General features: G+C 37.3%; 58 protein-coding genes and 11 tRNA genes (1 of these 69 running past the window's edge). 43 read left to right on the forward strand and 26 right to left on the reverse strand.

Annotation, left to right across the window (positions count from 1 at the left end; translation table 11 throughout):
* From CYP51_RS08480 to CYP51_RS08500, 5 genes are all read left to right on the forward strand, one after another.
* On the forward strand, window positions 1–760 hold a 760-nt coding region (locus CYP51_RS08480), incomplete at its 5' end, for a glycosyltransferase (protein WP_103625104.1).
* A 9-nt stretch (window positions 761–769) separates the two neighbouring features.
* On the forward strand, window positions 770–1,522 hold the full coding sequence (locus CYP51_RS08485) for a glycosyltransferase (RefSeq protein WP_103560208.1): 753 nt from the start codon (window positions 770–772) through the stop codon (window positions 1,520–1,522).
* A 10-nt stretch (window positions 1,523–1,532) separates the two neighbouring features.
* Entirely contained in the window at window positions 1,533–2,492 is a 960-nt protein-coding gene (locus CYP51_RS08490; protein ID WP_103625105.1) for a glycosyltransferase family 2 protein, read from the forward strand.
* A gap of 7 nt (window positions 2,493–2,499) precedes the next feature.
* Window positions 2,500–3,630, forward strand: a complete 1,131-nt coding sequence (locus tag CYP51_RS08495) for a glycosyltransferase family 4 protein (RefSeq protein ID WP_103625155.1) — start codon at window positions 2,500–2,502, stop codon at window positions 3,628–3,630.
* Window positions 3,631–4,186: 556 nt separating this feature from the next.
* A tRNA-Val gene (locus CYP51_RS08500) sits at window positions 4,187–4,262 on the forward strand.
* A 74-nt stretch (window positions 4,263–4,336) separates the two neighbouring features.
* On the opposite strand, the gene CYP51_RS08505 is transcribed toward CYP51_RS08500, so the two are convergent.
* From CYP51_RS08505 to CYP51_RS08515, 3 genes are all read right to left on the reverse strand, one after another.
* Window positions 4,337–5,755 (reverse strand): alanine/glycine:cation symporter family protein, encoded by a 1,419-nt coding sequence (locus tag CYP51_RS08505; RefSeq protein ID WP_103625106.1) that lies wholly within the window; start codon window positions 5,753–5,755, stop codon window positions 4,337–4,339.
* 483 nt (window positions 5,756–6,238) lie between these two features.
* Entirely contained in the window at window positions 6,239–7,405 is a 1,167-nt protein-coding gene (locus CYP51_RS08510) for a replication-associated recombination protein A (RefSeq protein WP_258032837.1), read from the reverse strand.
* 20 nt (window positions 7,406–7,425) lie between these two features.
* Window positions 7,426–7,956, reverse strand: a complete 531-nt coding sequence (locus CYP51_RS08515) for a pyridoxamine 5'-phosphate oxidase family protein (RefSeq protein WP_103625108.1) — start codon at window positions 7,954–7,956, stop codon at window positions 7,426–7,428.
* A gap of 79 nt (window positions 7,957–8,035) precedes the next feature.
* On the opposite strand from CYP51_RS08515, the gene CYP51_RS08520 reads away from it, so the two are divergent.
* On the forward strand, window positions 8,036–8,329 hold the full coding sequence (locus CYP51_RS08520) for a hypothetical protein (RefSeq protein ID WP_103625109.1): 294 nt from the start codon (window positions 8,036–8,038) through the stop codon (window positions 8,327–8,329).
* A gap of 1 nt (window position 8,330) precedes the next feature.
* On the opposite strand, the gene ung is transcribed toward CYP51_RS08520, so the two are convergent.
* Window positions 8,331–9,023: a uracil-DNA glycosylase gene (gene ung / locus CYP51_RS08525; RefSeq protein WP_103625110.1), complete on the reverse strand. Its 693-nt coding sequence runs from the start codon at window positions 9,021–9,023 to the stop codon at window positions 8,331–8,333.
* A gap of 64 nt (window positions 9,024–9,087) precedes the next feature.
* On the opposite strand from ung, the gene CYP51_RS08530 reads away from it, so the two are divergent.
* From CYP51_RS08530 to infC, 3 genes are all read left to right on the forward strand, one after another.
* A complete protein-coding gene (locus CYP51_RS08530; RefSeq protein WP_103625111.1) occupies window positions 9,088–9,663 on the forward strand; it encodes a YbaK/EbsC family protein in 576 nt (191 codons plus the stop codon).
* Between the two features lie 336 nt (window positions 9,664–9,999).
* A complete protein-coding gene (gene thrS / locus CYP51_RS08540; protein WP_103625112.1) occupies window positions 10,000–11,820 on the forward strand; it encodes a threonine--tRNA ligase in 1,821 nt (606 codons plus the stop codon).
* The gene (gene infC / locus CYP51_RS08545; protein ID WP_103625113.1) at window positions 11,817–12,335 is read left to right on the forward strand and encodes a translation initiation factor IF-3; all 519 of its coding nucleotides are present in this window, start codon (window positions 11,817–11,819) and stop codon (window positions 12,333–12,335) included. Before thrS ends, infC begins: the two co-directional genes overlap by 4 nt.
* A gap of 800 nt (window positions 12,336–13,135) precedes the next feature.
* On the opposite strand, the gene gdhA is transcribed toward infC, so the two are convergent.
* Window positions 13,136–14,494, reverse strand: coding sequence for an NADP-specific glutamate dehydrogenase (gene gdhA / locus CYP51_RS08550; RefSeq protein ID WP_103590517.1), 1,359 nt, complete (start codon window positions 14,492–14,494; stop codon window positions 13,136–13,138).
* Window positions 14,495–14,689: 195 nt separating this feature from the next.
* Entirely contained in the window at window positions 14,690–15,277 is a 588-nt protein-coding gene (locus tag CYP51_RS08555) for an SMI1/KNR4 family protein (RefSeq protein ID WP_103625114.1), read from the reverse strand.
* 175 nt (window positions 15,278–15,452) lie between these two features.
* On the opposite strand from CYP51_RS08555, the gene CYP51_RS08560 reads away from it, so the two are divergent.
* Window positions 15,453–15,722: a hypothetical protein gene (locus tag CYP51_RS08560; protein WP_258032834.1), complete on the forward strand. Its 270-nt coding sequence runs from the start codon at window positions 15,453–15,455 to the stop codon at window positions 15,720–15,722.
* Between the two features lie 77 nt (window positions 15,723–15,799).
* Here CYP51_RS08560 and CYP51_RS08565 read toward each other — a convergent pair whose 3' ends face one another.
* The 6 genes from CYP51_RS08565 to glmM all read right to left on the reverse strand — a co-directional run bounded on the left by CYP51_RS08565 (window position 15,800) and on the right by glmM (window position 20,492).
* Window positions 15,800–17,239 (reverse strand): acetyl-CoA carboxylase subunit A, encoded by a 1,440-nt coding sequence (locus CYP51_RS08565; protein WP_054195976.1) that lies wholly within the window; start codon window positions 17,237–17,239, stop codon window positions 15,800–15,802.
* A 116-nt stretch (window positions 17,240–17,355) separates the two neighbouring features.
* Window positions 17,356–17,901 carry a hypothetical protein gene (locus tag CYP51_RS08570; RefSeq protein ID WP_103625115.1) on the reverse strand — a complete coding sequence of 182 codons (546 nt, stop codon included), beginning with the start codon at window positions 17,899–17,901 and terminating at the stop codon, window positions 17,356–17,358.
* 9 nt (window positions 17,902–17,910) lie between these two features.
* Window positions 17,911–18,345, reverse strand: coding sequence for a CopD family protein (locus CYP51_RS08575; RefSeq protein WP_054195978.1), 435 nt, complete (start codon window positions 18,343–18,345; stop codon window positions 17,911–17,913).
* A 9-nt stretch (window positions 18,346–18,354) separates the two neighbouring features.
* A complete protein-coding gene (locus tag CYP51_RS08580; protein ID WP_103625116.1) occupies window positions 18,355–18,717 on the reverse strand; it encodes an NINE protein in 363 nt (120 codons plus the stop codon).
* Window positions 18,707–19,159 (reverse strand): signal peptidase II, encoded by a 453-nt coding sequence (gene lspA, locus CYP51_RS08585; protein ID WP_103625117.1) that lies wholly within the window; start codon window positions 19,157–19,159, stop codon window positions 18,707–18,709. Before lspA ends, CYP51_RS08580 begins: the two co-directional genes overlap by 11 nt.
* The gene (gene glmM, locus CYP51_RS08590) at window positions 19,152–20,492 is read right to left on the reverse strand and encodes a phosphoglucosamine mutase (protein WP_087578184.1); all 1,341 of its coding nucleotides are present in this window, start codon (window positions 20,490–20,492) and stop codon (window positions 19,152–19,154) included. The genes lspA and glmM overlap by 8 nt, the downstream gene beginning before the upstream one ends.
* Window positions 20,493–20,649: 157 nt before the next feature.
* Between glmM and rpsT the strand changes: the two genes are divergently transcribed.
* The 4 genes from rpsT to CYP51_RS10120 all read left to right on the forward strand — a co-directional run bounded on the left by rpsT (window position 20,650) and on the right by CYP51_RS10120 (window position 23,145).
* The gene (gene rpsT, locus CYP51_RS08595; RefSeq protein WP_004317319.1) at window positions 20,650–20,919 is read left to right on the forward strand and encodes a 30S ribosomal protein S20; all 270 of its coding nucleotides are present in this window, start codon (window positions 20,650–20,652) and stop codon (window positions 20,917–20,919) included.
* Between the two features lie 14 nt (window positions 20,920–20,933).
* Window positions 20,934–22,001, forward strand: coding sequence for a peptide chain release factor 1 (gene prfA / locus CYP51_RS08600; protein WP_103625118.1), 1,068 nt, complete (start codon window positions 20,934–20,936; stop codon window positions 21,999–22,001).
* 334 nt (window positions 22,002–22,335) lie between these two features.
* A complete protein-coding gene (locus tag CYP51_RS08605) occupies window positions 22,336–22,755 on the forward strand; it encodes a TOBE domain-containing protein (protein ID WP_103625119.1) in 420 nt (139 codons plus the stop codon).
* A gap of 258 nt (window positions 22,756–23,013) precedes the next feature.
* Window positions 23,014–23,145, forward strand: a complete 132-nt coding sequence (locus tag CYP51_RS10120) for a hypothetical protein (protein ID WP_258032835.1) — start codon at window positions 23,014–23,016, stop codon at window positions 23,143–23,145.
* Between the two features lie 27 nt (window positions 23,146–23,172).
* On the opposite strand, the gene CYP51_RS08610 is transcribed toward CYP51_RS10120, so the two are convergent.
* Window positions 23,173–23,400, reverse strand: a complete 228-nt coding sequence (locus CYP51_RS08610; RefSeq protein ID WP_072594035.1) for a replication/maintenance protein RepL — start codon at window positions 23,398–23,400, stop codon at window positions 23,173–23,175.
* A 1-nt stretch (window position 23,401) separates the two neighbouring features.
* Window positions 23,402–23,767 carry a diacylglycerol kinase gene (locus CYP51_RS08615; protein WP_103625120.1) on the reverse strand — a complete coding sequence of 122 codons (366 nt, stop codon included), beginning with the start codon at window positions 23,765–23,767 and terminating at the stop codon, window positions 23,402–23,404.
* Between the two features lie 53 nt (window positions 23,768–23,820).
* Here CYP51_RS08615 and CYP51_RS08620 point away from each other — a divergent pair, with 53 nt between their 5' ends.
* Window positions 23,821–24,579 carry an exodeoxyribonuclease III gene (locus tag CYP51_RS08620; RefSeq protein WP_103625121.1) on the forward strand — a complete coding sequence of 253 codons (759 nt, stop codon included), beginning with the start codon at window positions 23,821–23,823 and terminating at the stop codon, window positions 24,577–24,579.
* A 3-nt stretch (window positions 24,580–24,582) separates the two neighbouring features.
* Here the strand turns inward: CYP51_RS08620 and CYP51_RS08625 are convergent, their stop codons facing one another.
* Window positions 24,583–27,003: a bifunctional diguanylate cyclase/phosphodiesterase gene (locus tag CYP51_RS08625; RefSeq protein ID WP_103625122.1), complete on the reverse strand. Its 2,421-nt coding sequence runs from the start codon at window positions 27,001–27,003 to the stop codon at window positions 24,583–24,585.
* Window positions 26,993–27,865 (reverse strand): cytochrome-c peroxidase, encoded by an 873-nt coding sequence (locus CYP51_RS08630; RefSeq protein ID WP_103625123.1) that lies wholly within the window; start codon window positions 27,863–27,865, stop codon window positions 26,993–26,995. Before CYP51_RS08630 ends, CYP51_RS08625 begins: the two co-directional genes overlap by 11 nt.
* A 140-nt stretch (window positions 27,866–28,005) precedes the next feature.
* Here CYP51_RS08630 and CYP51_RS08635 point away from each other — a divergent pair, with 140 nt between their 5' ends.
* Both CYP51_RS08635 and CYP51_RS08640 read left to right on the forward strand, forming a co-directional pair.
* On the forward strand, window positions 28,006–28,455 hold the full coding sequence (locus CYP51_RS08635; RefSeq protein WP_103625124.1) for a type II secretion system protein: 450 nt from the start codon (window positions 28,006–28,008) through the stop codon (window positions 28,453–28,455).
* A 250-nt stretch (window positions 28,456–28,705) separates the two neighbouring features.
* A complete protein-coding gene (locus tag CYP51_RS08640; RefSeq protein WP_103625125.1) occupies window positions 28,706–30,037 on the forward strand; it encodes an MATE family efflux transporter in 1,332 nt (443 codons plus the stop codon).
* Here CYP51_RS08640 and CYP51_RS08645 read toward each other — a convergent pair.
* Genes CYP51_RS08645 through CYP51_RS08660 form a run of 4 tightly spaced genes read right to left on the reverse strand, consistent with a single transcriptional unit; the run spans window position 30,018 to window position 34,043 of the window.
* A complete protein-coding gene (locus CYP51_RS08645) occupies window positions 30,018–30,824 on the reverse strand; it encodes a metal ABC transporter permease (RefSeq protein WP_054195991.1) in 807 nt (268 codons plus the stop codon). The two genes, CYP51_RS08640 and CYP51_RS08645, sit on opposite strands and share 20 nt — an antisense overlap.
* A gap of 1 nt (window position 30,825) precedes the next feature.
* Complete coding sequence (locus CYP51_RS08650; RefSeq protein ID WP_103625126.1) at window positions 30,826–31,611, reverse strand: metal ABC transporter ATP-binding protein; 786 nt, start codon at window positions 31,609–31,611, stop codon at window positions 30,826–30,828.
* Window positions 31,608–33,113 (reverse strand): nickel/cobalt transporter, encoded by a 1,506-nt coding sequence (locus CYP51_RS08655; protein WP_103625127.1) that lies wholly within the window; start codon window positions 33,111–33,113, stop codon window positions 31,608–31,610. The genes CYP51_RS08650 and CYP51_RS08655 overlap by 4 nt, the downstream gene beginning before the upstream one ends.
* Window positions 33,114–33,116: 3 nt before the next feature.
* Window positions 33,117–34,043 (reverse strand): metal ABC transporter solute-binding protein, Zn/Mn family, encoded by a 927-nt coding sequence (locus CYP51_RS08660; RefSeq protein WP_085657948.1) that lies wholly within the window; start codon window positions 34,041–34,043, stop codon window positions 33,117–33,119.
* Window positions 34,044–34,193: 150 nt separating this feature from the next.
* Between CYP51_RS08660 and CYP51_RS08665 the strand changes: the two genes are divergently transcribed.
* On the forward strand, window positions 34,194–34,553 hold the full coding sequence (locus CYP51_RS08665) for a Fur family transcriptional regulator (protein ID WP_103625128.1): 360 nt from the start codon (window positions 34,194–34,196) through the stop codon (window positions 34,551–34,553).
* Here the strand turns inward: CYP51_RS08665 and CYP51_RS08670 are convergent.
* Window positions 34,544–34,936: an acyl-CoA thioesterase gene (locus CYP51_RS08670; protein WP_103625129.1), complete on the reverse strand. Its 393-nt coding sequence runs from the start codon at window positions 34,934–34,936 to the stop codon at window positions 34,544–34,546. The genes CYP51_RS08665 and CYP51_RS08670 overlap by 10 nt on opposite strands.
* A gap of 46 nt (window positions 34,937–34,982) precedes the next feature.
* On the opposite strand from CYP51_RS08670, the gene CYP51_RS08675 reads away from it, so the two are divergent.
* A complete protein-coding gene (locus tag CYP51_RS08675; RefSeq protein WP_103625130.1) occupies window positions 34,983–35,708 on the forward strand; it encodes a class I SAM-dependent methyltransferase in 726 nt (241 codons plus the stop codon).
* Here CYP51_RS08675 and CYP51_RS08680 read toward each other — a convergent pair.
* Together CYP51_RS08680 and CYP51_RS08685 are read right to left on the reverse strand one after the other, a co-directional pair.
* On the reverse strand, window positions 35,705–36,586 hold the full coding sequence (locus CYP51_RS08680; protein WP_103625131.1) for a DMT family transporter: 882 nt from the start codon (window positions 36,584–36,586) through the stop codon (window positions 35,705–35,707). The genes CYP51_RS08675 and CYP51_RS08680 overlap by 4 nt on opposite strands.
* A complete protein-coding gene (locus CYP51_RS08685; protein ID WP_103625132.1) occupies window positions 36,583–37,332 on the reverse strand; it encodes a DUF4197 domain-containing protein in 750 nt (249 codons plus the stop codon). Before CYP51_RS08685 ends, CYP51_RS08680 begins: the two co-directional genes overlap by 4 nt.
* Before the next feature lie 110 nt (window positions 37,333–37,442).
* On the opposite strand from CYP51_RS08685, the gene CYP51_RS08690 reads away from it, so the two are divergent.
* Complete coding sequence (locus CYP51_RS08690; RefSeq protein ID WP_103625133.1) at window positions 37,443–38,003, forward strand: manganese efflux pump MntP; 561 nt, start codon at window positions 37,443–37,445, stop codon at window positions 38,001–38,003.
* An 83-nt stretch (window positions 38,004–38,086) separates the two neighbouring features.
* Here the strand turns inward: CYP51_RS08690 and CYP51_RS08695 are convergent.
* Window positions 38,087–38,161: transfer RNA gene (locus tag CYP51_RS08695), tRNA-Glu, on the reverse strand.
* 68 nt (window positions 38,162–38,229) lie between these two features.
* Here CYP51_RS08695 and CYP51_RS08700 point away from each other — a divergent pair.
* The 5 genes from CYP51_RS08700 to CYP51_RS08720 are packed head-to-tail and all read left to right on the forward strand — an operon-like array spanning window position 38,230 to window position 44,199.
* Window positions 38,230–38,700, forward strand: coding sequence for a hypothetical protein (locus CYP51_RS08700; protein WP_103625134.1), 471 nt, complete (start codon window positions 38,230–38,232; stop codon window positions 38,698–38,700).
* Window positions 38,697–39,548, forward strand: coding sequence for a deoxyribonuclease IV (gene nfo, locus CYP51_RS08705; RefSeq protein ID WP_103625135.1), 852 nt, complete (start codon window positions 38,697–38,699; stop codon window positions 39,546–39,548). The genes CYP51_RS08700 and nfo overlap by 4 nt, the downstream gene beginning before the upstream one ends.
* Entirely contained in the window at window positions 39,545–40,777 is a 1,233-nt protein-coding gene (locus CYP51_RS08710) for an OmpP1/FadL family transporter (protein WP_103625136.1), read from the forward strand. Before nfo ends, CYP51_RS08710 begins: the two co-directional genes overlap by 4 nt.
* Before the next feature lie 12 nt (window positions 40,778–40,789).
* On the forward strand, window positions 40,790–42,466 hold the full coding sequence (locus tag CYP51_RS08715) for a fatty acid--CoA ligase (protein ID WP_103625137.1): 1,677 nt from the start codon (window positions 40,790–40,792) through the stop codon (window positions 42,464–42,466).
* Entirely contained in the window at window positions 42,466–44,199 is a 1,734-nt protein-coding gene (locus tag CYP51_RS08720; RefSeq protein WP_103625138.1) for an ATP-binding protein, read from the forward strand. The genes CYP51_RS08715 and CYP51_RS08720 overlap by 1 nt, the downstream gene beginning before the upstream one ends.
* 768 nt (window positions 44,200–44,967) lie before the next feature.
* Here the strand turns inward: CYP51_RS08720 and fliI are convergent.
* Together fliI and folE are read right to left on the reverse strand one after the other, a co-directional pair.
* Window positions 44,968–46,275, reverse strand: a complete 1,308-nt coding sequence (gene fliI / locus CYP51_RS08725; protein ID WP_103625139.1) for a flagellar protein export ATPase FliI — start codon at window positions 46,273–46,275, stop codon at window positions 44,968–44,970.
* On the reverse strand, window positions 46,272–46,844 hold the full coding sequence (gene folE / locus CYP51_RS08730; RefSeq protein WP_103625140.1) for a GTP cyclohydrolase I FolE: 573 nt from the start codon (window positions 46,842–46,844) through the stop codon (window positions 46,272–46,274). Before folE ends, fliI begins: the two co-directional genes overlap by 4 nt.
* Window positions 46,845–46,981: 137 nt before the next feature.
* On the opposite strand from folE, the gene tig reads away from it, so the two are divergent.
* From tig to CYP51_RS08820, 18 genes are all read left to right on the forward strand, one after another.
* Window positions 46,982–48,313, forward strand: coding sequence for a trigger factor (gene tig / locus CYP51_RS08735; protein WP_103625141.1), 1,332 nt, complete (start codon window positions 46,982–46,984; stop codon window positions 48,311–48,313).
* A complete protein-coding gene (clpP, locus tag CYP51_RS08740; RefSeq protein WP_054196008.1) occupies window positions 48,313–48,903 on the forward strand; it encodes an ATP-dependent Clp endopeptidase proteolytic subunit ClpP in 591 nt (196 codons plus the stop codon). Before tig ends, clpP begins: the two co-directional genes overlap by 1 nt.
* A gap of 8 nt (window positions 48,904–48,911) precedes the next feature.
* Window positions 48,912–49,934 (forward strand): GGDEF domain-containing protein, encoded by a 1,023-nt coding sequence (locus tag CYP51_RS08745; protein WP_103625142.1) that lies wholly within the window; start codon window positions 48,912–48,914, stop codon window positions 49,932–49,934.
* Between the two features lie 14 nt (window positions 49,935–49,948).
* Window positions 49,949–50,467 (forward strand): peptide deformylase, encoded by a 519-nt coding sequence (def, locus tag CYP51_RS08750; protein WP_103625143.1) that lies wholly within the window; start codon window positions 49,949–49,951, stop codon window positions 50,465–50,467.
* Entirely contained in the window at window positions 50,464–51,969 is a 1,506-nt protein-coding gene (locus CYP51_RS08755) for a YifB family Mg chelatase-like AAA ATPase (RefSeq protein WP_103625144.1), read from the forward strand. Before def ends, CYP51_RS08755 begins: the two co-directional genes overlap by 4 nt.
* A 2-nt stretch (window positions 51,970–51,971) precedes the next feature.
* Complete coding sequence (locus tag CYP51_RS08760; RefSeq protein ID WP_103625145.1) at window positions 51,972–53,375, forward strand: NAD(P)H-hydrate dehydratase; 1,404 nt, start codon at window positions 51,972–51,974, stop codon at window positions 53,373–53,375.
* Window positions 53,357–53,944, forward strand: a complete 588-nt coding sequence (gene purN, locus CYP51_RS08765; RefSeq protein WP_103625146.1) for a phosphoribosylglycinamide formyltransferase — start codon at window positions 53,357–53,359, stop codon at window positions 53,942–53,944. Before CYP51_RS08760 ends, purN begins: the two co-directional genes overlap by 19 nt.
* Entirely contained in the window at window positions 53,937–54,659 is a 723-nt protein-coding gene (locus CYP51_RS08770) for a TerC family protein (RefSeq protein WP_103559938.1), read from the forward strand. The genes purN and CYP51_RS08770 overlap by 8 nt, the downstream gene beginning before the upstream one ends.
* Window positions 54,660–55,135: 476 nt before the next feature.
* Window positions 55,136–55,213 (forward strand) — tRNA-Pro (locus CYP51_RS08775).
* A gap of 9 nt (window positions 55,214–55,222) precedes the next feature.
* Window positions 55,223–55,299: transfer RNA gene (locus CYP51_RS08780), tRNA-His, on the forward strand.
* A 6-nt stretch (window positions 55,300–55,305) separates the two neighbouring features.
* A tRNA-Arg gene (locus CYP51_RS08785) sits at window positions 55,306–55,382 on the forward strand.
* 15 nt (window positions 55,383–55,397) lie between these two features.
* Window positions 55,398–55,474, forward strand: a tRNA-Arg gene (locus CYP51_RS08790).
* A 15-nt stretch (window positions 55,475–55,489) separates the two neighbouring features.
* A tRNA-Leu gene (locus CYP51_RS08795) sits at window positions 55,490–55,574 on the forward strand.
* Window positions 55,575–55,712: 138 nt separating this feature from the next.
* Window positions 55,713–55,788: transfer RNA gene (locus CYP51_RS08800), tRNA-Lys, on the forward strand.
* A gap of 13 nt (window positions 55,789–55,801) precedes the next feature.
* Window positions 55,802–55,877: transfer RNA gene (locus CYP51_RS08805), tRNA-Glu, on the forward strand.
* 17 nt (window positions 55,878–55,894) lie between these two features.
* Window positions 55,895–55,970: transfer RNA gene (locus CYP51_RS08810), tRNA-Val, on the forward strand.
* Window positions 55,971–55,978: 8 nt separating this feature from the next.
* Window positions 55,979–56,055 (forward strand) — tRNA-Asp (locus CYP51_RS08815).
* A gap of 265 nt (window positions 56,056–56,320) precedes the next feature.
* Window positions 56,321–56,963 carry the 5' portion of a bifunctional 3,4-dihydroxy-2-butanone 4-phosphate synthase/GTP cyclohydrolase II gene (locus CYP51_RS08820; protein WP_103625147.1) on the forward strand. Its footprint extends 377 nt past the window's final position, so 643 of the gene's 1,020 nt are visible here — the first part of the coding sequence; the start codon lies at window positions 56,321–56,323; its stop codon lies beyond the right edge, outside the window.

The following is a 56,963-nucleotide window of genomic DNA, read 5'->3' on the forward strand; positions in this document are numbered from 1 at the left end:
AATGTTTTCTGAAAAAGAGATACAAAACAGGAATAATCACTTTTTAAAGTTTATAAGAGATAGTGATCTAATTGTTCTTAGTAGTTTTGATGCGTTAAAAGATATGAAGAAATTTGTACCTAATTATGAAGACAAGGCAAGAGTTTTGCAATTTGTTTCACAACCAAATAACAGATACTTTGAACTAGATGAACATGATAAAAGTTTGTTACTGCAAAAGTATGAAATAAAAGATGATTTTTTTTATATACCAAATCAATTTTGGAAGCATAAAAATCACATGATGATATTTGAGGCCATTAGTGAATTAAAAAAAGATGGCATTGAGATTAATATTGTTTGTACTGGGTATCTAGGTGATTATAGAAATAAAACATATATTGATGATGCAAGGGAATTTATAAAATCAAATAATCTTGAAGATAATATAAAACTTTTGGGTCTTGTGGATTATGAAGATGTTTTTGCATTAATTAAATTCTCAAAAGCGGTGATAAATCCATCTTTGTTTGAGGGTTGGAGCTCTACAGTTGAAGAGTGTAAAAGTGTAGGAAAAAATATGATCTTGTCTGATCTAGATGTGCATAAAGAACAATATCCAAACGCAGTTTTTTTTAAAAGAGATAGTATTGAGTCTTTAAAAGAAGTACTAAAATTTTATAAGATAAAAAATGAGAGCAATGTAGAACCATTAGAAGCAAGGACAAAAAAATTTGCAAATATTTACTCTTCAATTTGTAGAGAAGTTTTGGCTCACTAGGGCATAACAATGAATAAAAAAATCTATTATAAAAACTATAATGAAAACCCAACTAAACTTAGCGTAATTACCGCAACTTATAATGTAGGAAAATTTTTACCTAGATTAATAAAAAGTCTACAAGAGCAAGTCGATAAAGATTTTGAGTGGATCGTTTCTGATGGAGCGTCTAGCGATAAGACTTTAGAAATTTTAAAAAATACTGGCGGGATAAATATAAAAGTAATTTCGGGCGAAGACTTTGGGATTTATGATGCTTTAAATAGAGGCATAAAAGCTTGCAATGGAGAATTCTATCTTGTTATCGGTGCTGATGATGAGCTTTATCCAAATGCTATTCAAGATTATAAGAAAGCTATAGAAGGTGGTGCAGATATAATAACAGCTCGTATTGATACCAATAATGGTAAAATTGAGCCAAATAGTGGTCCAAAATGGCTTAAAGGACAATTTCGCTATATTTCAGGACATGCTGTAGGCTCAATATACCGCACAAGTCTTCATCAAAAACTTGGTTACTATTCAAGAAAATTTCCAATAGCAGCAGATCAGCTATTTGTACTAACTGCTGCAAATTATGGAGCAAAGATAAAAGCTGTAAAAAGTGTTGTCGGTAAATTTTCAAATGATGGAGTTAGTAGTATTGATATATTAGGAACTCTTTGTGAATTTTACAGAGTTCAGGTGGCGATGGGCGAAAATAAATTTTTACAAACCGTCCTATTTATTTTAAGACTTATTAAAAATTTTAGAAAATTATAAAGATATATAAATGAAAGACTACGATGTTTCTATAATAGTTCCTATTTACAATGTGGAGAAATATATAGAAAAGTGTGCAACTACGCTTTTAGAGCAAGACTATAACAATATAGAGTATATTTTTGTAAATGATTGCACTCCAGATAGTTCTATGAAAATTTTGAAGGGCATTATTGAAAGATACCCAAATAGAAAAGATGATATAAAAATTATCAACAATATAAAAAATAGTGGATCAAGTCTTACTAGAAAATATGGTTTGGATGCTTCAAATGGTAAATATGTTTTGTTTGTAGATAGTGATGACTGGATTAATATTGATATGGTAAGTAAGATGTACAACGCCGCAGAATCTAATGATGCTGATATAGTTTGTTGTGATATGATTTTGCATTATAAAAATAGGCAGGTCTATAAAAAAGATAGATATAGAGATGTAAAAAATAATGACAAACTCAAGGCATCGGTTGGTGGATATATTTTACCGTCCATGACTAATAAATTAATAGAACGAAAACTTTTATTAAATATTGTTTTTAAAGAATTTCAATTTGGTGAAGATGTTTATATAATGACTCAATTATTCTATTTTTCTAAGAATACAATATATATTCCAGAGGCTTTTTTTCACTATAATAAGCTAAATTACCATAGTCTATCTACTAAAATTGATATTAGAACAGTAGCCGACATAAAAGACATGTATAAATCAATATGTGAATTCTTAAAGAGTAAAGGTATCTATGATGAGCTAATCAAATATCATAGGACTAGGCTTATTAGTGTTGTTTTTTATAATTTAAATAATGATTTCGTAAAAAATTTAAAATCTATTGATAAAGAAGCAGCGAACATTTGGCTTATATTGAAAAATAATAAATTTTCTATACTTAAAAAAGTTATTTGTCTATTACCATTTATTGGACTCGATAGATTATTTAAATTTTTTAGAGATATTTATAAGAGATAAGGTTGCTATGAAAATTTTTATAATCGGTAATGTCTCGTCTATGATGATAAATTTTAGAGAAGAGCTCATAAAACTACTTGTATCAAAAGGGCATGATGTATACTGTTTAGTTAGTGACTACAATGAAGAAAGTAGAAAAAAAATAATCTCATTGGGTGCAACACCGCTTGACCACACTTTAAATGCAAAAGGACTAAATCCATTTAAAGATTTCGTTGCTACATGTGATTTGGTTAAGCTATTTAGACAATATAGGCCAGATATGGTTTTTTCTTTTTTTGTTAAGCCAGTCATTTTTGCAACTATAGCCGCAAAAATAGTAAGAGTGCCAAGAATAGTAGGCATGATAGAAGGGCTTGGTGGGGCTTTTACGGTTCATAAAAATGGACAAACAAAAAAGGCGAAAATTATCAAAACTATACAAGTTCTTTTATATAAAATTTCACTACCATTTCTTGACGAGCTTATATTTTTAAATAATGACGATAAAAAGGACTTAATTGATAGATACAATATGAAAGTAAAGTCTATAAATATCTTAGGTGGCATAGGTGTTGATCTTGATAAATTCTCATATACTAAAGCAACAACTGATCCTATAAGTTTTATTTTTATAGCAAGATTTCTTGCAGAAAAGGGAATATTTGAGTACTTAGAGGCAGCTAAAATCGTAAAAGAAAAATATAAAGATGTAAAGTTTTATATATTTGGTAGTTTTGAAGAGCACAATCCGTTTGGATTAACGCAAGAAGAGCTAAAACCTTATCTTGATAGTGGTATAGTTATATATCCTGGCTTCGTAAATGATATAAAAGAACGGATAGTAAATAGTTCCATTTTTGTCTTGCCTTCGTATTACAGAGAAGGTGTACCAAGAAGTACGCAGGAAGCCATGGCGATAGGAAGGGCAGTAATAACCACAAATAGTGTAGGATGCAAAGAAACTGTTGAAGATGGAGTAAATGGATTCTTGGTGCCACCATTTGATAGTAAAATTTTGGCACAAAAGATGATTTATTTTATACAAAATCTAGAAATGATAGTCCAAATGGGTATGGAAAGCAGAAAAATAGCTGAAGTAAAATTTAATATAAATGAAAAGAATGAAAGACTTGCAAAGATTATTATTGGGAAATAGCACATTGCCATTTTTAGATTTTTAATTTAAAAATTTATATTGACTGGATTTTAGCAAACTTATCGTGATTTAAATAATAAAACCAAGACAAGCTGGTTAGCTTTTTAAGCTAGACTTCTACCCCGTTAGTCCACTAACTGGTTTCTGTATTATTCTTATTAGCCTTTTGTTTTAAAAATTCCTCTTCCTCTTTTGTAGAGTTATACTCATCTTTGAAAAATTTTTTCTTAGCATTAATTTTTTGCTCCAGTATCTTATTTTCATAAATTTTTATATATCGGCTTTTAGCATTCAAGATAATTTCTAAAGCTAGTGCTATATCCTACATCATAGTGATAGCTTGTACATTTTGACTCTTTATCGCTATCAAGGAGTTTTTATGACGACATGTGAGTTGGCCGATATTGACTAGGTAGTTTTCATCTTTACCGATAACTGCGAAGCAAGCGTTAGCTAATTCTAATTTTATCCATTACATTTACTGCTTATAAATAAATTTAATTACTAAAGAATTAAGCTAAATAAAATAGAAAATAAAATATAATCCCAAATCTTTGGTCCCGTAGCTCAGTTGGTAGAGCACTACCTTGACATGGTAGTGGTCGATGGTTCGAGTCCATTCGGGGCCACCACTTCTAATAAAACATCCCAAACAATAGATTTAAAAATTAATTATTGGTAAATTTTCTAAAGATGCGGTAAAGATTTATTTCAAATAATCTTTCACATCATACTCTTTGCCAGCATCGTGATCTTTTAAAAGCTTTGCCACGATAGGGCTTAAAATGATGATGGCAATTAAATTTGGTACGACCATTAAGCCATTAAACATATCTGCTAGGCTCCAGACAAAATCAACCTTTTGCAAGCTTCCCAAAAATACAAAAACGACTACTAAAATTTGAAAAGCTCTGACCGCTTTTGCCCCAAGAAGGTATCTTACGTTGATCTCAGCAAAATAGTACCATCCAAGAATCGTTGTAAATGCAAAGAAAAATAGACAAACAGCTACAAAACTATATCCGCCAACCTTGCCAAAGATATGCGATGAGAAGGCCTCTTGTACTAAGGTTATGCCTGTAAAGACTGCTTTACCATTCTCAAAGCTAATAACATTTGCAGTAAGCACTACAAAAACGGTGATATTTAAAACGATAAAAGTATCTACGAATACGCTCATTATGCCAAGTACTGCTTGATCGACCGGGTGCTTGACATTAGCTGCGGCGTGTGCGTGTGGAGTTGAGCCCATGCCAGCTTCGTTGCTAAAAAGACCCCTTGCGATGCCGTATCTCATCGCAGCTGCTATGCTAGCTCCAGTTACTCCACCCCAAGCGGCCGAAGGATCAAACGCTGCTTTATAGATAAGCAAAACTGCATCTGGAATTTCGTGAAAATTTAAAGCGATAATGATCAGTCCAACACCTACATAAAGTAAGGCCATCAAAGGCACGATCTTTTCAGCTACTCTTGCGATCGCCTTTACGCCACCTATAAAGATGACTGCGCAGACGATTGCTAAAAAAGCTCCAGTTATCCACTGAGGTATACCAAAGGCACCTTTAAAGCCGTCTGAGATCGAGTTTGCTTGCACCATATTGCCGATAAAGCCAAGTGCGATAATGATGGCGATAGCGAAAAATCCAGCTAAAATTTTTGCCCATTTCCCCTTTAATCCACGACTTATATAAAATGCCGGACCGCCTATTGTGTGCCCGCTATCGTCTTTTGTGCGGTAAATTTGAGCTAGGCAAATTTCAGCAAAATTTGTAGCCATGCCTAAAAATGCAGCGCACCACATCCAAAAAATCGCACCAGGACCGCCCATGATAAGAGCTGTTGTCGCACCTACTAGATTGCCAGTGCCAACTTGTGCGGCGATTGCGGTTGCAACTGCTTGAAACTGGCTCATACCAGCCTTGCCAGCAGCTTCGCCATGAAGTGAGAAATTCCCAAAAAGCTCTCTTAGTCCCATTTTAAACTTAAAAATTTGAACAAACCCAAGCCTAATAGTAAAAAATAGTCCAGTGCCGCAAAGTAGGGTAATAAGGAAGTATGGACCCCAAAGAAATGAATTTATACTCTCAACACAATTATTTAAAATTTCAGCAAAATTTGTAGGCATTTTCTTGACTTTCATTGGTGTAGTTTAGAGAGCGAGTATATTTAAAAAAATATAAAATTAGAATAAATAAGAAAAATTTTTTAGCTTAGCTTAAAATTTCGTGCTAGTTTTGGCTTATTCATGGTAAGCGTGTTTTAGATGGCTTTTGTGAGAAATTCGCAATCTTTATTGCGCGGATATAACTTGGTAAAACGTATTTGGCTATTGGTTTTGCTAAAAATTTTATCAAAGGCGTTTAAAAGGCTTTGACACTAAATTTTACTTCATTGTTATTTGCTGATTTGCCATATTTTGTCCGCTGTTTGACTTGCTGGTAGCCAAACTTTGCGTCAAATTTTCTCGCCTATTGCTACACAAAGTTGTTTAAAAATTTCTGGAAATCCGCTTGCTCTGCCATAAGCTGTTGTTAATCTACTCCAAGGCACGTCTTCTATCTTTAAATTTAAAACAGCCCTTTCAAATTGACAGAGTAAAGCCTAATATTTAACCCTTGGATTTTATTTTCTCTAGCCACTCATTTAGCGTTTTTTCAAAGCCTATGCCCTTGCTTTTGTAAAAAACGAGCGGTTTTTCTAGGTATTTTTGCTCGACCCAGCCGCCAAAATCATGCGGATAAAGGTAGTCTTTGCTCTCTTTTGTGTGATTTTTTAGATATGGCGGGATCTTTAAAATTTCTTCACTTTGCACGTATCTTAGGGCGGCATTTATCGCGTTGTAGCTGGAGTTTGACTTTGGTGAGCTAGCTAGATAGACGGCGCACTGAGCCAGTATGATCCTAGCCTCTGGGAAGCCTATCTCTTTTACGACACTAAGCGTGCTTGCGGCTAAATTTAGCGCATTTGGGTTTGCGTTGCCGATGTCTTCGCTGGCAAATATCGCCATCCTTCTAGCGATGAAGTCAGCACTCTCGCCAGAGTCTATGAGCCTTGCGAGATAGTATATGACGGCGTTTTCGTCGCTTCCACGCATACTTTTTATAAAAGCGCTCGCTAGCTCGTAGTGTGTGTCGTCCTCTTTTGCCCCCTCTTTTAGGGCGTTTTGGCGAAGTATTTTTAAATTTTCTAAGCTCACATTTTCATCAAGCGTGATGGCAAATTCTAGTAAATTTAGCATAGCTCTTGCGTCGCCGCCGCTACTTTTAAAGAGATACTCCTTTGCCTCCTCGTCAATGCTAAATGAAATTTGCTCTCTTATCTTGCCAAGAAGCTCCTCAAAATCGCCACTGCTAAGCGGTCTAAACTCAAAGAGCATCGAGCGACTTCTGATGCCTGAGCTTAGCGTAAAAAAGGGATTTTCAGTACTTGCGCCGATGACTAGGGCTTTGTAGTTTTCCATGGGGATGAGTAGCGCTTCTTGCTGGGTTTTGCTAAGCCTGTGGATCTCGTCTATGAAAAAGAGTGGCTTGTTTAGGGCGTTTTCGTAGTTTTTTAAAATTTTGCGAAAGTCATCTATCTTTAAATTTCCTCCGTCAAACTCGTAAAAGTCGTAGTTTGCGCCGCTTGCCACAGCCCTTGCAAAGCTCGTCTTGCCACAGCCCGCTGGACCATGAAAGATGGAATGCGGGATTTTGCCGGTAGCTATAAATTTTAAAAATACTGCTTTAACTGCCTTTTGGCCGCAAATTTCATCCAAGTTTTTTGGTCTAAACATCAGTGCAAGTGAGCTCAAATTTATTCCTTTACTGCCTTTGGTAAAATTTTGGCCTTAGCACTAAGGCCCTCTATCTTTAGTTCGTAAATTTTTATGATTTTTAGCCCATACTCCGCAGCCACGTCAAATGTACTCATCGCGTACGTGGTATATTTTTGGCTAAGAATTTTTAAAATTTCATACTTTTTGGTCTCATCCTCGACCTCGTAGGCTCTAGTTTTTGCGATTGCACTTTTATATTCAGTTGTAAAAACCTTACCACCAAGTGCCTTGCCATCGTTTTTTATCTCTTCAAGCTCACTTTCGCTTAGATGCGGGACTTTGTTAAAACTAACGCAGACAAACTCCACTTTTCGTCCATCTTGAAGTAGTTTTGCCTTACAGCCAGCGGTAGCTCCGTGTATAAAAATGCTTTCACCAACTCTAACAGGCGAGATCGGTACGCTAAAAATTTCTCCCTCATCATCCACACATGAAATTACCGCATATTCACATTCATCTATGATTTTTAAGCCATCTTCACGGCTTAGCTCTCTATCTTTTCGTCTCATTTTTTATCCTTTTTTGAAAGAGCATTTTAAAATTTAAGTGCTTAAAGGCTAGTATAACGCAAAAATTTCAAGGAAAAACATGAAAAAAATAGCTATTTTTGCCATTTTGCTTGGCGTAAATTTAGTCCATGCAAACGATGTTTGCAATGAATATATCAAGCAAAGTAGGCTCTATCTTGACGAGCTTTATGCCAAAGAGAGCAAGAAGCTTGCAAATGATGAGAAAGCGCTAAGGCTTTTTGAACTTAAATTTGATGAGTTTAAGCAAAGACAAAGCGGCCAAGAAGCCATAATTTTGCAAAACAAAGATGAGAAATTTTGCAAAAGAAAGCTTGAAGAGACAAACAAGCTTTTAAATGATCTAAAAAAATAGATCAAATTTTTACGTTTAGGTCCCAGTCTATTGGAGTTTTGCCGTGGTTTGCTAGGTAGATATTTGCTTTTGAGAAGTGACGGCAGCCAAAAAATGCTCCACGAGCCAGTGGACTTGGATGTGCTGCCTCTAAGATGAGGTGCTTGCTGGCGTCAATGAGCGGTGCTTTGGCTCTAGCTGGATTGCCCCAAAGCATGAAAACTACGTTTTGTAAATTTTCGCTTATCTTTCTTATAACAGCGTCAGTAAAGCCCTGCCAGCCAAAGCTTGCGTGAGAATTTGCCGCTCCTGCACTTACGCTAAGGGTTGAGTTTAAAAGTAGTACGCCTTGCTTTGCCCAGTTTGTAAGATCGCCGCTATTTGGCTCCTCTACGCCAAGATCGGCGTAAATTTCTTTATAGATATTTGCAAGACTTGGCGGGACTTTCACGCCACTAGGTACAGAAAAGCTTAGCCCCATGGCTTGATTTGCGCCGTGATATGGGTCTTGACCTAGGATGACTACTTTGACGTCGTGAAATGGCGTTAGATTAAATGCGTTAAATATAAGCCCGCTTGGTGGATAGACGACGCCAGCGCTCTTTGCTTTTAAGAAATTTTCTTTGATACGCGCGAAATCTTTACTCAAAAACTCATCTTTTAACATCTCTTTCCAACTTGGCTCGATCCTTATATCGTCTAAATTTATCTGCATTTTCCTGCCTTTTGTAAGTTTTAGCGGTATAATTTTAACTAAAATTTATCCAAAGGAAAGAGCTGTGTCAGAGCAAGTTTTTAATAAAATCCATGACCTTCTTAGCAAAAATGGGGCTAAATTTAGAGTGATAGAGCATGAGAGTGCGACCACTTCAGAAGAGGTGTCAAAACTTAGGGGAACAAAGATGAGCCAAGGCGCAAAGGCGCTGGTGTGCTCTATAAAAGGGGTAGATGAGGAAAAATTTAGGCAAATTTTTAAAGATGAAAATGTGTTAAATGACTACTTGCTAGATGATGAAAAGCCAGTGATGAAGGCTGGTAAAATTTACTTGCTAGCGGTATTACCAGCGGACGAGCAAGCTGATCTTGATGCACTTGCGCAAAAATTTGATGGTAAAAGAGCAAACCTTGCTAGCCCAGAGGAGGTTACGGCCTTAGCTGATAGCGTATTTGGCTCGGTTCCGCCATTTAGTTTTCATAAAAATTTGCACCTTGTTGTGGATGAGAGTTTGCTGGAGCGAAACGAGGAGATCGCCTTTAATGCAGGGCTTCTTGATAGATCAGTAGTCCTAAATGCAAAAGACTACGCCAGGATAGTAAAGCCGGTGCTTGTTAAATTTACAAAAGAAAAGTGCTAGGCTAACCACTTCCTAGCACTAAATATTGTCGGGAGAAAAATGAATTTTAGTAATGCAAAGACGAGAAATTGCTAAATTCATTTCAGTGGCAAATCTTATCAATGATAATCTTAAAGTATAATAAATTATATAGATAAAATGCTTTTAAATTAGGAATATTTATATTTATATATAAAAGTTTATATTTTAAAAACTAAAATTTTTGGCTCAAATTTTACTAAAAAGAATTTATAAAAATTTGCTTAGCAAATATTAAGTTTAGCTTAAAGCCCATTTTGATAAAATCCTTAATCGTTCTTTTATCGTAAAAAAGACAATTTGATATAAGGAAAAACAATGAGCGATATCATCGCATACAAACTAAATGGCGAAATAGTTGATACCCAAAGTATCGCAGGGCGCGAGAGTAGTGCTGAGCCTATCTATTTTGACAACTCAAAAGAGGCACTACACGTTATCAGACACTCCTGTGCACACCTCATGGCACAAGCTATCAAATCACTCTATCCAAAGGCAAAATTTTTTGTCGGACCAAACGTAGAAGATGGATTTTATTATGATTTTAGAGTTGATGATGAGGGCACGAAGCTAGGCGAGAGCGATCTAGCAGTGATCGAAGATAAGATGAAAGAGCTTGCTGAGAAGAAATTTGACATCGTCAAAACCTGCTCAACTAAAGCTAATATGAGCGATAAATTTAAAGATGACGACCTAAAACAAGAGGTCCTAAAAAGAATTCCAGATGGCGAAGTGAGCAGCTACTCACAAGGTGATTTTGAAGATCTTTGCCGCGGACCACACGTGCCAAATACCAAATTTTTAAAATTTTTCAAGATTACACGCGTGGCTGGAGCTTATCTTGGCGGCGATGAGAGCCGTGAGATGCTAACTAGAATTTATGGCACAGCTTATGCAGATAAAGAGAGCCTAAAAGAGCATATCCGCATCATCGAAGAGGCCAAAAAACGTGACCATAGAAAGCTTGGTACCGAGATGAAGCTGTTTACTTTTGATGAAGAAGTTGGTGGTGGTTTGCCGATCTGGCTACCAAATGGTGGACGCTTGCGCTCGAAGCTAGAGCAAATTTTATACAAAGCTCACCGCGACCGCGGTTATGAGCCAGTGCGTGGGCCTGAGCTTTTAAAAGCTGATGTGTGGAGAAGAAGCGGCCACTACGCAAACTATAAAGAAAATATGTATTTTACAACGATCGACGAGACAGAGTATGGCATCAAGCCGATGAACTGCGTTGGTCACATCAAAGTCTATCAAAGTGATATCCGCTCTTACCGCGATTTGCCGCTTAAATTTTTCGAATACGGCGTAGTGCATCGCCACGAAAAAAGCGGCGTTTTACACGGACTTTTCAGAGTGCGCGAATTTGCCCAGGACGACTCGCACATCTTTTGTATGCCAAGCCAAATCAAAGAAAATATCTTAGAAATTTTAAAATTTGCTGGCAAAATAATGGAAAATTTCGGCTTTCATTACGAGATGGAGATTTCGACCAAGCCTACAAAAGCGATCGGCGGGGACGAAATTTGGGAAACGGCGACCAAAGCGCTAAAAGAAGCGCTTGACGAAAACGGCTTTAAATACGGTATCGACGAGGGCGGCGGCGCATTCTACGGTCCAAAAATCGACATCAAAATCACCGATGCGCTAAAACGAAAATGGCAGTGCGGCACGATACAGGTCGATTTTAACTTGCCAGAGCGCTTTGATCTAGGCTACATCGATGCAAACAACGAAAGACAACGCCCCGTAATGCTTCACAGAGCCTTACTTGGCAGTTTTGAGAGATTTATAGGAATTTTACTTGAGCACACTGCTGGCGAACTACCATTTTTCATAGCTCCAACGCAGGTTGTCATTGTGCCTATTAGCGACGTGCATTTAGACTACGCAAAAGAAATTTCACGCGAGCTAAGAAAAATCAACGTCGATAGCGAGATCGCAAGTAAAAATGAGAGTTTAAATAAAAGAATAAGAACGGCAGAAAAACAAAGGGTGCCTATGATAGTTGTGCTAGGTGACAACGAAGTAGCGAACAAGAGCGTTGCGCTACGCGATAGACAGGCTAGGACGCAGAGCGATATGAGCTTAGCGGAATTTATAAATTTAACAAAGGAGAAACTTAGTGAGGTACATTTTTGAGTAAGGAAAATGAAGTATTGCTCAATGAGGACATAAGGGCGAGAGAGGTAAGATGTGTAGGAGATGATGGCACAGCATACGGTGTCATCTCAAGAGAAGAGGCTTTAGATATCTCAAATAAGCTTGGGCTTGATCTAGTGCTTATAGCGCCAGATGCGAAGCCGCCAGTTTGCAAGATAATGGACTATGGTAAATTCCGTTATCAGCAAGAGAAAAAGCAAAAAGAGGCCAAGAAAAAGCAAAAAACCATCGAGATAAAAGAGATAAAACTCTCTGTCAAGATCGCCCAAAACGATATAAACTACAAGGTTAAACACGCAAGCGAGTTTTTACAAGATGGTAAACATGTTAAATTTCGTGTATTTTTAAAGGGTCGCGAGATGAGCACTCCAGAAGCTGGCGTAGCTATGCTTGAGAAGGTCTGGGAAATGATAAAAAATGAAGCTGATCGCGATAAAGAACCTATGATAGAAGGTCGTTATGTAAATATGCTTGTAACTCCAAAAAAGGGTTAAATTCTCACAAAGAGCAGGCTAGGGCTTGCTCTTTTTCATTAAATTTTTAATACAAAAACTTATAAATAATTATTTTCCAAAAATCCTATCATTTTTATATGTGTTAAATTTACGCAAAGGTGTTTGCAGGGTTGATATACCTTATGGTTAAATTTGATAGGCAAAATTTGGATGTGGCTTAAATTTAGTAAATTTTGGTCTTTACTTGCTGGAATTTACCCGCTTTGTTATCGCTCGTATGGATGTTGTGTTGAAAATATTTCTTGTGAGCTTACAAAATTTTAGTGCTTGCGTGAGTATTTTTAAGCTAAATTTTGCCTAATATCTAGCTAAATTTGGCAATGGGATATCGCTTTAATAATACTTTTTTACAAAAAGCTTTGACTACTTTTGGTTTTATGTGGTGACCAAATTTGATGAGAAATTTGCTTATTTGTGGGTTAAATGCAGTAAATTTCAATTTTCGCTTACCAAAATTTATCCCACCTTTTTACTGCCTCTTACATGGGTGCTTTGCTGAAATTTGACTAAGCAAACGCAGCCTATTAGAGTAAATTTGATAACTTCTTTTGAGTTGTAAATTCATGGTATCTGTGCGAGTGCTATAAGCTAAATTTCGCCTAGTAGCTGTATAAATTTGCTAAAAAATTCGCTTGTTTATAGCTTAATTTTATAAAATTTTAATTATCTCTTGTTAAAAGAAAACTCTCTTTTAGCTAAAAGCCCAAACTTATTTCATATTGATTTACGTCCAAATTTAGCTTGGACGCAAATTTATAGAGCAAGAGCTAAAATCAGCCCTACACATATCCCTGATCTATCATCGCATCAGCCACTTTTCTAAAGCCAGCGATATTTGAGCCAAGCACCAAGTTGCCCTCATCGCCAAACTCTTTACTCGTTTCATAGCTTAGTTCAAAGATGTGATTCATGATGCCATGAAGTCTGCGATCGACCTCCTCGAAGCTCCACGAAGTCATGCCAGCATTTTGCATCATCTCAAGTCCGCTCGTGCCCACGCCACCAGCGTTTGCTGCTTTTGCTGGAGCAAAGTGAAAGTCTTTTTGTGCAAGCATGAAATTTATCGCATCAAGCGTGCTTGGCATGTTCGCGCCCTCAGCCACGAAGCGGCAGCCATTTGCGTAAAGCACTTTTATGTCGGCTAGGTGAAGTTCGTTTTGTGTCGCGCATGGGAAGGCTCCGTCGCATGGCACGTCCCAGACGCCGTTTCTGCCCTCTTTGTACTCGCTCACGCTTACGTATTTTGCATTTGGTCTAAATTTTGTGTATTCGCTAAGGCGAGCGCGCTTCACTTCTTTTAGCTCTTTAAGAACCGCAAGATCAATGCCCTCAGCGTCATAGACATATCCGTTTGAGTCAGAGACGGTGATAGGCAGTGCGCCTGCTTGATAGAGCTTTTCGACCGTGTAGATGGCGACGTTTCCGCTACCACTGATGCTGCATTTTTTGCCCTCAAGTGATAGTCCAGCTTTTTTTAGCATGTTTTGTGTGAAATATACTAGTCCGTATCCAGTAGCCTCTGTGCGCGCTAGGCTGCCGCCCCAGTTTAGCCCCTTGCCAGTTAGGATGCCATCAAATCTGCCAGTTAGCTTTTTATACTGACCAAACATATAGCCGATCTCTCTAGCGCCCACGCCGATGTCGCCTGCTGGCACATCCACGGTGTTGCCGATGTGGCGGTAAAGCTCACTCATAAATGCTTGGCAAAAGCGCATTATCTCGCCCTCGCTCTTGCCCTTTGGATCAAATGTGCTACCGCCTTTTGCACCGCCGATATTTACGCCAGTGAGCGAGTTTTTGAAAATTTGCTCAAATCCAAGAAATTTTAGCACGCCAAGATCGACGCTTGGGTGGAGCCTTAGACCGCCCTTGTATGGGCCAACGGCTGAGTTAAATTGCACGCGGTAGCCGTTATTTACCTTTGGTCTGCCATCGTCGCCTGTGTATGTCACGCGAAAGATCACCGTGCGCTCAGGGATGACGATGCGCTCTAGGATCGCGTGTTTTTGGTACTTGCTCTCTCTTTTGATAAGCGGCTCTAGGCTGTTTAAAACCTCAGTCGCAGCTTGGACAAAGACGCCTTGACCTGGGTTGGTCTTCTTTATCCACTCCATCGTTTGTTCGATGTACTCGCTCATTTTTGCTCCTTTTTCCTTTTTTTTGTAGTTAAATATTAACTCGGCTAGAAAAAATTTTTATTTAAAGATATTTTAATATTTTTATTTTGGGCAATGAGTGTTACATATTGAAACTAAATTTATAAAAAGTGGTTTTTGCTTTGGTTGCTGGGATAAATTTATAAAAGAGAATTTAGTCCAAGAAGCCTAATTTTGCTAAATTTCATATGCCATCTCTTGCCAGAAAAGAAGGGCTCTACCATCTGCTTGGACAAATTTTAGGATTTGCTCGGTTGATGGCATAGCTTCATCGTTTAGCCTTGCTATATCGATGCTAGCAAGTGCTATGAAAAATTTCTCAAAGTCACTTGCAACGCACCTACCACAAAGCTCCTCATTTCCAAAGAGCCATGCATAGACCGCGCCACTCGTGCAATCAAGCAAAAATATCCACGGATCACCCACGGCAAAGACTATCAAATTTAAAGGGCGAGCTTCACCTTGCCACCATTTGCCGCCGTACTCATCTACGCTATTTAGCCGTACTAGCTCACTCGCGTAGTCACCTCTGGAGCCAAATTTGACATTACAAATTTCAAAATTTCCAAGGTCAATTTTGCTTAAAAGCTTTGTAAATTTAGCTGGAAAATTTACGCCAAGAGCTTCTTGTGCGTTTTTAAGTGCTTGTGTGGTGGCTTTAACATCATTTTGAAGCAAGAGTCTCATGCCAGTCATACCCTCTTGCTCTAGTGGCAAGAAAATTTGATCTAACTTTTGAGCGATCTGGTTTAACTTTAAAAACATATCAGTCCTCTAGTTTGCTAAATTTTGGCAAATTTTATCAAATTTATTTCAGCGCATTTTTAATTTTGACCCATTTGTCGCCAAATTTAGACCACAATCTTCATAAATTTAAGAAGCTGGCAGAGATAACTAAGAAAACTAGCAATCACTAAATGTGAGATGTTAAGGAGGGCGAATGCTTTGTTTTGGCACCGCTGGCAAGGGCGGAGATCTATACGCCGTGGATGCAAAAAGTGGCGAGGTGATGTTTAAGTTTAAAACCAGTGGCACGGAGAATTTTGTTTGGGTCGAGAATCAAATTTTACTTGCAAACTGCAAAAATAAGCCAGCTTTAATAAGCGCTAAAAATGGCTTGCTACTAAAAAAGATAGAGTTTGAATTTTGGTTTAGTTACAGATCAGATCATACTAGTAAGCGGTGGCAAGCTCTATGCTATGGCAAATGACGGAGCTAAGACGTACGCAGTTTGCGCGAGGATTTAGCTTTGGCGAAATTTGTCGCCAAAGCCGCAATGAGATAAATTTATCTCTTCTTTTTATATCTTTTTATCGCCTCTACGATGACCTCTTCTAGGTCGTCGTTTGGCTCTTTATTCATATCGTCATAGGTGTTTTCAAGGATAGTTTTTAAGTTTTTCTCAACGTAGCTAGTATCGAAAAATCCTCGTCTAAACTCTTTACTTTTGCTGATCGTTAGCAAAAATGGGATGATCGTTCGCACGCCTTCAATGGTAAATTCTTCAAGTGCTCTTTCAAGCTTATTTACCGCTAGATCGTAGTCGGTCGCCTTTACGATCAGCTTTGCGATGAGCGAATCGTAAAATGGCGGTATGGTGTAGTCCTTATATACGTGGCTATCGACGCGTACGGATGGGCCAAGAGCTGGGTAGTAGCCCTCGATCGTGCCTGGTGCTGGGATGAAATTCTCCCAGACATTTTCAGCCGTGATCCTAGCCTCTATCGCGTAGCCACGTGGTTTGATGTCGCTTTGCTCGATCTCTAAAATTTCACCCGCAGCGATCCTTATCTGCCTAACGACTAAGTCGTGGCCGGTGATCTCTTCAGTGATGCCATGCTCCACCTGGATACGAGTGTTCATCTCCATGAAGTAAAAGTTGTTGTAGTCATCTAGCAAAAACTCGATCGTTCCTACGTTTGAGTAGCCCACAGCCTTTGCAGCGGCCACCGCAGTCACGCCCATGATCTTTCTTAAATTTTCGCTGATAGATGGGCAAGGTGCGATCTCGATAATCTTTTGGTGGCGCCTTTGGATAGAGCAGTCACGCTCGCAAAGATGGATGATATTGCCGTAGTTGTCACCTAAAATTTGAAACTCGATGTGACGAGGATTTACGACAAGCTTCTCCATAAAGACTTCATCGTTGTTAAAGTAGGTCTTTGCCTCTCTGGTGCAAGACTCAAAGGCATCTTGCATATCTTCTTCTTGCCAAACTTCTCTGATGCCACGTCCGCCTCCTCCTCCGCTTGCTTTTAAAATGACTGGGTAGCCGATACGTCTAGCGTGCTCTTTTATGGCATCCATACTCTCGTCATTTAGCTTTTCTGTACCTGGAACGATTGGTATGCCGTTTCTCTTCATTAGGTATCTTGCGATATTTTTATCACCCATTTTTCTTATCACTTCAGCCTTTGGACCGATAAAGATAAGTCCAGCGTCCTCGACCGCCTTTGCAAATTCGTAGTTTTCGCTTAAAAAGCCGTATCCTGGGTGTATCGCGTCAGCTCCGCACTCTTTAGCAAGCTTTACGATAGCTTTGGCATCAAGATAGCCTTTGATCGGATCTTCGCCCACTTGATAGGCCTCATCAGCGATCCTTACATGTAAGCATTCGCTGTCTGGCGCTGTGTAAATTCCTACGCTTTGAATGTGTAAATCCCTACAAGCTCTGACTATCCTAACTGCGATCTCACCACGATTTGCGATAAGAATTTTATGTATCATAGGCTATCCTTTTTGAGTTTTTCTTATCATATAACTATTCGTTTTATTTTTAGATAAATTTGTTAAGTCTGGTTTTAAAATTTGAGTGCAAAGGCTAAATTTACACTCAAATTTGTCTATCTATTGATGATTTGTGGAAAAGGTGTGGCTAGGGCTTTTTTGCTAAAATCTTGCGACTCGATCGTGAAATTTGCAGCAAATCTTTGAATGCCCTCTTTTTTATAAGCGCGCCTTTGGATGGTAAAAAGGACTAAATTTCCGCCTTGTTTGGTGTAGCGATATATCGAGTGCTCGGCTGTTGGCACGCCATTTAGGTTTGAAAATATCGTGATATCAAGATAAATTTCATTTGCCAGAGAACCCTTTTTATAAGCCACTTTTAGCCCTTTTGCTTTTAGTTCTTTTAGATCATTTATCTTTTGCTCGACTGCTTGCTCTGACGTAGCGTCAAATTTAAGCGTATTTAGCGAGAGCATGTAGCTAAAACTCTCTAGCTTTTCGCCAGGTAGCAAATACTCCTGTGTGAATAAATTTGGCACAGGCTTGGCTGAATATGCTAATGAATATAGTCTGTTGTCAAATTTTATCTGCACCGGCTCAAAGTACTGAGTCGCCGCAAGTAAGAGTGCCGGCAAAGCGATAAATGCTAAAAATTTCTTCATCAAATTCCCTTAAAATGGATTTACTATCATTACCCAGATGATGATAAGCATCGCGATAGTTGGCACTTCGTTGTAAGCTCTAAAGAAGATGCCACTTTTGTTACAGCGTTTTTCTTTGAGCTGCTTCATGTAGCGTCCAAGGTCTAGGTGATAGATAGCCATCAAGATGACAACTAAAATTTTGACGTGTATGTGACCAGTTTTTATAAGATCAGGCATCGCGATAAGTATCAAAATACCAGTGAAAAATGAGCCAATGAGCGCGACCCAGCCGATGTAGTGATACATCTTGTACTCCATCACTTCGACCACTTTTACAAAGTCTGGTTTGTCCATATTTTCTACGTGATAAACGTAGAGCCTTGGCTGATAAAACAGCACTGCCATCCACGAGATGAAAAACAAATAGTGGAGGTATTTTAAGTAAAGGTAATATTCTGCCATAACGTCTCCTTATCTAAAAAGTATCTCTTTTCTAGCTTCAAATTCAGCCTTGCTGATCGCACCACTCTCAAAAAGCTCGTAAAGTCTTTTTAAGTCCTCTTCTTTATCTTTTAGTTTTACTCTCTCTTTTAGTTCGACTTTTTGTAAATTTTTATCGATATAAGCACCAACTAGAAATGCGTCGATGATCCACCAGATAAACCAGATAGCTAAAAATATATATCCAACAAGGATGATTTGCAAAGAGTAGCCGATAAAAAATAGTCCCATCATCAAAAAGCCAGTGATAAATTTACCAAGGTAAATTCTATGCGCTCCAAGCCAGCCAGTAAGTAGCCAAAGCGCGTATGCGACGTAGATATTATTTCCCACTCTCTCTCCTTTTTCTAAAACTTTGCCAAATTATCATCACAACGCAAAGATCGATCATCACATCAGCGAAGTTAAAGACCGCAAAGTTAAACCATTTGTGCCAAAAGACATAATCCACAACGCCGCCATGGATAAATCTATCTGTGATATTTGAGCTGCCAGCTCCTAGCAAAGCTCCAAGCCAAATGGCATGCGAGTAAAGCAGCTTTTTTTCAACGACTAGATAGACAAAAACGCCTAAAATGAGGGCGATCTGGATAAATTTAAGCCACTCATCTAAAAAGGCAAACATCGAAAACGCAACGCCCTTATTATATGTAAGAACTAGCGAGAAAAACTCTCCGTCCCACGAAAAACCATCTATAAATATCATTTTTATCGCTTGATCAACGATAAAAATGAGAAAAAATGCTATGAAAAATTTAACCAAATTTTTACGCATTTAGGGCTTTTACAAAAAATTTCTCAACTTCATCCATGCGTTTTTCAACTAAAGTTTGATTTTTACCTTCAAGCAAAAGCCTAATCAAATTTTCAGTGCCAGAGTATCTAAAGAGCGATCTTATACCCTCTTTTGCAAGGCTAGCCTCAAGCTCTTTTAGCCCCTCTATCTTATCAAGTGGCTTTTTCTCTGTGATCTTTAAATTTAGCAAAATTTGCGGATACGGCTTTAGCTCGCCAAAAATTTCACTAGCTTTTTTGCCTTTTTTAAGCATCATTGCGACAACTTGCATCGAGGTAACAAGGCCATCTCCAGTTTTGGCGTAGTCGTTAAATATCACGTGACCGCTTTGCTCACCGCCAAAATTTATGCCATTTTCTTTCATCATCTCAAGCACGTATTTATCGCCTACGTTTGAGCGAAGTAGCTTGATCTTGTGAGCTTTTAGATAGTCATCAAGTGCAGCGTTACTCATTACCGTAGCTACAATGGCTCCACCTTTTAGAGCCTTTTGCTCGTGTAAAAATGCAGCCAACGAGCCAAGTATCGCATCGCCATGCACAACTTCGCCGTTCTCGTCAACTACTACAAGCCTATCAGCATCGCCGTCAAATGCAAAGCCGATGTCGGCACGAAGCCTTTTTACTTCGCTTGCTAGATCTTCTGGATGAAGCGCGCCACAATTTTGGTTAATGTTGCTACCATTTGGCTCGTCGTTTATGACGATAACATCAGCTCCAAGCTCACTAAATACAGTTGGTGCGACCTTGTAAGCAGCTCCGTTTGCCACGTCTAAAACTACTCGTAAATTCTTTAAATTTAACTCTTTTGGGAATGAATTTTTGATCTGCACGATATATCTGCCGATAACGTCGTCAATTCTCTTGTTTGCACCTATCTCTGTCATTGTCTTTTGGGCATTCGCGATGAGCTCGTCGTCGTAGAAAATTTTCTCTATCTCAGCTTCTATTTTTTCATCTAGTTTGTTGCCAAAGCTATCAAAAAATTTGATGCCGTTATCGTAGTATGGGTTGTGCGATGCGCTTATCATGATACCAGCGTCACAGCGCATATTTTCTGTTAAAAATGCGATCGCAGGCGTTGGCATAGGGCCTATTTGAAGGACGTTGTAGCCAACTGCAGTTAGCCCCGCAACGATGGCAGTTTCGATCATATAGCCGCTTTTTCTAGTATCTTTTCCAACCAAAATCACATTTGTAGCTGAGGTCTTTCTAAAGTAAATTCCAGCCGCCATTGCAAGACGCATAGATGTTTGAGCTGAAAGCTTCTCGCCAGCTTTTCCACGAACTCCATCCGTTCCAAATAGTTTCATAAATTTATCCTTTTTATTATAAAATTGTGCTATTTTATCAGAATTTACCTAATTTAAAATCTAAAATTTTACTTTCATTAAGGATGACTTAAATTAAGGTTAAATTTATTATATCTTTAATATAATCACTGACTAAAATTATTCAAAAAGGTATATTATGGCAAACCATAAATCTGCTGAAAAAAGAGCTAGACAAACTATAAAAAGAACAGAAAGAAATAGATTTTACCGCACAAGACTTAAAAATATCACAAAAGCAGTGCGTGTAGCTGTAGAAGCTAAAGATCTAAATGCTGCAAATGAAGCTTTAAAAGTTGCTAATAAAAGTATCCACAGCTTCGTAAGTAGAGGCTTTTTGAAGAAACAAACTGCTGCTCGTCGCGTTAGTCGCCTTGCTCAATTAGTAAACACTCTAAAAGCTGCTTAATCTATTAAATTTTAATGTTTGCTGATAAACTTCATCCATTTTTGGATCGCTATGATGAAATTTCTACGCTTCTAAGCGATCCAAATATAGCAAACGATATCGAAAAGATGACAAAGCTCTCAAAAGAGCAATCATCTATCGAGCCAGTCGCAACTGCCTCAACAAAATATCTAGAAATTTTAAAAGACATCGATGAAAATAAAGCTCTACTTGAGGACTCTGAGCTTGGCGAACTTGCAAAAGAAGAGCTTAAAAATTTAGAAATTTCAAGAGAGAAGCTTGAAGAAGAGATCAAAATTTTACTTCTTCCAAAAGATCCAAATGATGATAAAAATATATTTTTAGAAATTCGCGCAGGTACTGGTGGCGACGAGGCTGCACTATTTGTTGGAGATCTTTTTAATGCTTACATCAGATATGCAGAGCTTCGTGGATATAAATTTGAGATCGTTAGCCAAAGCGAGGGCAACACTGGCGGTTTTAAAGAGATCATCGTGCTTATAAAAGGTAAAGGTGCTTACTCGAGGCTAAAATTTGAAGGTGGTACGCATAGGGTTCAGCGTGTGCCAGAGACTGAGAGTCAGGGCAGGGTGCATACTTCAGCTGTGACTGTGGCTATCATGCCAGAGGTCGAGGATAGTGAGATCGAAATCAATCCAAATGATATAAGGGTCGATGTGATGAGAAGCTCAGGCCATGGCGGTCAGTCAGTAAATACAACCGATAGTGCCGTTAGGATCACACATATACCAACAGGCCTTGTTGTCACAAACCAAGATGGCAAGAGCCAACACAAAAATAAAGAAGCTGCGATGAAGGTACTAAAAGCTAGACTTTACGAGATGCAAGAGCAAGAGAGACTTGCAAAAGAGACTAGCGAGCGCAAGAGTCAGGTCGGCACTGGAGACCGCTCTGGTAGGATACGAACATATAACTACCCGCAAAACCGCATAAGCGACCACCGCATAAATTTAACACTTTATCGCCTTGATGCGATTATGGCCGCAGGATTATTTGACGAGATTATTGAGCCACTTATTACGCATTATCAAGCAGAAGCTATGCTAGAAGCTGGTATTTAAATTTTCAAATTTTTACTTCAAATTTTATAATTTATTTCTTTACCTAAAAATATTATTTTAGATTAAAATACTTTTAATTTTACCAAGCTTTAAAGTCAAATTTACAAGAATTTTACAAAAATAGATATTTAGAAGTAATATTTTTTCTCATTTTTTTCAAAATAATATAAATTAAATTTTTAGATTTTATTTCTCAAATAGCTATTTTTAGGACATTTAAAAGTATAAAATTTTTATTTTTGATATTATAATTTTGTATAAATAGCTTTTAAGTTTTGCTTAATAATTCTACCTTACAATTTCACCATAATTTAATTCAAAAGAAGGAGACAAAATGTCAATAAGCGCAAGAAATCAACTAAATGTTGAGATATCAGAAGTAAGAACAGGTGCGGTAAATTCGCTAATATCTGGCAAACTAGCAGGTGGCGAGGTGCTAAAAGCAACTGTTACAGTTGATAGTGAAAAAGGTCTTGACCTTAAAGTTGGCAAAAAAGCTATCTTTTTATTCAAAGCTTCAAGTGTTATTGTTTCAAAAGACGACAGCATCAAACTAAGTGCAACAAACCAAATAAAAGGTACTATAAGCGAGATAAAAGACGGAGCTGTAAATGCTGAAGTTATTATCGATGTAAATGGTAGCAAAATTTCAGCCATCATCACAAGAGAGTCAGTTAGCAGCCTAGCTTTAAAAGCGGGAGATAAAGCAACTGCGATTATCAAAGCAACTCAAATCATAGTTGGTGTTAAATAATTTACGGAGCAATTTTGCTCCGTTCTCCTAGATTAAATTTTATTCTTAAACTAAAATCTAAAATTTATCAACTAGGTTATAAATTTAAATAAGTCGTAGTGAATATTTTTAAAAAAATTTATAGCTAAAATTTATATTATTTTTTTACTTTTATAACCTATCTGCTATTTTATGCAGAGTGTGGCATACCAAAGGTTCACTATACAATGGGCGGGCTAAATATCAACACAAAACCAAGTCATAAGCTCTCAAACGGCTATGCCTATACCAAATTTATATACAGCTGGCGAGAATGTAGGTGGCGTTCATGAGCCACAGCCGTCTAGGGTCGTCGTGATAACTGACCGCTTGACATTTATTAGCATGATCACTACTGAGAGTATCAGTTAAAAAGATGTGGCAGGCGTTTGCTCGCCACTATAAATTTTTAAATCTATAAACTCCATTTTTCACTCGCTCGAAAATTTTCTTCTCTTCAAGTAGCTTAAAGGTATTTATAACGGTTGGTTTGCTCACGTCTAGCTTTTCACAAATTTCTGAAATTTTTACTACAATAAAGCCATTTTCATCACAGCTTTTAACTAGCAAATTTATAATTTCTACCTTTTTCTCGCCAATTATTGCCTTGTAAATTTCTTCATTCATACTAGCCCCAAATTTTATATCCTATTGCCACGCACCAAAGCGCGCCACATAAGAAATTTGCGATCATCACAGCCGCACTTCCTGCATCTTTTGCCGCCTTTGCTAGGGCGTGATAGTCTGGGCTTGCAAGATCAGTTACTCGCTCTAGGCCTGAGTTTAGGCACTCGCAAACTAGCACAAATGCCATGCTAAAAATCAAAAATAGATTAAAAACAAGGTCAAAATTCCAAAAAAATAGCGATAGTGCTGCTAATAAAAATATGCAAATTTCTATACGAAAGCTCTTTTCATTTTTAAAAATTTCAGCCAAACCCTCTCTTGCGTAGCCAAAATTTTTTAAAAATTTATACTCTGGCTGGTTCCTCATAATTTTCCTTTTTGCGATTTTTGGCATAATTATAATTAAAAAAAGGATGAAATTTGAAACTTATTAGCTGGAATGTAAATGGCCTTAGAGCACTTGTAACAAAAGATGGCTTTGGTTGGCTTGATGAGATAAGTCCTGATTTCCTGGCACTTCAAGAGATTAAAGTCAAAGAAAATGACGTGCCAAAGGAAATTTATAATCTTGGCTTTAAAGATATAAGTGTAAACTCAGGCGAGAGAGCTGGATACTCTGGTGTGATGAGCCTAGCAAATTTTGACATTTCTACACAAAAGGCAGCTTTTTTCGACGATACGGAAGGGCGTGTTTTGGAGCATAGATTTAATGATATCGTGCTTTTTAATATCTATTTTCCAAACGGCCAAAAGGATGACGAGCGACTAGCCTATAAAATGGACTTTTACGAGAAATTTCTAGCTTACTGCAAAGAGCTTGTAAAAAACGGCAAAGAGGTGATATTTTGTGGCGATGTAAATACCGCTCACCGCGAGATCGACCTTAAAAATCCAAAGGCAAATGCCAAAACTTCTGGCTTTTTGCCTATCGAGCGAGCATGGATCAATGAGGTGCTAAAAAGTGGCTTTATAGATACTTTTAGAGCTATAAATGGTGACGTAGCGGACGCTTACTCGTGGTGGAGCTACCGCTTTAATGCAAGGGCTAAAAATGTCGGCTGGAGAATTGATTATTTCTTTATTTCACAAGGATTAAAAGATAGACTAAAAGACGCATTTATCTTGCCAGAGATCACAGGCAGCGATCACTGCCCAGTTGGGATAGATATAGAAATTTAGCCACTATTCCATTCTGCGAGGCTTGCCTAGTAAGAAACCTTGTGCGTAAGGTATTCCAAAATTTTTGATTTGGTTTAAAATTTCTTCTGAACTTGCGAACTCGGCTACTATTTTGTAGCCTTGCTTTTTTGCAAAGCTTACGATGGTTTCTACTAGAACTCTAGCATTTTCATCAAATGGAAGCTTTTTGATTATCGAGCCATCTATCTTTATGGTGTCTATATCAAGCTCCAAAATTCGGTAATAGTTTGAGTATCCTGAGCCAAAGTCATCAATCGAAATTTTACATCCATAGCCCTTGACGCGTTTTATGAAAGAATTTACCGCAACATAGTCGCTAAGCTCTTCGCTCTCTAGCATTTCAAAACAAATTTTATTAGGATCTTTGCACTCTATTAGTTTATTTTCTATAAGCTCTCTCATACTAGCGTCGGCTATGTCTGTATTAGATAAATTTATTGAGAATGTATAGTCTGGATATTTTTTGGCTAAATCAAATGCAAGGGCTATAACTTTTTTGGTTATTTGCGGATATAACTGAGTTTTCATAGCAATATCTAAAAATTCGCCCGGATAGTGTATCTTACCATTTTGGTCGATTATACGAACCAAAACTTCATAATACTTTGCTTCGGTCTCATTTTCTTCTAAGTTAAAGATGCCTTGTGCTTCTACGATGACTCTATCGTTTTCTAACGCATCTTCGATTAGTTGAACTGCCAGCTGGTTTTTGTGATATTTCATCTCAATGGCGTCATTTTCTAGATAGTAGTAAATATTGCTACCATTTTCTATTGCGAGCTGATTTGCAAGGACTGATTGCATTAGGCGGTTAGTTTGTGGGGTATCGTTTGGCAATGAAACACCAAACACCATCTTTATGCCTGGTAAGTTTTCAAATTTTTCATCAATAGCAACATTTATTCTATTTGAACCAAAATATTCTCTAATATATTCAATATCTCTTACGATATTGTCGCCTTCATACCATATATAAAATGCGTCATCTTGAAATCTAAATAGCTTTGCTTTTATCTCAGAAGTATCTATGCAAAGCTTTAGTGTATCAGCTACTGCTTTTAGCATTGCATCGATAATCTTAGTTTGATAAAAGAATCTTAAAATTTTAAAATTTTTAATGCTTAAGCAAATGAGCACTCCATCTTTTTGCGCGTCTAAAATTTCAGTTAAAGCAAAGTAGTTGCCAAAGCCTGTTAGCTTATCGATTGAAGATTGTATTTTTATTTGTTCATTTTTTTGAGTCAGCTCGTTTAGTATCAGCGTCTCTTTAGTCCTATCAAGCTTTATGGCTATATAGCCCTCAAATTTATTTTTAAAGAAAAATGGCGAAAATTTTACCTTTTCATATAAAAAATCACCGCTTTTTGTTCTGCTTATAAGCTCATCGCTCTCCCAAGGTAGAGATTTTTGCAGAGCCTCTTTTATGGATTCATAAAAGCTTTGTGGGTGCATATATGATTTTAGTATTCTAGGATTTTTGCCAATTAATTCTTTTAGCTTGTAGCCAGTTTTTTCTTCAAAGGTTTTATTTACATATGAAATTCTATTGTATTTATCGCAATAGACAACAGAGCTATGATCGTTTTCAACCGTGGATCTTAAGAGTTTTATTTGCCTTAAACGCTCTGAGGCTATTTTAATTTGAAAGAGGCCAAATGCACAAAATACTATAAATGTAAGTAAACAAATTGTCTGAGCTATTTTTGCCTTATTCACCTCATCAGAGTGAAATTCTAGGATTTTGTTTCTAAAATTTTCTATCAGATTATCAAGATGTAGTTCTTTTACACTATTTGAGATTGTACGTAAAGTTTTTGTAGCTTGAGTCGCATAAAGTATTTTGTCTAATACATTTTGAGCTTTTTGGTTATCTTTATACTCGTTTTTATACATTTTTATTTGCTTTGAAATTTCATCTATTACTTCAGGACTAAGCATCAAAGCACCTTTTAACGCATAAAATATAGGCTCAAGCTTATTTGGAAGTGCGAGATTTTGTATCTCATATTGACTTATTTGGATATAAGAATCTATAGATGAGTTTACATAAGCTGATCTTTGTAAAAAAAATACTTTTTTACTAAATACATCTCTTATGTTTTGTAGATCTTTTGTTATTTCATTTTGATGAAATAACAGCATCTCATCACTAAGCATTGAAAGGTTGCTCAAATTTGTATCAAAAGAATTTATGTCAGCATTGAGTTTGTCGTAGTTTGAGATATCATAAATATTATTTAAAGAAAAAGTTATTTCATTGTCTATAAATTTTAGATTTAAAATTCCATCATCAAATTTATGAGCTGCACCAATAGCTATATTTGCTTTATATATAAAAAATGCACTAATGAAAAATATAGCTGTTAAGACGCTAAGTATGGTTTTTATTCGTTTAGTACTCATTTAGTATCCTAGGCTTTTTACCATTTAATGTCAGAAAAAATGAGTATAAAGCATCAATTTCATCTTTGCTAAGAGCGTATCCTAGCTGGTAGTTACCAATAAAGCTTATAGCCTCTTTTAGATCGTTTATCTCCCCGTGGGATAAATATGGAGCAGTTTTTGTAATATTTCTTAGTGATGGCACTCTTCTTAATCTTTTGCTTGTATCTAAGGTAGAAATTCTTTCTCGGCCAATATCCTGTGTCAAATTCCCTCCCAAATTTCTACCATTATGACAAGCGGCACAGCCTATATTATTAAATATCTCAAATCCTTTCTTTGCACTATCATCTATGGCATTGTTATCACCTGATATAAAACGATCAAATGGCGAATCAACACTCAAGACAGCCTTTTCGAACTCAGCTATTGCATCTGCAATATTATCAAAATTAATGCCGTCATTATAAATTTTTTTAAATAAAATTTTGTACTCAGAGATATTATTTACAGAATCCACTATCTTGTCGTTATCCGAGTTTAGTTCTATTCTAGAAGTTATGGACTCTTTTACTTGATCTTTTAAATTGCTAATCTTTGCATCGCTATAAAATAGATAGTTTGCTGCAGCATTTAATATGGTTGGAGGATTTAAAGTGCCTTTTTCCATGCTATCTTGGTTGCTTCCGCTTAAATTCCAATACAAGTTGTGACAAGTTTGGCAAGAGTAGTTTTCATTTGGGCTTAGTCTTTTGTCAAAAAAGAGTTTTTTACCAAGCAGAGCCTTTTCTTCATTATATTTTACTACCGTGAGAGGTTTATAGGATTCATATTTACAAAATGAAATCGTGATGATAAATAGACAAAGTATAACGCCCTTCATAACGCCCCTAATTTTTAATTTTCTTTTTTATATCGGCAAATTTTTGATTTTTTATATAGTACATTATTTTATTGTTTTTTGAAATTTATGATACAATTCGCTCGATTTAGAAAATATTTATATTTCAGGGAGGAGAAGTCATGAAAAAAGGCTTTACGATGATTGAGTTGATCTTCGTGATCGTTATATTGGGTATATTAGCCGCGGTTGCTATACCAAAACTAGCTGCAACAAGGGATGATGCAGAGATAGCAAAAACTGCTACAAATATACAAACACTTATTGCTGATTTGGGTTCTTACTACACTTCACAAGGCGAATTTGCTACTGATTCGGATATTAAAGAAGCTGTCAAAAAAATGTCAAATGTAAAAACACCAGTAAAAGCAAAAGATGATGAGTGTTTAGAAGTACGTCCTGGAAATAATACTACTGGTGAGATAGGAATAACTATAAAAACAGGCGGTCTTTGTAAACAAGTTTGGGGCTTGCCAGGCTTAGTGGATGTTAAAGCCTTAATCGAAAGTACTACCGACAACAAGACAGCTAATACACTTAAATTCGGTGGCATGGGCATAAAATATAAATAAAATTTTTAGCAAGGTATTTTCCTTGCTTTTTATGATTTTTGTCCTACTAAATTTTTAATATAACAAAGACTAATAGAAATACAAATTTTTACACAAATAATTTATATACATAAAAATAAGCTTTCTAAGATTTAATGCGTTGCCAAAAGGTATCAATCCTAACTTATATTAATAGGCAATGGCTTTTTATTAAATTTAATTGATTTTTATCCTTTACAAATTTTAAAGATAAAAAACGTAAAATCAAACCATGGATTTACTAAAAGACCCGTTAAATAAGCTTATCATCTCGCTATCACTCCCAGCTGGCACCGCAATGATGTTTAATACTCTTTATAACGTCACTGGCACATTTTTTGCAGCAAAAATTTCTACCCTTGCCGTAGCTGGTATGGCTATGAGCTTTTTACTTTATCTAAGTATTGTGGGCATTGGGCTTGGTTTTGGCTCAGCACTAACTGCGCTAATAGGCAATAGCCTTGGAGCAGGAAAGATAAAAATGGCTCAATTTTATGCGGCAAATGGAGTTACTTTTGTGCTGGTATTTGCTATTTTTATGGGGTTTTGTGGCTATTTTTTAGCACCAAATTTACTCACTTTTTTAGGAGCTGATCATCACTATTTAAAAGAGGCGCTTGATTACGCGGGTGTTATCTTTCTTACTGCACCATTTTTCTTGATTATCAAATCTCTAAACGGCGTGCTTGTGGCACTTGGAGATACAAAAAGTTACCGCAATTGGCTATTTTATGGCCTTTTTATCAATGTATTTTTTTGCTACTTTTTTGCATTCATTTTGGATCTTGGCGTAAAAGGACTTGCTCTAGCAACAGCTAGTGTTCAGCTTTTGGGCATGATCTACCTTTTTGTAAAAGTTAAAAAAGCTAAGATGATCGAGCCAAGAAATTTAAGCTATTTTGTGCCAAATTTTGGCATTTGGGCAAAGATTACAAAGCAAGCTCTACCAGCTTGCTTGAACTATCTATCGATGTCGCTTGGCTCACTTGTACTTTTAAAATTTATAAGCTACTATGGTGTAAATGCTGTAGCGGGGTACGGTATAGCTTTAAGGATAGAGCAAATTTTGGTATTGCCGACCATTGGTATGGCCGCAGCAGTTTTAAGTATCGTTTCAAGAAACTATGGCGCTAAAAATTTTAAAAGAGCTAAGCAATGCTATAAAATTTCGCTTCTTTTTTTACTTATTTATTGTGCATTTGCTTGCGTTTTTATTAGATTTTTTGGTGAAGATATGATAAGAATTTTTGATGATACGCCGGCAGTTTTGGAGATAGCAGGGCTTTATCTTGGTATAAATTCTCTTGCTTACGTAGCTTATGGCACGATAAATGTCTCAGGTAGCACTCTTCAGGCCGTAAAACGCCCAGTGGCCATCTTTTTGCTAAATGGATTTAGGCAATTCGTACTTCAAGGATCACTTTTTTATGCAGTAGTTTTTTATTTTGGTGTTGAGATAAAATTTATATGGTTGGCTCTATTTTTTAGCGTCTATCTCACAGCTATTTGCTTCGTCTTTTGGACGCTTTATCAGTTAAGAAGGGCTACTGACGTAAGCTTTTAAATTTAAAACAAAAAGCAAAAAAGCAAAGTGAAGCAACTAAGATTATGCTAGCTCCGCCTGTTAGGTTAAAATAAAAGCTAATAAATAGACCGCTAAAACAAAAAACGACTGAAAAGATAGTAGAGATTAGCATCATCAGTCCCAGTCTTTTGGCAAAAATTTGTGCTAAATATGGCGGTATAGTAAGAAGAGCGATGACTAGAATCAGCCCAACAACACGAATCGTAGCCACCACGCAAAGTGCCATCATGCACACTAACAAATAGTGAAAAAATGTTGTATTTACACCGCGCAACTTTGCAAACTCTGCATCAAAGCTAATAGCTACAAATTGACGGTAAAAAAGGGCAATGAGTGCTAAAAATAAGATATCTAAAATACTCATAAATGTTATATCTTGCCCGCTTACTGCTAAGATAGAGCCAAAAAGATAACTCATAAGATCGGCATTGTATCCTGGAGTTAAATCGATAAAAATGATGCCAATAGCCATGCCAAATGCCCAAATAGCACCGATAACTGAGTCGATGTTGGTTTTATCTTTTAACGTGATAGTGGCGATTATGAGGGCTAAAAAGAGTGAGAATATGCTAGCTCCAAGAAGTGGTTCAAGCGAGAAGAAAAAAGCAAGTCCGATGCCGCCATACGCTCCGTGCGCAATGCCACCAGCAATAAAAGTCATTTTATTTATAACAACGAGTGAGCCTATGAGCCCACAAATGATACTAACTAAAATGCCAGCAATAAAGGCATTTTGCATAAAATTTAACTCTAAAATTTCACTCATTTTATCTCTTTAGCTTAAAAACATTACTTTTGATTTTGCACTCACATTCGCCAAGTGCGATCTCGACATCACAAAAATGGCTATGAGATTTTGCTAAATGCTCTATAAATTCTCTTTTTGCAGTATCTTCATGAGTTTTATGGATATGTAAATTTTTACTCACATAGGCGATTTTTGTAGCATAATTTAGCACGATATTTAGATCGTGACTTACCAAAACTATGCCAACACCACTTGCATTTATATTTTTTAAAATTTCATAAATTTCAGCCTGACCCTTTGTGTCGATACTGGCTGTTGGCTCGTCTAAAACGAGGACTTTTGCATTTGCACAAAGCGCTCTTGCGATATATACACGCTGTCTTTGGCCACCGCTTAGCTCACCGATCCTAGCGCTTGCAAATTCTTTCATGCCAACTTTCTCAAGGGCTGCAAGAGCCATTTGTTTCTCATCTCGCGAGTAAAAACCAAAAATTTTTTTATCAATTAGCCCCATTAAAACTACTTCTAAAACCATCATCGGAAAGCTTTGATTTGAGAGAAAATTTTGAGGCACATAACCTATAAATTTACTGACTTCGCTTGGCTCTTTTCCAAAGAGTTTTATCTCACCACTTTGAGGCTTAAGTAGCCCTAAAATAAGCTTTAAAAGTGTGCTTTTGCCACCACCATTTGGACCGATAATAGCTAAAAACTCATCGCTACTATAATCTAAATTGATACCTTCTAAAATCACTTGCTTATCGTAGCTAAAGTTTAAATTTTTAATTTTTATAATTTCTTTCAAAACAGACTCTTTTGCGTAAATGTCGTAGTAAAAATAAAAAGTCCAAGCCAAAGCATAACGCTAAGAGCCATAAATTCGGCATAGATTTTAAACTTTTTTAGCTTAATATTTGTGCTCTCATTTATCTTGGCTCCAAAAACAGCCGCTAAAAATATCACTGCGCTCATGCCAAGCGCCATAAATATGCCGCTTATAACGCCTGCAAAGTAGCTGCCTAGCTCGTTTGCTAGTACAAAGACAAGTATCGTGCCAGGACAAGGAATAAGTGCCGCAGCAGCCGCAACCAGCCATTCTTCTTTGTTTTTTGGTTTTTTTGTAATGCAGATATTACAGCCACAGTCGCTAATAAATTTTGTATTTTTACTCAAATTTTGGCTTAAGCTTGAACTAAAAATATAAAATTTATTTAACTCTTTTTTGCTTGAAAGATAAATTTTGACCTTTTTATAAAGCATAAAAATCGCTACAAAAAAGATAATAACGCCAGAAAATGCTGTCGTAACGCTTGCTGTATCTTTTGTCAGATCGCTACTGATCTCACGTAATATCATAAAACTAGCAAGCACAAAAATAAACGCGCCCACAACATGTAAAAATCCGATCTTTAAAGAGAAGAAAAAGGCTTTGGCGTAGCTTCCACCAGTTGCGGCAAAATAAGAGCTTGTAAGTACCTTGCCATGCCCCGCAGATGCAGCGTGCAAAAAGCCATAACCAAATGATATTAGCGCTAAAAATAGTAGAGTTAGCGGACTTTTTTGATCAAAATTTCTTAGAATTTGCTTTAATCTATCAAGCATATTTAGACTTGTTTTTGAAACAAGATCAAACTTAGCTTCATCGATCTTATCGATCTGGCTTAAATTTTCATCTTCAAAATTTACTGAGTTTGGCTCTTTTAGAAGCTCTTTTAATGCAGGTTTTTCGTTATGAGCTTTGGCTGCAGCTTTACTTGAAAATGTAAAAAATATTAAATTTGCATTTGGATTTGGTATCGTCCAAAACTGATCTGATACCAAAAATGCGTTATTTTGTGTAAATTTAAAATTAAAATATCCCTCTTTATCGTCCATTTCGACAGACACCACAAAGCCATCTTTGATAAGCAAATTTGTCTTAAAACTAACGTCAAATTTTAGTCTGCCCTCATCAAAATAGAGTTTATACTTTTTTAAATTTAGCTCAAGCTTCGTAGCATTTTCATCTTTGTAAAAGTACTCAATATTCGTTAAATAGTGCCTTGGCACAAGATAATCAAGTAAATTTAAGCGGATCTTTTTGATCTCGCTTTCATCTATCTTTTCGTCCTGATTTAGGTCAAAATTTTGCCTCATAAGCTCTGAGAAATTTTGCGAAAATGTCCATGAAAAAGCAATTGTAGTGATATTGTTTTCGTTTGAGTCAAATTTTACGCTCACGTGAGCGGTCGGGCTATAAAGCGAGCAAAGAGCACACCCGAAGGCATTTATAGCGAAGAAGCAAATGACAATCAGGCGTGCTAACATTTTTTATAGACTCTTAGCAAAAATTTCTGCTGTTTTTTTCATCTCATCTAGCCAATTTTCTGGAAGCTGATCAATGCTTATAACCTTTGAGCCAGTCTCTTTTGCTACTAAATTCGCAGCCTTTGTTGGAAACTGCGGAGCCACGAAAATAACCTTTACACCGTGCTCTTTAGCCTCTTCGATGAGCTCTTTTAGCTCAGCTGGCTTTGGCTCTTTGCCCTCTATCTCGATAGCGATTTGCTCTAAGTTATAGCGTTTTGCAAAATATCCCCAAGATGGGTGATATACGATAAATTCGCGAGTTTTAACATCTTTTAGAGTATTTTTAATAAAGCTATCAAGCTCGTCAAGGCTGGCTTTAAATTTAGCTAAATTTTCCTCATAAAGCTTTGCATTTTGTGGGAATTTCTCTATTAGCGCCTTAGCTATATTATCAGCTTGAGTTTTTACTAAAACTGGATCAAGCCAAATGTGTGGATCAAGGCCATCATGATGATGGTGATGATGTTCGCCAGCTTCGTGGTCATGGTCATGATGCTCGTGATGTTCATGTTTATGCTCGCCCTCATGCTTGTGCTCGTGATGTTCATGGTGTTCATGTTCATCACTCATAGCTATCTTTTCGATGCCTTCTTGTGTTTTTACAATGTGTAAATTTTTAAAAGATTTTGAAAAACGCTCTAGCCAAGTATCTTCAAACTCAATGCCAATAGCAAAGTAAAGCTCGCTCTTTTCAAGCTCCTTCATCTGTTTTGGCTTTGGCTCATAAGTGTGCGGATCAGCACCTTTGCCAACCATTGTATTTACGCTTAGTGTATCACCAGCGATCTGCTCAACAAAAAATTTTGTAGGCAATATACTAGTCGTAACAACTGGCTTTGCAAAAAGCGACAAAGCGCAAACTGCTAAAAAAACAAAAATCTTTCTCACCATCTCTCCTTTGTTTGAAAAAATATTGCGGAAGTTTAGCAAAATGCAACTTGGTTGCAACTTAAAATACAAAAGCCTAAATTTAGCCTTTTCTTTTAAATATAGTTTAAATCTTTTAGCGTTAATATACGCAAAATAAAAAGGGTAAGGATGAATGCAAGAAATTTCCTAGAAGAGCATAGTATCAAAGCAACTACTTTTCGCATAAAGCTCGTTGAAATTTTGCAAAATGCCAAAACTCCATTAAGCTATGATGAAATTTTAGAAAGCCTTAATGCAAATAAAACCACTTTTTATAGAAGCATAGAAATTTTTGAAAAAAAGGGCCTTGTCATAAAAACTGAAAATAATCATAAAAGCTACTACGAACTAGCAAATGAGACAAAAGCGTACTTTATTTGCGATGTCTGTCATAAAGTCACAAACATCGATATGCCCCACCTAAACGTCGCTAAAAATATAAAAAGCGCCGTGATAAAAGGCGTTTGTGATGAGTGTGATCACGAGTAAAGAGTGATTATCTCAGCCGGAATGGCTTTTGGACGATTTGTTTTTAGATCAACATAAACAAACTCGGTCTTGCCAGTTGCTATTAGTTCGTCATTTTTTTTAAACTCAAAATATCTACACGAAGTCGCCTTGCCTTCAGCTTGTGTGTAAGTGTGAATTTCTATCTTATCCATCAATTTTACGCTTTTTATATATTTGGCTTCATTTTTTCTAATGAGCCAGATCTCGCCTCTTTTATACTGCGCCTCAACCGTGTCGCCAACCGCTGCAGAGTGTGCAAATGCAGCCTCTTGCATAAGAGTGAAATAATAGACATTATTCATGTGTCCGTGCATATCAATGGCTTGTGGTGGGATTATTACTTTGTAGATAAAATCTTTCATTTCTGGCCTTTTTTGCTAGAATTATAACCAAAAATAAGGAGCTAAAATGCAAAATTTATGGGATAAAAAGGCGTCAAATTATCAAAGGTTTGATGGCAAAGTAAGTGCTATTCAGCAACAAATTTTTGCTAAAGCCTTAGCTTGGGGAGTTGATTTTAGCGGTAAAGAAATTCTTGATATAGGCTGTGGCACGGGCGTTTGGAGCATATTTTTATCAAAAAAGGCTAAAAGCGTAACTGGTATAGATAGCTCTGAAAAGATGATAGAAATTTTAAACGAAGACGCAAAGAGATTTGGTGTGACAAATTTAAGTAGCGAAGTTTGCTCTTGGAGAGAATTTAAGCCCACAAAGCACTTTGATATCGTCATTTGCACGATGAGTCCAGCGATTGCTAGCGATGAAGATTTTGCTAAATTTCATAGTATTGCAAAACAAAAACTCTATCTTGGCTGGGATAAGCCTAGAAGCTCTGATCTTCTGGAGCCATTTTTTGAAAAATTTGGCCGAACGCTCTCACAAAAAAATGTCGTAAACAGGCTTGAAGCGTGGCTAAATGAGCAAGGCATTGCCTATAAGAGTGAAATTTTAAACGAAACTAGGATCGTTAGACGAAGCGTGCAAGAAGCTGCTGAAAATATTTGCTGGCACCTTGAGATAAACGGAGCTAAAAACTACGATGAAAAGGCGGTTTTAGCGATGTTAAAAGAGAGATTTGACGGCGAGTTTATAGATGAAAAGATAGAGTCGCAGATGAAGCTTTTTGTCTTTTAAGCTAGTTTTGACCTAGAGAAAAATTTTTTACCAAATTCGCTAAAGATAACTCCAAAGATTATTAAAATTGCGCCAAAAATTTGTATGAGTGTTAGCTTTTCACCAGCGAAAAAATAGCCGATAAAGCCAGCAGAGACTGGTTCTAGACAGAAAAACAAGGCCGCCTTGCTAGCGGTCGTATATCTTTGAGCGATCGTTTGGACAAAGTAGCAAAATATGGTGCCAATAAATGCAGTGATGAAAATTGCTATAAAAAATTCCCTATCGTAATTTGGCACCACACCACCTTCAATAAATGCAAAGACAAATGAGAGTAAAGAGACGGTGAGAAATACCACAAACACAAGCAAATAAAGCTCGCATTTTCTTACAAAGTGGCCATTTAAGCTTGTGTAAAGTGCATAAAATATGGCACAAAGTAGGGCAAGTACCTCACCAGCTCCTAAAGCAAGAGTGGCTCCGCTTAAAAGCCAAAGCCCAAAAATGGCAACAAGCGCACCAAAAATAGCAAAAATGGTTATTTTATTTTTAAAAATGAGTGCTGTCATAAAAGGCACAATCACACACTCAAGCCCTGTAATAAAGGCAACACTTGAGCTAAAAGTAAGCTTTAGAGCGTAAGTTTGAGCAACAAACGAGCCAAAGAGAACTATGCCAAGGATAGTGCCATAAACCACACTTTTTTTATCAAAAATTTTAGAAAGTTTAAATGCTATAAGTCCCATAAAGATAGCGGAAATAAAAAATCTACAAAAGAGCATGACAAAGACACTATTTGTTTTTAGTGCGTTTGCCATAGGTAAAAACGTAGCGCCCCAAACGATGGCAACTACAATGAGTGCGATGTCGGCTCTGTTTTGTGCGCTTAAATTTTTCATTTAAAGATCGAGTCTAGCACCTTTTTGCCGCTATCTAGGCTAAAGCCACTTCTTAGCCCTTTTTCCTTCTCGCTCATCACGTTAAATAGCCCATCTAGCGTCTTTCTTGTGATATATGCATTTAGGTCCTCGCCGTCATCTGGTACATACTCGCTTGCACCTAAATTTTTAGCTAGGCTCTTTACTGATTTTATCGTTTCATTATTTTTTGCTGAGCCGACGATGAAAGAATTTAGCCCATTATAGGCAGTCGCGAAGCTATTTTCGCTCATCATTTTTTCTATTATCGGCGTAAATGCCGCCTTTAGCTTTTGGCTGGAGCTTTGCTGCAAATACTTCGTAACGCTGTCACTGCCGCCGTTAAAGAGCTTTTTGACATCTGCTTCGCTCATATTTTTTATGCTTTCGCTAAAAATTTCAGCAGCCTTTGGTACGGCTGTGGTCGCGGCATTGTTTATCGACTTGCTAAGATCCTGCGCCCACTTCTCGCCACCTACTTTTTTGGCTAAATTTGACGCCATTTCAAGGCTTTTTGGAAGTGGAATTTTAGCTGTGGCATTGTTTATAAAGCCATCTTTTGAAAGCTCGCTAACAGCGGCGTTTAGCACCTCGCTAACTAAGCTTTTATAGTCGCCGCTTGATGCGTGAGTGGCGATTTTGACGCCTTTATTTATCATATCGTCCATATTTGTGGCTTGTAAATTTAAAGCAAGTGCGCCACAAAGAATAACAAGAGATCTTTTCATCTTCTCTCCTTTTTTAAATTTAAAGCAAAATCATACAAAAAATATCTAAACACTTAAAATAAATTTAATCTTTTTGCACTAGAATTCACCCTTTTTTCTAAAGGAAGATTATGCAACTTTTACTTCTTAGCTTCGCTCTTAGTATGGATAGTGCGGCACTAAATATGGCAAATGGTGCAAGATATAAAAATTTGGTTTTTAGTAAAATTTTATTTATAGCTTTTATGCTTGGCTTTTTTCAGTTTCTCATGCCGCTTCTTGGCTATCTTTTAGGTGTTGGTTTTGCAAAATTTATAAGCTCGGTTGATCATTTTATTGCATTTTTTATACTTTGCTTTCTTGGTTTTAGAATGTTTAAAGAGGCCTGTAGCAAAGAGGAGTGTGAGTATCTTAAGATAGGATTTAAGACCATTTTGTATGGAGCATTTGCTACTAGTATAGACGCTCTTGCCGTTGGCGTCACACTTAGCTTTGAAGAGATAAACATCTTTCAAAGCTCGCTTATCATAGGTGTAGTCTGCTTTGCATTAAGTTTGATTGCTTTTTATATAGGTAAATTTATGGGTGAAATTTTAGAAAAAAAGGCGCTCTTTTTGGGAGGAGCGATATTAATTTTTCTAGGTTTTAAAATTTTAATAACGCATTTAATTGAAAGCGGCGCGGTTCAATAAAAATTTAAAATAACAATTAAAAATAATATTTAAGATTAACTATATTTTAAAGCTTATATGGATAAGATTTTAATTTTTAGAAGTGGTGACCCATACGAGACTCGAACTCGTGTTACCGCCGTGAAAGGGCGATGTCCTAACCGCTAGACGAATGGGCCACATGTCGGTTATGAAGTTGGGATTATATTTCTTTTATACTTAATTTTAGATTAATAAGGAAAAATTTTTGAAAAATTTTTTATTTACTTTGTTGTCTGTTTTTATTTTTACAGGCTGCGTGGCTACCAAAACGCCGCAAAATTCACAAGCTTTTCAAGTTACTTTATTTTCTCCGATGATGAAGATAAATGACGTTGGATTTTTCCATAAATATAAAAATGAGCTAAATTTGCAAATTTATAGCTCTGGCGTAAATACCGCAAACATAAACATAAGAGATAAAATTTGCATAAATAGTGCTTGCTTTAATAAGACTGAGTTTAATGAGAAATTTTTTCTAGCTCCGCACTATGAGAGCCTTTTTGAAGAAATTTTGCAAAGAGAAAAGATTTATGATGGCAAAGGCTTGATAAATACGGAGTGTGGTTTTAGTCAAGATCTAAGTTCATATTTTATAAAATACGAGGTTTGCGACAACTACGTCAAATTTATAGATAGCAAAAATAAAATAAGAGTGATAATAAAAGAGTTAAAATGAGATACATAGGAGCTCACGTAAGTGCGGCTGGAGGCGTGTTTAACGCTCCGTTAAATGCTGCAAAAATAGGAGCAAATGCCTTTGCACTTTTTACAAAAAATCAACGCCAGTGGAATGCAAAAGAGCTAAGCGCCAGTGAGATAGAGCGGTTTAAAGAAAATCTAAAAATTTCTGGCATAAGCACAAAGCATGTTTTGCCACACAGTAGCTACTTGATAAATTTAGGCCATCCAGATGAGGAGGCAAGAGCAAAGTCGCTTGAAGCCTTTGTAGATGAGATAGATCGCGCCAGTAAGCTTGGGCTTGGGCTTTTAAATTTTCATCCAGGCTCACATCTAAAACAAATAAGCGAAAAAGAGTGCTTAGATAATATTGCAAACTGCATGAACGTGGCACTTAAGCGCACAAGTAGCGTAAAGCTAGTCATCGAAAATACAGCTGCTCAAGGATCAAATTTAGGCTTTAGTTTTAAGCAGATTGCTTATCTGATAGAACGAGTAGACGATGAGAGTAGGGTTGGTGTTTGCTTTGATACCTGTCACGCATTTGCTGCTGGATATGATCTAAGAAGTAAAGAAGCTTACGTCAAGACGATGGGGGAATTTGATGCGATCATTGGCTATAAATTTTTATCTGGCATGCATTTAAATGATGCAAAATTTGGACTTGGCTCGAAAAAAGATAGGCACGAGAGCCTTGGCAAGGGTGAGCTTGGATTTAGTGCTTTTAAAAATATAATAAATGATGATAAAATAGGCGAAATTCCCTTAATATTAGAGACGATTGATGAGAGTATTTGGGAAGACGAGATAAAAATTCTAAGAAATTTTGAAAAGGAAAAACTATGAAAAAAGTGCTATTAAGCATTATTATGGCATCTACTTTGCTAAATGCTGGAGGTTATAAAATTCCTGAGCAAAGTGCTGATTCTTTAGGTCTTGCTGCTAGTAACGTAGCCTTTAGTTTTGGAGCTGACGCGGCATATTTTAACCCTGCAAATATGATGTTTTTAGATGGACGTCATCACATAGAAAGTACCCTTGGCTGGTTTCATATAAATAAGCTCGAGTTTAAAAGTGATAGTGGCAAAAGCTACAGGTCAGAAAAATTTGACTCGCTAGCTGGTACATTTAGTTTTGTAACGCCAGAAATTTATGAAAACTGGAAATTCGGTTTAGCTCTTGCCGTTCCTGCTGCTGTTGGTGTATCATGGGAGGATCCAGCTACTGCGTTTACCGCTAAAAGGTTTAAGCTGCAAGTTGTTGAGCTAAATCCAACCGTGGCTTACCGCATAAACGATAAACTTGCCGTTGCTCTTGGTGCTAGAGGCGTTTATAGTAAAGGTAAGATAGCAAGTGACTTTGGACGAATAGGCTACAGAGAGATAAAAGGCGATGGTATGGGCTATGGCTATAATGTCGCGCTTACTTATAGACCTATTGAGGATTTGAGCTTTGCTGTTACTTACCGCTCAAATGTAAATTTAGAACTTAAAGGCCATACAGATGCTGATTTTAACGGAGCGCTATCTCCTATAAGCTATCATGGTAAAACAAAAGTTGAGATCCCACTTCCTGCACAGCTTGTGCTTGCAACTGGATATAAATTTAGCGACTTTACTCTTTTGCTAGCTTTTGAGAGAACGTATTGGTCTAAATTTAAAGGCTATGACTTTGAATACATGGATAAAGGTCCAGCTCACTCGCATCCAGCTTTTGCAAGATTCATGGACGATCCAGTCATTAAAAATGCAAAAGATACAAATACATATAGACTAGGTCTTGCCTATGACGTAAATGAAAAATTTAGACTAATGGCTGGCTTTGCCTATGACGAAGACATTACAAGTAGCAAGCATACTGGCTTAGAGCTTCCAAATACTACATCTAAGGTGTATTCTTTTGGAGTAAATTATAAATTTACACCAAATCTTGAAATGGCACTTGGATATGTTTATCAACACCGTGATAAGAAGCGTGCAACAGGTATTACCAATAGCATTGCTACAAAAATGTCAGGGGAATTTGATACTGGTACGATCCAAATCCTTGGTACGACTTTTAAATATACATTTTAGTTAGGGTTAATAATGCGATACTCTTATAATAATTTTTATGAAATTTTAACCAAAGTAGCAAAGGAAAATCCAAATCAAGTAGTTCTTTTTGAAGAAAAAGAGAAGCTAAAATATCGCGAATTAAAGCAAAATGTCGATAAAGTGGCAGCTTATTTGCAACTTGCTGGAGTAAAATTTGGCGATAAAGTAGCTATGGCGGTTACAAACTCGAAAGAATTTATCATCTCATACCTTGCGATAACCGCAATAGGTGGTATCGCAGTGCCTATGAATACTTTTTTAAAAGCAAACGAGTTTGAATATATCATAAATGATTGCGGTGCAAAGGTACTTTTTGCGTCTAGCTCGCTTGCAAAAGAGTTAATCGTATTAAATGAGCTTGAAATTTTAAGAAAGATAATCTGGATCGGAGCAATACCAAAGAAACTTCAAAGTGCTTCAAAAGATGAATATATAGACACTGACGAAGAGTATGGCGAGAGCGCATATCTCACTTCAACGCCTCAAATTTCAAAAGAGGATATGAGCAAGGGCTATGAAAATAATGGTCTTGTTAAAAATGTAAATTTTACAGAAACTCTAAATCACAAATACGCTCTTAGTATCACAAAGTATCCGGTAATAGATGATTTAATGCATATAATTTACACTTCAGGCACTACCGGTAAGCCAAAAGGTGCGATGATAAGCTATAAAAATATCTTTTCAAATTTAATTGGAGCTCATGATCGTTTTATAGTGAAAAAAAGTGATCGTTTCATAGTCTTTTTACCGATGTTTCATAGTTTTACACTAACTGCAATGGTGTTGCTCCCGATATTTGCGAGTGCCTCTATGGTACTTGTAAAGTCAGTATTTCCATTTTCAAATGTATTAAAGCAAACTTTGCTAAAGCGTGTAACTGTATTTTTAGGAATCCCAGCCATCTATACAGCTATCGGTAAGGCAAAAATTCCTTGGTATTTTAGATGGTTTAATCGCATTAGATTATTTGTAAGTGGTGCAGCTCCGCTTGCAAAGCAGACTATTGATGACTTTAGGGTGAAATTTCCGCGTGCAACACTTGTCGAGGGATATGGTCTTAGCGAATGCTCACCAGTCGTAGCTGCAAATTTATATGATAAACAAAAGCTTTTAAGTGTAGGGCCTGTGCTTGATAGCTATGAGGTGAAGATCGTAAATGATGAGATGATGGAGCTTCCGGTTGGCCAGATCGGCGAGATCATTGTAAAGGGCGACTGCGTCATGCAAGGCTACTACGGTATGCCAAGCATCACTGATGAAACCATCATAAACGGCTGGTTAAAGACTGGAGATCTTGGCAAAGTCGATGAAGAGGGCTTTATCTACATTGTTGATCGTAAAAAAGACCTCATCATATCAAAGGGTATCAACATCTATCCGCGCGAGATCGAAGAGGTTATTTACAAACTTGAAGCAGTTGAAGCAACAGCGGTAATTGGCGTAAAAGACGTACATGCCGATGAAGAGGTTGTGGCATTTATACAAGTAAAAGAGGGCATGGATCTAGACGAAAAAACAGTGAGAGAGCATCTAAGGAAAAATTTAGCAAATTTCAAAATACCAAAAAGTATCTACTTTGCCGAAGAGTTACCTAGAAATGCTACTGGCAAGGTGCTAAAACGTGTATTAAAAGAGCAAATAGAGCAGATGAAGGATAAATTTTAGTGAAATACTTGCTTGATTTTTTAAACCAGGACCTTAAAAAAAGCAAAATTTACGAGCTGATAAAGTGTGGCGACGAAGAGGGAGAAATTTTAAAATATCTAAGTAAAGCTTATGTGCAAGGAACAGCTAATATGAGTGTTTTTGAGCTACTTGGAGCAGTCTTTGGCACGCAAAATGATAAGCAGCTTTTGTATCTAAAATTTATAAAAAATTTGCTTGATAGCGGTTGGATTGTACAAAATTATAGTCTTTTTAAAATACCTGAGAGCACGCAAAGGGCTTCAGCTCAAGGGCTACTTTCGTTGCTTCATTCTGAAATTTCTCTATCAGCCACATTTTTAAAAATTCTTGAAGATGGCAACGCTGATATAAATTTACCAGAGCTTACGCCATATGAAGATCATTTGGAGTATTTAAAAGATCAGTTTTTAAAGGTAGAGCTTTACTCAAAGGCCGCTATTTTTGGAGATGGCTCAAATGACGCCAAAAAGCGAATAAATGAACAAATTTCCGAGCTTACAAAACGTATAAACGAGCGAGTAAAACTAAGTAAGATCAGCTTAAAAATAGAGCAAATTTTTAAAGAAAACTCACTTGACGAAAAAGAGCAGATCATCTTTTTAGCCCTTTTAAAAGAGGAATATGCGGGAGATTTTGAAAATGGCCGCGATCTAAACACGCTAGTTGGGCTAATAAGCAAAGACGAGCTTGAACGCATCAAAAATCGCACTCTTTTAGAGGACGGCTCAAGGCTCATCGAGGGCGCACTGATCGACTACGACGAGGTTTTAAACGCTTATGGCAATGTAAGCAAGAGCTTTTTTATAAATGAAGAAATTTTGCAAAGCATAATGCATCCAAAAAATGATAAAAATAGCAAAAAAATCAAGATCGAAAGCCTGGTAAAAGAGCAAGAAATTTTTGAGCTAATAGAGCCAGTAACCAGCCTAGAAGACGTCGTGCTAAACGAAAAGACAAAACAGCTTTTAAGCACGATACTAAAGCAAGTCGATAAAAAAGTGCTCGCCAGACTTAGCAGCTGGGGTATAAAAACTAGAAAAAATATAGACGCCAAGATCATCTTTTACGGCGAGCCTGGCACTGGTAAAACCATGAGCGCTGTTGGGCTTGCAAAGAGTCTAAAGAAGCAAATTCTAAGCTTTGACTGCTCAAAAATTTTAAGCAAATATGTCGGCGAGAGCGAGCAAAATGTAAGGAAAATTTTTGATACTTACAAAGAAATTTGCAAAAAAAGTGGTAGTGAGCCAGTACTCTTGCTAAACGAGGCCGATCAGTTTTTAAGCACGAGAGTGGAGAGCTCGAGTGGGGCTGAAAAAATGCATAATCAAATGCAAAATATCTTTTTAGAGCAGATCGAGCGCTTTGAAGGCGTGCTGATCGCTACGACAAATTTCTTACAAAGCCTTGATGTGGCGTTTTCTAGGAGATTTGATTATAAGATCGAGTTTAAAAAGCCTGATTATAACGGCAGGCTTGCCATTTGGCGTAAAATTTTGCCTGAAAATGCAAGCTTTGAAGATGGCTTTAGCGTAGAAAGGCTGGCTGAGTTTAACCTAAGTGGCGCACAGATCGTCCTTACACTAAAAAATACCGCTTTAAAAGTCGCCATAAAAGATGATGGAATTTTTACCTTTGAGGACTTCAAAACGACGATAGAGCGTGAGCTAAACTCAAGTTTTGGCGAAGATAAAAAGATGGGATTTGGCTCTTAAGCCTTCTCTCTTGATTTTATTGTTTGTATAAATTTAAACAAATATAAAAATAGCAAGAGCCACTGACATTGGCGAGGAATCTTCTTTTGTCTAATTAGAATTCGCACGTTTGTCACCGCCAAAGCTAGGGAAAGTGTGAGCTAAACTCAAGCTTTGTTTAGAAAAATAGGTCTTGGCTCTTAAGCTCTTCCAAATTTTACTATCTCATGTAGCATATGCTTTGCGTCACTTGGCAAAGTCTAAAGTGCTAGGGATTACTGATATAAACGTAAAATTTTGCTTTCATAGTTAAATTTACGCCATGATTGCTACCAAAATTTACAGCAAGACAGATATCAGCACATAATTACTTAGTATAAATTTAGCTTGTTCACTTGCCTTAAAATTGTTGTAACATGGTCTTTACTAAACAACTAATTTTTGGAATTTACCCACTTTGCGACCGCTGCTTGGAATGCATATTTGCATATTTGGTGCTTTAAAAAGAGCTTTCTTAGCACTTTGTCATTTTGTGCAATACAAAAATAACCATCTCACGAAGTCTAAAATAAAAAGCCTCATAAATTTCAAATTCTCTTCTACGATGTTTGTAACAGTGCTTTTTGAAATTAAAAAAGAGATGAGATAATAGAAATTTATAGGTCTTTGAGTGCAATTCTTACATCCGAAGTAAAGAATTAATGCGTGATCACTTTAACAATTAGTATAAAAAATTGATTATATTTTTAGCAGTCAAATTTTGTAAAAAGGCTTATAAATTTTAGAAATTTACTGATTGATCTTATCAAGCAGCTCTTCGACCTCTTCAAGTGCAAAGGCTTCTTCTGAGCTTTGTTTTAAGAAATTCTCCATAAATTCTTTTTTTGAGATCGCAAGGTCAAGCTCTTTGTCGCTACCCTTTTGATAAGCACCGATGCGAAGTAGGACCTCGTTTTCTTTTAAAAGCGAGTAAAGACGCTTAAATTTCATCGCATTTTGCTTGTGTTCTTTGCCGATCACGTCGCCCATGACACGTGAGGCCGAGTTTTGGATATTGATAGGTGGGTAGATGCCAAAGTCTGTTAGCTCGCGGCTTAGCACGATGTGTCCATCTAGAATAGAGCGACTTTGGTCAGCTATCGGATCGCTCATATCATCACCCTCGACAAGCACGGTAAAAAACGCCGTTATACTGCCCTTGCCCTCTTCTTTACCAGCGCGCTCCATTAGCTGAGGTAAAAGTGTGAGCGAGCTTGGTGGATAGCCTTTTGACGTAGGCGGCTCGCCAAGTGCAAGACCGATCTCACGCTGTGCCATAGCAAAACGTGTGACGCTATCCATAATGAAAAGCACGTCGTTGCCTTGTTGCTTAAAGTACTCAGCCACGCTCATCGCGCAAAATGCGCCGTATTTTCGCATGAGCGAGCTGTCATCGCTGGTCGCCACGATGATGACCGTACCCTCCAGGTCGCCGCCTAGGTTTTTTTCGATAAATTCAGGCACCTCGCGACCACGCTCGCCTATTAGTGCGACTACTTTTATGGGAGCTAGCGTATTTTTTACGATCATGCCCATGAGGGTTGATTTGCCTACGCCTGAACCTGCAAAAATTCCCAGTTTTTGCCCTTTACCACAAGTAAGTAGCCCGTCTATCGTCTTTATCCCAACGCTAAAAGGCTCGTTTATAAGCCCCCTTTTCATAGCGTCAATTGGTGCTCTCATGATCGGCATATAATCAATCGTATCAATCGCCCCTTTGCCATCAATCGGCTTCATAAATGGATCTACCACGCGCCCAAGTAAATTTGGCCCCACTGGTATATTCATGCCTTGATCACTCTCGTAGACGAAGTCGCCTATTCTAAAGCCCTCAACAAATCCAAATGGGCTGATATAAGCGCCATCTGTCTTTATTTGCGTAACCATGCCAAGACCATTTTTACTCTTATCTTTTGCGACTATGCGCACGATGTCGCCGATACTTGGACGAAGTCCAGTGATCTCGATAGTCGTAGCTGTGATTTTAGTTATGATGCCAAAGGTGTTTGAGAGTTTTACACCCTCTTTAAGCTTTAAATTTATATGCTCTAAGCTCAAAAATGCGTTTCCCTAGGAGAATTTATAAGCGAGAAAAATTCTCGTCTTGTGTCTGCGTTTTTGATAAAGCAGCCCCTAAGAGCCGAGGTCGTAGTGGTTGAGTTTATCTTTTGCACACCCCTCATCTCAACGCACATATGTCTAGCCTCGACGACGACTCCAACGCCTTTTGGAGCGATAACGTCCTCGAGTGCCTTTGCGATCTGCTCGGTCATCTGCTCTTGGATTTGAAGGCGTCTTGCGTAGATATTTACCATGCGTGGAATTTTACTAAGGCCAACGACCTTGCCATTTGGGATGTATGCTACATGTACTCGGCCAATAATAGGCAACAAATGGTGCTCGCAAAGACTGTAAAACTCAATATTTCGCATGAGAACCATTTCGTTGTTTGAGCTAGTAAATAGCGCATCGCCAAGCACCTCTTTTGGGTCTTGATCGTATCCGCTAGTTAGAAATTTAAAAGCTTTATAAACGCGCTCAGGGGTTTTAATAAGCCCCTCTCTGTTTGGATCCTCACCGATAATAGTTAGCATATTTTTAACCGAATTTTCAAAACTCTCTTGCATAAATTTTCTCCATAATTTTATTGCTAGATTCTATGTTAAAACGCCTTTTATATCTATAAAAATTTACAAATTTACAATGAAATAAGGAAAATTCTGCTATATTTTGGGCTAAAAATTTGTATTCATAAAGGAATTAGATGGAAATCAAAACAAAAGCTCTAGATAGCGTAAATACCTTAGCAAGCACGACTATAAGTGCAGATACTATAAAGTCTAGCGTAGAAAAGCTAGCAAAAAAAGCAGCAAAAACTATGAAAGTAGATGGCTTTAGGCAAGGTCACGTTCCAGTTGCTGTTGTATTAAAACGCTACGAGAAAGAGCTAACAAACGACGCTGAACAAGATGTCTTAAGAGATGTTGTTAATGAGGCTATAAAGCAAGCAGACAAGAAAAACGATGATCTTATCGGCGAGCCTATCGTTTCAAAATTTGATAGAAAAGATGGTAAGATCGATGTTGAGCTAATAGTTTCATTTAAACCAAGCGTCGATGTGAGCGGCTATGAGAGTTTGATACCTGAGTTTTCAAACCCACGTGTTTTGAAAAAAGATATCGATGAGAAAAAAACTGAACTTCTAAAAATGATAGCTCCACTTGAAAAAATTGATGGCAAAAGAGGCCTAAAAGTGGGCGATTTTGCTAAATTTGACTTTGAGGGCTTTGTTGACGGCGTTGCATTTGATGGTGGCAAGGCTGAAAACTATGTACTTGAGATTGGTTCAAATCAATTTATCCCAGGCTTTGAAGATGGTATGGTAGGCATAAAAGCTGGTGGTGAAAAAGATATCGAGGTTAAATTCCCAGAAAACTATGGTGCTGCACATTTAGCTGGCAAAGATGCTGTTTTTAAAGTCAAACTTCATGAAATTCAAGAGAGAAAAATTCCTGAAAAACTAGATGAAGAGATGCTTAAAACTCTACTTCCAAATGAAGAAAAACCAACTGAAGAGTTACTTGATGAGCGTATAAAAGAGCAAATCCGCCAAGAGAAAATTTATAAACTTATAAATGATGAGCTTAAGCCAAAATTTGCTGAAGCTGCGGTTGAGAAATTTAAATTTGACGTGCCAAAAAATATTGTCGAGCAAGAGATTGATATGCAGTTTAGAAACGCATGGAGCTCATTTACTCCAGATGATATGAAAAAATTTAGAGAGGACAAAGATGCTCTTTCTAAAAAACGTGACGAGTTTAGAAAAGACGCTGAAAATAGCGTTCGCCTAACTTTCATCATCGATGAGCTAGCTCGCGTAAGAGGCGTGAAAGTAAGCGATCAAGAGGTCGTTCAAGCGATCTATTTTGAGGCGTATAGAAGCGGACAAGATCCAAAAGCACACCTTGATATGTACCGCAACCAAGGTATGCTTCCAGCTATAAAGATGTCGATGATCGAAGAGAAGCTATTTAGCGAGCTTTTCAACAAAGAAAAAGACGAAAAAAAAGCAAGTAAAAAAGAGAAGGCCGAGTAATGAGCTATTACGTTCCTGTCGTAGTTGAAAGAACTAGTAGAGGTGAGCGAAGCTATGATATATATTCCCGTCTTTTAAAGGACAGGATCGTTATGCTAAGTGGCGAGATAGAAGACGGCATGGCTGCTTCTATTGTCGCTCAGCTTCTATTTTTAGAGGCGGAGGATCCAGATAAAGATATCTATCTATATATAAACTCACCAGGTGGCGTGATAACAAGCGGCTTTAGTATCTATGACACGATGAACTACATAAAGCCAGATGTTTGCACGATATGCATCGGTCAAGCGGCTAGCATGGGTGCATTTTTGCTAAGCTGTGGCGCACCAGGTAAAAGATATGCATTGCCAAATTCTCGCATCATGATACACCAACCCCTTGGCGGCGCTAGAGGACAAGCGACTGATATCGAGATACAAGCTCGTGAAATTTTGCGTATGAAAGAGATTTTAAACGGAATTTTGGCCAAAAATACAGGTCAGAAGCTAAGTAAGATCGTAAAAGATACTGAACGTGACTTTTTTATGAGTTCGGCCGAAGCCAAAGAGTACGGACTTGTTGATAAAATTTTGGAGAAAAGTTTTAAATAAGGTCAAAAGTGATAAAGATAGATAATGCACCAGACCCTAAGAAAAAAGCGGTTGAGGTAAAACATATTCTAGAAAAAGAAAAGGTAGATATCTACAGATTTTCAGAAAATGTTTTGCATGAATTAAGTGACGATAATGTTCCATCTACGCCAAACAATTACTCTATTTATTTTGAGAAAATGCTTGATGGACAGCCTGATGAATTTAGAAAAGAGATCGGTGATATGATAGTTATAAATTCCGAGATCTCAGTACCATCAGGTAGTAATATCTCTATTGAAAAAGAGATAAAGCAAGGATTTATCCAGATAAAAAGCATGCTTCAAGCCGTGGTGCTAATCTATAAAAATTTAGGCATCATGAGAGGCCTAGTGCAAAAGCGTATGGATGCACTCAAAAACAATACAAATATCCTAGCTCTTCAAAATGTTTTAAGCGCATTTAACCATGACCTAATAAAATTAAACAGCCTTATGGATAAACATCTTGATGTCATTAAAGTAAGCTATGACGAAGTAGCCAAGATGCTTAAATCTATTGAAGAGCAGTCGATTTATGATACGACATATGACGTTTATAATAAAAAATTTCTAGTAGCCACAGTGCAAAGTGAAGTAGAAGCTGTTAAGAGATATGGCTATAACGCATCGTTTTTACTAGTAAGAGCAAAAGATAGATTTACAAATCGTGTAAAAAATTTAAAAGAGCGAAACAATATGTATAAAGCTATATCGCAGCTTCTTTTAAGAACTTCTAGAAGAAGCGATATAGTAGCTCATTACGGTGATGGCTGTTTTGCTATGGTTATGAAATATACTGACGAAAATGGCACAAGACAAGCCGGTAGCAGAATTTTAAATATGCTTTCATCTATACCTTGGAAGATAGATGGTGAAGAGTGTAAGCTTGATATCCAAGTGGTTTCAAGCATGATAACAAAAACAAGAAGCGCTGAAGAATTAATCTCTTACTCGTTAGATCAACTAATACTAACACAAGATGATGAGCAGCCTATATTTTTGGGTGAATAAGTAGGAGTTTGGGCTTGATCTTAGAAGTTTTATCTTATCCAAATAAAAAACTTTATGAAGTCTCAAAAGATGTTAAAAATTTTGATGAGGAACTTCACAAACTACTTGATGATATGTATGATACGATGATTGCAAAAGAAGGCATAGGCCTTGCTGCTATTCAGATAGGTGTCGCAAAAAGAATTTTTATTATAAATCTAGCCAATGACGAGGGCGTGCAGGATAAAGAAAATTTAATCGAGATCATAAATCCAAAATTTGAACTACGCGAAGGAGAATGCATCTATCAAGAGGGTTGCCTTAGTGTGCCCGGATATTATGAAGACGTAAAAAGAAATGAAGTTGTGGCTATCAAATATCAAGACCGCTTTGGCAAAGAGCAAAGTTTAAAGGCTGATGGGCTTTTGGCTATCGCTATCCAGCATGAAAATGATCATTTAGATGGACATCTTTTTATAGAAAAAATCGGCTTTAATAAACGCAAAAAATTTGACAAGGAATACAAAAAGCAAAAAAAAGAAAAAGTTTCATGAAGTCTTTAAGATGTGCTACTTACGGCGATGGGCTAAAGATAATTGATGTTGAGTCTATCTTCTCTCGCGGGCTTCCTGGTTTTAGCATCGTTGGGCTTGCAAGCGCAAGTATAAAAGAGAGTACAGAACGCGTAAAGGCAGCACTTCTGGCACTTGATTTTTCCTTCCCAGCACAAAAGATAACCATAAATTTATCCCCTTCAGATCTGCCAAAAAGTGGCTCACATTTTGACCTAGCTATTGCTCTTCTTATAGCTCTTCAAAAGGCAAAAAGCTTAGAGAAAATTTTTGTCTTTGGCGAGCTTGGGCTTGATGGAAGCGTAAAAAGCACAGCAAATTTATTTTCTATCTTACTTTTTTTAAGCACGCAGGTAAAAAACGCAAAAGTCTTAGTGCCAAAAGAGATAGCACAAAAAGCTTCAATGATCCCAAATTTAGAGATTTATGCGGTTAGTACTCTAGAGGAACCGATTAGATTTTTTAATGACGCAGAATTTGCAAAAAGCATACGTTTTAACGCTACGCATGAGCTATTTTCAAATGTGATAGAAATTTCTGGCAAAAGATATGTTCCAAATTTAAACTTCGAGCTTGATTTTAAGGACGTTTTGGGTCAAGAAAGAGCCAAAAGAGCCTGCGTTATCGCAGCCGTTGGCATGCATAATATTTTATTTGAAGGCAGCCCGGGTAGCGGCAAAAGCATGTGCGCAAAACGCCTAGTTTACATCATGGCGCCACAAAGCCTAGAGGAGGTTTTAAAATCAGCTGCATACCGCTCTTTAAACCTTCAAGATAGCGAATTTACAAGTATTAGAGCTTTTCGCTCACCACATCATACCTCGACAAAAAGTTCAATATTTGGTGGTGGCTCAAATGTCGCAAAGATCGGTGAGATTGCGCTTGCAAATGGTGGAGTGCTATTTTTTGACGAGTTTCCTCACTTTTCAAAGCAGGTGATTGAAAGCCTTAGAGAACCACTAGAGGACAATCAAATCCACATCGCAAGGGTAAATTCAAAAGTGACTTATGAAACGAAATTTATCTTCGTAGCAGCTCAAAATCCATGTCCTTGTGGAAATTTATTCTCTCGCAATCTAAATTGCAAATGCAGCGAAAACGAGATAAAAAACTATAAATCAAGAATTTCAGCTCCAGTGCTTGACCGCATTGATTTAAAAGTTGCTATGGACGAGAGCTCGCCAGGTGACAAGGCGAGTTTAAGCTCACAGCAGATGAGTGAGATGGTCTTAAAAGCCTTTATCTTTCAAAAAAAGCGCGATCAAGATGAGCTAAACGGCAAGCTAAATGACGCACAAGTAGAAAAATTTTGTCTACTGGATAATGAAGCAAGAGAAATTTTACAAAAGGCGGCCTCGAGGTACAATCTTTCTCAAAGAGGCATAAAAAGAACACTTAGAGTGGCTAGAAGTATCGCTGACCTTGATGAGAGCGAGCAAATTTTAAAGCCCCATATCTTAGAGGCGCTTAGTTTTAGGGCATAAAGATGAAAAATTTATATTTAGACACGAGAGTTTTAGACGAGAGGGCGAGCGAGAAATTTGGCCTTAGTGAAGAGCTTTTAATGGAAAACGCTGCCGCCGGCATAGCAAATTTCGTACGTAAGAAATTTAAAAAAGGTATGAGGGTACTAGGCATTTGCGGTGGTGGGAATAACGGTGCTGACGTGCTTTGTGCTTTAAGGATGTTAGAGGGCGAGTTTGAATGCGAATTTATCTTAGCTAGTCAGAATTTAAAGCCACTAGCCGCCAAACAGCTTGAACGTGCAAAACTAGCTAATGTGCACGAAAGCCACGATATAGATATTAGTTTAAAAGAAGCGAACTGTGTCATAGATGGACTTTTTGGTTCAGGGCTAAATAGAAATTTAGACGAAAAGCACATAGAACTCATTTCAAAAATAAACGCTAGCCCTGCTTACACCATCGCTTGCGATATGCCAAGTGGACTAAGTAACGATGGCAAGGTGCTAGGTGCTTGCGTAAAAGCGGACATCACTATCACGATGGGAGCTAGAAAGCTTGGGCTTTATAGCGACGCGGCAAAAGACTTTGTTGGCAAGGTAAAGCTCGCTGATCTTGGCATAAGCGGGCAAAACTATGAGTGCGAGAGCGACTATCATTTGCTTGAAAAATACGATCTTGTGCTTCCAAATAGAAAAAATCAGTGCGTAAATAAGGGCGACTTTGGCCACGCATTTATCATATCTGGCGAGCACATAGGAGCTAGCAAGCTTTGCGCAAAGGCGGCATTTACCTTTGGGGCTGGGCTAGTTAGCGTGATAGGCGAGCAGGGTTTAAATTTACCAACGCACATCATGCAAGCTAGCAAGATAAGTGAGAAAATGAACGCTGGAGCCCTTGGCATGGGACTTGGCAAAAAGGGCGTAGAGGAGCTTGAGGTGCAAATTTTAAAAGGCAAAAAGCTTGTGCTTGACGCTGATATCTTTTACAGCCCAAAAGTGCTTGACCTACTAAGCGAGAACTGCGTCTTGACACCTCATCCAAAGGAGTTTTGTTCACTTTTAAATCTTTGTAATATAGCAGATATCGACGTAAAAACATTACAAGAAAATAGATTTACTTATGCTAAATCTTGGAGCGAGAAATTTAAGGCTGTGCTAGTACTTAAAGGTGCAAACACTATAATCGCCAAAGAGGGACAAATTTACGTCATGCCTTATGGCAAAAGCGTACTTGCAAAAGGCGGTAGCGGCGACGTGCTAAGCGGTCTTGTGCTAGCACTTTTGGCTCAAGGCTATGAGCCACTTCGTGCTGCTATCTCAGCCACTTTAGCTCATGCGCTTAGCCTTAGAAATTTTGACAAAAACAGCTATGCGCTTAGTCCAACAGACATTATAAAAGGAGTAAAATGCTTACGAAAAAAATAGCCGTACTTTTTAGCGGTAGTGGCTCAAATTTAGAAGCGATACTTAAAAAAGTTCATAATCAAATTTTTAATGGCATAAAAATCGAAGTTTGTCTTTGTATCTGCAACAAGCCAGGCGCATATGGCATAGAGCGCGCTAAGAAATTTGGGCTTGATACGACGATAATAGAGAGTGCCAAATTTGCGAATAGAGAAGAATTTGACGCTACAGTTGTGGAGCAAATTTTAAAAAGTGGTGCCGAGTTAACGGTGCTTGCTGGATTTATGAGGATATTAACTCCTGTTTTTACATCAAAGATAAAAGCCATAAATTTACATCCTTCCATATTGCCACTTTTTAAAGGCGCTCATGCGATAAAAGAGAGCTTTGAGAGTGATATGATGCTTGGCGGTGTGAGCGTGCACTACGTGAGCGAGGAGCTTGACGGAGGTAAACTCATCGCACAAAGGGCGTTTGAAAGAGAAGATGGTATGAGCTTAGAGGATTGGGAGAGTAAAATCCATGCGATAGAGCATGAAATTTTGCCTGATAGCATAATAAAAATTTTAACAAAGGAAGCAAATGTTTGAATGGTTTAGTTCGCCAGAAGCGTGGATATCACTACTTACGTTAACTGGCTTAGAGATAGTTTTAGGCATAGATAACATTATATTTATCGCTATTTTAGTAGGTAAACTACCTCAAGAGCAGCGCGGCAGTGGTAGGATCGTTGGCTTAGGGCTAGCTATGGTGACTAGAATTTTACTTTTGCTTTCATTGTTTTGGATCATGAAGCTTACGAAGCCACTCTTTACTATCGCAGAATTTAGCATAAGCGGCCGAGATTTGGTGCTCATACTAGGCGGTCTATTTTTACTTGTAAAATCAACCCTTGAAATACATTCTAGTGTTTCTGGCGAAAGCGAAGAGCATAAAAATAGTAAAAAATCACATGCAAATTTCTTGGTCATTGTAAGCGAGATAGCTGTTTTGGATATTGTTTTTTCTCTTGATAGTGTTATAACAGCTGTTGGAATGGCTGAGCATATAGAGATAATGATCATAGCTGTTATTTTAGCAGTTGGTGTAATGATGATAGCGTCAAAAGGTATTTCTAATTTTGTAGATAATAACCCGACTATAAAAATTTTAGCACTTGCATTTTTGGTGCTTGTGGGCATGACGCTCGTTGCTGAAGGATTAGGATTTCATATTCCAAAGGGATATATCTATTTTGCGATGGCATTTTCATTGGCAGTGGAAAGTATAAATATCTATGCAAAAAAGAAAATGCTAGCTAAATAATATTTTACGCTGATGAAAAAACTAATGATATGATGGATAAAATGCTAATCATATCATTAGCCTATCAAGTGATTTTTGTTTGTAGAATTTTAAGTAAATAATTTTATAAAAATTCTAGCCCGAAAAGATAAATCTGTTTAAATTTGAATGCTAGGTAGTATAAAACGCATAATAGACAATAAACCGTTGTTTATTCCATTGTAATATCAGTGTAAAATATTCGTGTTAAGTTACTTAAAAATCCGTGAAATAAAGGTCATACTTTATGGTTAGGCAATAAGATAGAGAAGCAAAAAATATGGCCTGTATAAAAAATTAAGTATTTGGTGAAGTATTAATTAATATTTTTGATTGAATTATTTTTTATATATAATTTCTATTAATTTAAGTGTTTTTTAATTGACTTTATAAAAAAAACAAGTTAAAATACGACTTTTTAATGAGGTAGTGGCATAAACTTACAAACACGACTCAGGCGGGGTGTAGCGCAGTCTGGTTAGCGCATCTGGTTTGGGACCAGAGGGCCGAAGGTTCGAATCCTTTCACCCCGACCATGTTAAATGGTGAGTGTAGCTCAGTCGGTTAGAGCATCAGATTGTGGTCCTGAGGGTCGTGGGTTCGATTCCCATCACTCACCCCATTTTGGGCGCTCGTAGCTCAATTGGATAGAGCGACAGACTTCGGATCTGTAGGTTATGGGTTCGACTCCTATCGGGCGCGCCACTTAAAATACTTTATGCGCTCATAGCTCAGCTGGATAGAGCAACGGCCTTCTAAGCCGTAGGCCTCAGGTTCGAATCCTGATGGGCGTACCACTTTATTATTGTTGTGCGGATGTGGTGAAATTGGCAGACACGCCAGACTTAGGATCTGGTGCCCCACGGCGTGAAGGTTCAAGTCCTTTCATCCGCACCATTCTTTTTTATAATTTGAGATAAACTTATATTATTAAAAATTAAAGTTAGCCTTTATTGTAAAGCACTGGATACTTTTTCTTGTTTCTTGACATGTAATAATGTTTTTTGTATAATCTCAATTCTTTTTTAAGTAAATGTCTTGCTAGCTCAGTCGGTAGAGCATCTCACTTTTAATGAGGGGGCCGTTGGTTCGAATCCAACGCAGGACACCATTTTTGGGTTTATGACCCTTTCGTCTAGTGGCTCAGGACTCTACTTTCTCTGTGTAGAAACAGAGGTTCAAATCCTCTAAGGGTCGCCACATATTTTTAAATTTTAGGTCGCTTAGCTCAGTTGGTAGAGCGCCACCCTTACAAGGTGGATGTCATAAGTTCGAGTCTTATAGCGACCACCATTTTAGGTGCAGCGGTAGTTCAGTTGGTTAGAATGCCGCCCTGTCACGGCGGAGGTCGCGGGTTCGAGCCCCGTCCGCTGCGCCATCATTTATTCTTTGACTTTTATTTTCCCTAATTGCTGAAATTCTTAAAAATAGTGTATTTTATTAAAAATTTATGTTTTAAAATTTTACATATAAAATAAATTGAAAAATAAAACCTAAGTTATCGCCACTAAATCGCATATATTTAAAAATAAATCTTTTCTAAAATTTCTAAATAATTGATACAAGACAAATCAAAATTAATATTTTTATCTCTAAGTTATCAAAAAATCAATATAATCGTAAAAAATTAATAAGGGAAATTTATGGCATTTGAAAATGTATTAAAAGCGATTGAAGATATAAAAAATGGCAAAATGGTAATTATGGTCGATGATGAGGACCGTGAGAATGAAGGAGACTTGGTCTTTTCAGCGGCAAGCAGCGATATGCAAAAGGTAAATTTTGCAATCACTCATGCAAAAGGTGTGCTTTGTCTTGCGATGGATGAAGCAAACGCAAAAAGACTTGATTTGCCGCTAATGGTTTCTAAAAATACATCCAGTCACGAAACCGCATTTACTGTCACAATTGACGCAAAGGAAGCGACGACAGGCGTAAGTGCTTATGAGCGTGATATGACGATTAGACTTGCTGCTAGTATTGATTCAGTGCCTGAAAATTTTGTAAGGCCTGGGCATATATTTCCGCTTATTGCAAAAAAAGGTGGTGTCCTCGTTCGTACAGGTCACACTGAAGGATCAGTTGATCTTTGCAAACTCGCTGGCGTTAGTCCAATGGCAGCGATTTGCGAGATCGTAAAAGAAGATGGCACAATGGCAAGACGTGATTATTTGGAGGAATTTTGTAAAAAATTTAACCTAAATATGATAAGCGTTTCTGAATTAGTAGAATACAGACTTAGCCACGAAAGCTTAATAGAGGTTTCGCCCGCAAAGAATGTAAAAA

Source organism: Campylobacter concisus, assembly GCF_002912895.1.
Classification (GTDB): domain Bacteria; phylum Campylobacterota; class Campylobacteria; order Campylobacterales; family Campylobacteraceae; genus Campylobacter_A; species Campylobacter_A concisus_G.

Bases quoted from the DNA above. Each gene is read 5' to 3' on its own strand.
- CYP51_RS08655 (WP_103625127.1), bottom strand. From the start codon at position 33,113: ATGTTAGCACGCCTGATTGTCATTTGCTTCTTCGCTATAAATGCCTTC.
- CYP51_RS08610 (WP_072594035.1), bottom strand. From the start codon at position 23,400: ATGAATGAAGAAATTTACAAGGCAATAATTGGCGAGAAAAAGGTAGAA.
- CYP51_RS08495 (WP_103625155.1), top strand. From the start codon at position 2,500: ATGAAAATTTTTATAATCGGTAATGTCTCGTCTATGATGATAAATTTT.
- CYP51_RS08645 (WP_054195991.1), bottom strand. From the start codon at position 30,824: ATGAGTGAAATTTTAGAGTTAAATTTTATGCAAAATGCCTTTATTGCT.
- purN (WP_103625146.1), top strand. From the start codon at position 53,357: ATGCTTACGAAAAAAATAGCCGTACTTTTTAGCGGTAGTGGCTCAAAT.
- CYP51_RS08755 (WP_103625144.1), top strand. From the start codon at position 50,464: ATGAAGTCTTTAAGATGTGCTACTTACGGCGATGGGCTAAAGATAATT.
- CYP51_RS08575 (WP_054195978.1), bottom strand. From the start codon at position 18,345: ATGGCAGAATATTACCTTTACTTAAAATACCTCCACTATTTGTTTTTC.
- CYP51_RS08485 (WP_103560208.1), top strand. From the start codon at position 770: ATGAATAAAAAAATCTATTATAAAAACTATAATGAAAACCCAACTAAA.
- nfo (WP_103625135.1), top strand. From the start codon at position 38,697: ATGAGATACATAGGAGCTCACGTAAGTGCGGCTGGAGGCGTGTTTAAC.
- CYP51_RS08565 (WP_054195976.1), bottom strand. From the start codon at position 17,239: ATGATACATAAAATTCTTATCGCAAATCGTGGTGAGATCGCAGTTAGG.
- CYP51_RS08605 (WP_103625119.1), top strand. From the start codon at position 22,336: ATGTCAATAAGCGCAAGAAATCAACTAAATGTTGAGATATCAGAAGTA.
- CYP51_RS08685 (WP_103625132.1), bottom strand. From the start codon at position 37,332: ATGAAAAGATCTCTTGTTATTCTTTGTGGCGCACTTGCTTTAAATTTA.
- CYP51_RS08520 (WP_103625109.1), top strand. From the start codon at position 8,036: ATGAAAAAAATAGCTATTTTTGCCATTTTGCTTGGCGTAAATTTAGTC.
- CYP51_RS08675 (WP_103625130.1), top strand. From the start codon at position 34,983: ATGCAAAATTTATGGGATAAAAAGGCGTCAAATTATCAAAGGTTTGAT.
- CYP51_RS08635 (WP_103625124.1), top strand. From the start codon at position 28,006: ATGAAAAAAGGCTTTACGATGATTGAGTTGATCTTCGTGATCGTTATA.
- CYP51_RS08710 (WP_103625136.1), top strand. From the start codon at position 39,545: ATGAAAAAAGTGCTATTAAGCATTATTATGGCATCTACTTTGCTAAAT.
- glmM (WP_087578184.1), bottom strand. From the start codon at position 20,492: ATGAAACTATTTGGAACGGATGGAGTTCGTGGAAAAGCTGGCGAGAAG.
- CYP51_RS08630 (WP_103625123.1), bottom strand. From the start codon at position 27,865: ATGAAGGGCGTTATACTTTGTCTATTTATCATCACGATTTCATTTTGT.
- CYP51_RS08615 (WP_103625120.1), bottom strand. From the start codon at position 23,767: ATGAGGAACCAGCCAGAGTATAAATTTTTAAAAAATTTTGGCTACGCA.
- CYP51_RS08560 (WP_258032834.1), top strand. From the start codon at position 15,453: ATGCTTTGTTTTGGCACCGCTGGCAAGGGCGGAGATCTATACGCCGTG.
- gdhA (WP_103590517.1), bottom strand. From the start codon at position 14,494: ATGAGCGAGTACATCGAACAAACGATGGAGTGGATAAAGAAGACCAAC.
- folE (WP_103625140.1), bottom strand. From the start codon at position 46,844: ATGCAAGAGAGTTTTGAAAATTCGGTTAAAAATATGCTAACTATTATC.
- thrS (WP_103625112.1), top strand. From the start codon at position 10,000: ATGAGCGATATCATCGCATACAAACTAAATGGCGAAATAGTTGATACC.
- lspA (WP_103625117.1), bottom strand. From the start codon at position 19,159: ATGCGTAAAAATTTGGTTAAATTTTTCATAGCATTTTTTCTCATTTTT.
- CYP51_RS08760 (WP_103625145.1), top strand. From the start codon at position 51,972: ATGAAAAATTTATATTTAGACACGAGAGTTTTAGACGAGAGGGCGAGC.
- CYP51_RS08505 (WP_103625106.1), bottom strand. From the start codon at position 5,755: ATGCCTACAAATTTTGCTGAAATTTTAAATAATTGTGTTGAGAGTATA.
- CYP51_RS08515 (WP_103625108.1), bottom strand. From the start codon at position 7,956: ATGAGACGAAAAGATAGAGAGCTAAGCCGTGAAGATGGCTTAAAAATC.
- CYP51_RS10120 (WP_258032835.1), top strand. From the start codon at position 23,014: ATGCCTATACCAAATTTATATACAGCTGGCGAGAATGTAGGTGGCGTT.
- tig (WP_103625141.1), top strand. From the start codon at position 46,982: ATGGAAATCAAAACAAAAGCTCTAGATAGCGTAAATACCTTAGCAAGC.
- CYP51_RS08690 (WP_103625133.1), top strand. From the start codon at position 37,443: ATGCAACTTTTACTTCTTAGCTTCGCTCTTAGTATGGATAGTGCGGCA.
- CYP51_RS08715 (WP_103625137.1), top strand. From the start codon at position 40,790: ATGCGATACTCTTATAATAATTTTTATGAAATTTTAACCAAAGTAGCA.
- CYP51_RS08665 (WP_103625128.1), top strand. From the start codon at position 34,194: ATGAATGCAAGAAATTTCCTAGAAGAGCATAGTATCAAAGCAACTACT.
- CYP51_RS08490 (WP_103625105.1), top strand. From the start codon at position 1,533: ATGAAAGACTACGATGTTTCTATAATAGTTCCTATTTACAATGTGGAG.
- clpP (WP_054196008.1), top strand. From the start codon at position 48,313: ATGAGCTATTACGTTCCTGTCGTAGTTGAAAGAACTAGTAGAGGTGAG.
- CYP51_RS08770 (WP_103559938.1), top strand. From the start codon at position 53,937: ATGTTTGAATGGTTTAGTTCGCCAGAAGCGTGGATATCACTACTTACG.
- CYP51_RS08640 (WP_103625125.1), top strand. From the start codon at position 28,706: ATGGATTTACTAAAAGACCCGTTAAATAAGCTTATCATCTCGCTATCA.
- ung (WP_103625110.1), bottom strand. From the start codon at position 9,023: ATGCAGATAAATTTAGACGATATAAGGATCGAGCCAAGTTGGAAAGAG.
- prfA (WP_103625118.1), top strand. From the start codon at position 20,934: ATGTTTGCTGATAAACTTCATCCATTTTTGGATCGCTATGATGAAATT.
- CYP51_RS08625 (WP_103625122.1), bottom strand. From the start codon at position 27,003: ATGAGTACTAAACGAATAAAAACCATACTTAGCGTCTTAACAGCTATA.
- CYP51_RS08555 (WP_103625114.1), bottom strand. From the start codon at position 15,277: ATGTTTTTAAAGTTAAACCAGATCGCTCAAAAGTTAGATCAAATTTTC.
- CYP51_RS08510 (WP_258032837.1), bottom strand. From the start codon at position 7,405: ATGTTTAGACCAAAAAACTTGGATGAAATTTGCGGCCAAAAGGCAGTT.
- CYP51_RS08570 (WP_103625115.1), bottom strand. From the start codon at position 17,901: ATGAAGAAATTTTTAGCATTTATCGCTTTGCCGGCACTCTTACTTGCG.
- rpsT (WP_004317319.1), top strand. From the start codon at position 20,650: ATGGCAAACCATAAATCTGCTGAAAAAAGAGCTAGACAAACTATAAAA.
- CYP51_RS08670 (WP_103625129.1), bottom strand. From the start codon at position 34,936: ATGAAAGATTTTATCTACAAAGTAATAATCCCACCACAAGCCATTGAT.
- CYP51_RS08680 (WP_103625131.1), bottom strand. From the start codon at position 36,586: ATGAAAAATTTAAGCGCACAAAACAGAGCCGACATCGCACTCATTGTA.